The organism is Streptomyces yokosukanensis, from assembly GCF_001514035.1.
Taxonomy (GTDB): domain Bacteria; phylum Actinomycetota; class Actinomycetes; order Streptomycetales; family Streptomycetaceae; genus Streptomyces; species Streptomyces yokosukanensis.
Genome location: NZ_KQ948211.1, coordinates 148,572 through 204,239, shown reverse-complemented (window position 1 = coordinate 204,239; position 55,668 = coordinate 148,572). Strand labels below are relative to the sequence as shown.

At 71.8% G+C, this 55,668-nt stretch carries 54 protein-coding genes, 1 other RNA gene and 2 pseudogenes (1 of these 57 cut by a window edge); 28 read left to right on the top strand and 29 right to left on the bottom strand.

Annotated features, from left to right (window positions below):
* From AQI95_RS16450 to AQI95_RS16435, 4 genes and pseudogenes are all read right to left on the bottom strand, one after another.
* Nucleotides 1-724: the 5' portion of a hypothetical protein gene (locus AQI95_RS16450; protein WP_159056530.1), read on the bottom strand. Its footprint begins 1,262 nt before the window's first position; only the first 724 of its 1,986 coding nucleotides appear in the window; its start codon is at nt 722-724; its stop codon lies beyond the left edge, outside the window.
* A gap of 232 nt (nt 725-956) precedes the next feature.
* Nucleotides 957-1,984: pseudogene (locus AQI95_RS16445) on the bottom strand (hypothetical protein).
* A gap of 50 nt (nt 1,985-2,034) precedes the next feature.
* Nucleotides 2,035-2,682, bottom strand: coding sequence for a hypothetical protein (locus AQI95_RS16440; RefSeq protein WP_067123555.1), 648 nt, complete (start codon nt 2,680-2,682; stop codon nt 2,035-2,037).
* Nucleotides 2,683-2,904: 222 nt separating this feature from the next.
* Entirely contained in the window at nt 2,905-3,306 is a 402-nt protein-coding gene (locus AQI95_RS16435) for an ATP-binding protein (RefSeq protein WP_067124069.1), read from the bottom strand.
* Nucleotides 3,307-3,414: 108 nt separating this feature from the next.
* Between AQI95_RS16435 and AQI95_RS16430 the strand changes: the two genes are divergently transcribed.
* Nucleotides 3,415-4,242, top strand: coding sequence for a helix-turn-helix domain-containing protein (locus tag AQI95_RS16430; protein ID WP_067123553.1), 828 nt, complete (start codon nt 3,415-3,417; stop codon nt 4,240-4,242).
* Entirely contained in the window at nt 4,223-4,411 is a 189-nt protein-coding gene (locus tag AQI95_RS16425; protein WP_067123551.1) for a DUF397 domain-containing protein, read from the top strand. Before AQI95_RS16430 ends, AQI95_RS16425 begins: the two co-directional genes overlap by 20 nt.
* Here the strand turns inward: AQI95_RS16425 and AQI95_RS16420 are convergent.
* Nucleotides 4,395-5,564 carry a steroid 3-ketoacyl-CoA thiolase gene (locus AQI95_RS16420; RefSeq protein WP_067123549.1) on the bottom strand — a complete coding sequence of 390 codons (1,170 nt, stop codon included), beginning with the start codon at nt 5,562-5,564 and terminating at the stop codon, nt 4,395-4,397. The two genes, AQI95_RS16425 and AQI95_RS16420, sit on opposite strands and share 17 nt — an antisense overlap.
* Nucleotides 5,565-5,800: 236 nt before the next feature.
* Here AQI95_RS16420 and AQI95_RS16415 point away from each other — a divergent pair, with 236 nt between their 5' ends.
* Complete coding sequence (locus AQI95_RS16415) at nt 5,801-7,036, top strand: cytochrome P450 (RefSeq protein WP_067123546.1); 1,236 nt, start codon at nt 5,801-5,803, stop codon at nt 7,034-7,036.
* 102 nt (nt 7,037-7,138) lie between these two features.
* Here AQI95_RS16415 and AQI95_RS16410 read toward each other — a convergent pair whose 3' ends face one another.
* The 9 genes from AQI95_RS16410 to AQI95_RS16370 all read right to left on the bottom strand — a co-directional run bounded on the left by AQI95_RS16410 (nt 7,139) and on the right by AQI95_RS16370 (nt 16,166).
* Nucleotides 7,139-7,789 (bottom strand): YoaK family protein, encoded by a 651-nt coding sequence (locus tag AQI95_RS16410; RefSeq protein WP_067123544.1) that lies wholly within the window; start codon nt 7,787-7,789, stop codon nt 7,139-7,141.
* 142 nt (nt 7,790-7,931) lie between these two features.
* Nucleotides 7,932-8,345 (bottom strand): aggregation-promoting factor C-terminal-like domain-containing protein, encoded by a 414-nt coding sequence (locus AQI95_RS16405; RefSeq protein ID WP_067123542.1) that lies wholly within the window; start codon nt 8,343-8,345, stop codon nt 7,932-7,934.
* A 291-nt stretch (nt 8,346-8,636) separates the two neighbouring features.
* Entirely contained in the window at nt 8,637-9,527 is an 891-nt protein-coding gene (locus AQI95_RS16400) for an ECF transporter S component (RefSeq protein WP_067123540.1), read from the bottom strand.
* Nucleotides 9,524-11,260 carry an ABC transporter ATP-binding protein gene (locus AQI95_RS16395; RefSeq protein WP_067123538.1) on the bottom strand — a complete coding sequence of 579 codons (1,737 nt, stop codon included), beginning with the start codon at nt 11,258-11,260 and terminating at the stop codon, nt 9,524-9,526. Before AQI95_RS16395 ends, AQI95_RS16400 begins: the two co-directional genes overlap by 4 nt.
* A complete protein-coding gene (locus tag AQI95_RS16390) occupies nt 11,257-12,438 on the bottom strand; it encodes a CbiQ family ECF transporter T component (RefSeq protein WP_167361946.1) in 1,182 nt (393 codons plus the stop codon). The genes AQI95_RS16395 and AQI95_RS16390 overlap by 4 nt, the downstream gene beginning before the upstream one ends.
* Nucleotides 12,425-13,075 (bottom strand): SCO2322 family protein, encoded by a 651-nt coding sequence (locus AQI95_RS16385; protein WP_067123534.1) that lies wholly within the window; start codon nt 13,073-13,075, stop codon nt 12,425-12,427. The genes AQI95_RS16390 and AQI95_RS16385 overlap by 14 nt, the downstream gene beginning before the upstream one ends.
* Nucleotides 13,072-14,289, bottom strand: coding sequence for an SCO2321 family membrane protein (locus AQI95_RS16380; protein WP_067123532.1), 1,218 nt, complete (start codon nt 14,287-14,289; stop codon nt 13,072-13,074). The genes AQI95_RS16385 and AQI95_RS16380 overlap by 4 nt, the downstream gene beginning before the upstream one ends.
* Before the next feature lie 333 nt (nt 14,290-14,622).
* Complete coding sequence (locus AQI95_RS16375; protein WP_067123530.1) at nt 14,623-15,081, bottom strand: nuclear transport factor 2 family protein; 459 nt, start codon at nt 15,079-15,081, stop codon at nt 14,623-14,625.
* Between the two features lie 59 nt (nt 15,082-15,140).
* Complete coding sequence (locus AQI95_RS16370; protein ID WP_067123528.1) at nt 15,141-16,166, bottom strand: Strvi_7410 family MBL fold metallo-hydrolase; 1,026 nt, start codon at nt 16,164-16,166, stop codon at nt 15,141-15,143.
* Between the two features lie 130 nt (nt 16,167-16,296).
* Here AQI95_RS16370 and AQI95_RS16365 point away from each other — a divergent pair, with 130 nt between their 5' ends.
* Together AQI95_RS16365 and AQI95_RS16360 are read left to right on the top strand one after the other, a co-directional pair.
* Nucleotides 16,297-17,748 (top strand): aldehyde dehydrogenase, encoded by a 1,452-nt coding sequence (locus tag AQI95_RS16365; protein ID WP_067123526.1) that lies wholly within the window; start codon nt 16,297-16,299, stop codon nt 17,746-17,748.
* Nucleotides 17,749-17,751: 3 nt separating this feature from the next.
* Nucleotides 17,752-17,985 (top strand): ferredoxin, encoded by a 234-nt coding sequence (locus AQI95_RS16360; RefSeq protein WP_067123524.1) that lies wholly within the window; start codon nt 17,752-17,754, stop codon nt 17,983-17,985.
* A gap of 12 nt (nt 17,986-17,997) precedes the next feature.
* Here AQI95_RS16360 and AQI95_RS16355 read toward each other — a convergent pair whose 3' ends face one another.
* Nucleotides 17,998-18,630, bottom strand: coding sequence for a TetR family transcriptional regulator (locus AQI95_RS16355; RefSeq protein WP_067123522.1), 633 nt, complete (start codon nt 18,628-18,630; stop codon nt 17,998-18,000).
* Between the two features lie 220 nt (nt 18,631-18,850).
* Here AQI95_RS16355 and AQI95_RS16350 point away from each other — a divergent pair, with 220 nt between their 5' ends.
* The 4 genes from AQI95_RS16350 (at nt 18,851) to AQI95_RS16335 (ending at nt 22,785) form a co-directional block, all read left to right on the top strand.
* Nucleotides 18,851-20,278 carry a glycosyltransferase family 4 protein gene (locus AQI95_RS16350; RefSeq protein WP_067123520.1) on the top strand — a complete coding sequence of 476 codons (1,428 nt, stop codon included), beginning with the start codon at nt 18,851-18,853 and terminating at the stop codon, nt 20,276-20,278.
* A complete protein-coding gene (locus AQI95_RS16345; protein WP_067123518.1) occupies nt 20,272-21,018 on the top strand; it encodes a class I SAM-dependent methyltransferase in 747 nt (248 codons plus the stop codon). The genes AQI95_RS16350 and AQI95_RS16345 overlap by 7 nt, the downstream gene beginning before the upstream one ends.
* A complete protein-coding gene (locus AQI95_RS16340) occupies nt 21,015-22,085 on the top strand; it encodes a prenyltransferase/squalene oxidase repeat-containing protein (protein ID WP_067123516.1) in 1,071 nt (356 codons plus the stop codon). The genes AQI95_RS16345 and AQI95_RS16340 overlap by 4 nt, the downstream gene beginning before the upstream one ends.
* A 127-nt stretch (nt 22,086-22,212) precedes the next feature.
* Complete coding sequence (locus tag AQI95_RS16335) at nt 22,213-22,785, top strand: hypothetical protein (protein ID WP_067123514.1); 573 nt, start codon at nt 22,213-22,215, stop codon at nt 22,783-22,785.
* Here AQI95_RS16335 and AQI95_RS16330 read toward each other — a convergent pair.
* The 3 genes from AQI95_RS16330 to AQI95_RS16320 all read right to left on the bottom strand — a co-directional run bounded on the left by AQI95_RS16330 (nt 22,782) and on the right by AQI95_RS16320 (nt 25,700).
* A complete protein-coding gene (locus tag AQI95_RS16330) occupies nt 22,782-23,792 on the bottom strand; it encodes an LLM class F420-dependent oxidoreductase (RefSeq protein WP_067123512.1) in 1,011 nt (336 codons plus the stop codon). The genes AQI95_RS16335 and AQI95_RS16330 overlap by 4 nt on opposite strands.
* 103 nt (nt 23,793-23,895) lie before the next feature.
* Nucleotides 23,896-24,657, bottom strand: coding sequence for a hypothetical protein (locus tag AQI95_RS16325; protein ID WP_067123509.1), 762 nt, complete (start codon nt 24,655-24,657; stop codon nt 23,896-23,898).
* Nucleotides 24,658-24,773: 116 nt separating this feature from the next.
* A complete protein-coding gene (locus tag AQI95_RS16320) occupies nt 24,774-25,700 on the bottom strand; it encodes an N-acetylmuramoyl-L-alanine amidase (RefSeq protein WP_107121660.1) in 927 nt (308 codons plus the stop codon).
* Nucleotides 25,701-25,994: 294 nt separating this feature from the next.
* Here AQI95_RS16320 and AQI95_RS47345 point away from each other — a divergent pair, with 294 nt between their 5' ends.
* Entirely contained in the window at nt 25,995-26,381 is a 387-nt protein-coding gene (locus AQI95_RS47345; RefSeq protein ID WP_159056529.1) for a hypothetical protein, read from the top strand.
* 386 nt (nt 26,382-26,767) lie between these two features.
* Here the strand turns inward: AQI95_RS47345 and AQI95_RS16315 are convergent, their stop codons facing one another.
* Nucleotides 26,768-27,421: a class I SAM-dependent methyltransferase gene (locus AQI95_RS16315; protein ID WP_067123507.1), complete on the bottom strand. Its 654-nt coding sequence runs from the start codon at nt 27,419-27,421 to the stop codon at nt 26,768-26,770.
* Between the two features lie 153 nt (nt 27,422-27,574).
* Nucleotides 27,575-29,320 (bottom strand): MFS transporter, encoded by a 1,746-nt coding sequence (locus AQI95_RS16310; protein ID WP_067123505.1) that lies wholly within the window; start codon nt 29,318-29,320, stop codon nt 27,575-27,577.
* 163 nt (nt 29,321-29,483) lie between these two features.
* Here AQI95_RS16310 and AQI95_RS16305 point away from each other — a divergent pair, with 163 nt between their 5' ends.
* From AQI95_RS16305 to AQI95_RS16290, 4 genes are all read left to right on the top strand, one after another.
* A complete protein-coding gene (locus AQI95_RS16305; protein ID WP_067123503.1) occupies nt 29,484-30,671 on the top strand; it encodes a lipid-transfer protein in 1,188 nt (395 codons plus the stop codon).
* Between the two features lie 63 nt (nt 30,672-30,734).
* Complete coding sequence (locus AQI95_RS16300; RefSeq protein ID WP_067123501.1) at nt 30,735-32,177, top strand: MFS transporter; 1,443 nt, start codon at nt 30,735-30,737, stop codon at nt 32,175-32,177.
* A gap of 51 nt (nt 32,178-32,228) precedes the next feature.
* On the top strand, nt 32,229-32,768 hold the full coding sequence (locus AQI95_RS16295; RefSeq protein ID WP_067123499.1) for a SigE family RNA polymerase sigma factor: 540 nt from the start codon (nt 32,229-32,231) through the stop codon (nt 32,766-32,768).
* Between the two features lie 26 nt (nt 32,769-32,794).
* Nucleotides 32,795-33,544, top strand: coding sequence for a hypothetical protein (locus tag AQI95_RS16290; RefSeq protein WP_244188756.1), 750 nt, complete (start codon nt 32,795-32,797; stop codon nt 33,542-33,544).
* Between the two features lie 10 nt (nt 33,545-33,554).
* Here the strand turns inward: AQI95_RS16290 and AQI95_RS16285 are convergent, their stop codons facing one another.
* Entirely contained in the window at nt 33,555-34,196 is a 642-nt protein-coding gene (locus AQI95_RS16285) for a response regulator (RefSeq protein WP_482255585.1), read from the bottom strand.
* Nucleotides 34,197-34,501: 305 nt separating this feature from the next.
* Between AQI95_RS16285 and AQI95_RS16280 the strand changes: the two genes are divergently transcribed.
* The gene (locus AQI95_RS16280) at nt 34,502-36,064 is read left to right on the top strand and encodes an alpha-L-arabinofuranosidase B (protein ID WP_067123494.1); all 1,563 of its coding nucleotides are present in this window, start codon (nt 34,502-34,504) and stop codon (nt 36,062-36,064) included.
* Here the strand turns inward: AQI95_RS16280 and AQI95_RS16275 are convergent.
* Complete coding sequence (locus tag AQI95_RS16275; RefSeq protein WP_067123492.1) at nt 36,042-37,316, bottom strand: sensor histidine kinase; 1,275 nt, start codon at nt 37,314-37,316, stop codon at nt 36,042-36,044. The two genes, AQI95_RS16280 and AQI95_RS16275, sit on opposite strands and share 23 nt — an antisense overlap.
* A 325-nt stretch (nt 37,317-37,641) precedes the next feature.
* On the opposite strand from AQI95_RS16275, the gene AQI95_RS16270 reads away from it, so the two are divergent.
* The 3 genes from AQI95_RS16270 to AQI95_RS16260 are packed head-to-tail and all read left to right on the top strand — an operon-like array spanning nt 37,642 to nt 40,592.
* Nucleotides 37,642-38,517, top strand: coding sequence for a MaoC/PaaZ C-terminal domain-containing protein (locus AQI95_RS16270; RefSeq protein ID WP_067123491.1), 876 nt, complete (start codon nt 37,642-37,644; stop codon nt 38,515-38,517).
* 30 nt (nt 38,518-38,547) lie between these two features.
* A complete protein-coding gene (locus AQI95_RS16265) occupies nt 38,548-39,624 on the top strand; it encodes a Zn-dependent alcohol dehydrogenase (protein ID WP_067123488.1) in 1,077 nt (358 codons plus the stop codon).
* Between the two features lie 14 nt (nt 39,625-39,638).
* Nucleotides 39,639-40,592: a 3-oxoacyl-ACP reductase gene (locus AQI95_RS16260; RefSeq protein ID WP_067123486.1), complete on the top strand. Its 954-nt coding sequence runs from the start codon at nt 39,639-39,641 to the stop codon at nt 40,590-40,592.
* Nucleotides 40,593-40,686: 94 nt separating this feature from the next.
* Here AQI95_RS16260 and AQI95_RS47960 read toward each other — a convergent pair whose 3' ends face one another.
* Both AQI95_RS47960 and AQI95_RS16255 read right to left on the bottom strand, forming a co-directional pair.
* Entirely contained in the window at nt 40,687-40,845 is a 159-nt protein-coding gene (locus tag AQI95_RS47960; protein ID WP_167361945.1) for a hypothetical protein, read from the bottom strand.
* A 96-nt stretch (nt 40,846-40,941) separates the two neighbouring features.
* On the bottom strand, nt 40,942-42,213 hold the full coding sequence (locus tag AQI95_RS16255; protein ID WP_067123484.1) for a hypothetical protein: 1,272 nt from the start codon (nt 42,211-42,213) through the stop codon (nt 40,942-40,944).
* Nucleotides 42,214-42,401: 188 nt separating this feature from the next.
* On the opposite strand from AQI95_RS16255, the gene AQI95_RS16250 reads away from it, so the two are divergent.
* From AQI95_RS16250 to AQI95_RS16240, 3 genes are read left to right on the top strand one after another with little or no spacing between them, the layout of a single operon-like run.
* Complete coding sequence (locus AQI95_RS16250) at nt 42,402-43,241, top strand: Nif3-like dinuclear metal center hexameric protein (RefSeq protein WP_067123482.1); 840 nt, start codon at nt 42,402-42,404, stop codon at nt 43,239-43,241.
* A gap of 13 nt (nt 43,242-43,254) precedes the next feature.
* Entirely contained in the window at nt 43,255-43,998 is a 744-nt protein-coding gene (locus AQI95_RS16245; protein WP_079071307.1) for a zinc ribbon domain-containing protein, read from the top strand.
* A gap of 12 nt (nt 43,999-44,010) precedes the next feature.
* Nucleotides 44,011-45,168 carry a bifunctional RNase H/acid phosphatase gene (locus AQI95_RS16240; protein ID WP_067123478.1) on the top strand — a complete coding sequence of 386 codons (1,158 nt, stop codon included), beginning with the start codon at nt 44,011-44,013 and terminating at the stop codon, nt 45,166-45,168.
* Here AQI95_RS16240 and eda read toward each other — a convergent pair.
* Both eda and yaaA read right to left on the bottom strand, forming a co-directional pair.
* A complete protein-coding gene (gene eda, locus AQI95_RS16235; protein WP_067123476.1) occupies nt 45,140-45,832 on the bottom strand; it encodes a bifunctional 4-hydroxy-2-oxoglutarate aldolase/2-dehydro-3-deoxy-phosphogluconate aldolase in 693 nt (230 codons plus the stop codon). The genes AQI95_RS16240 and eda overlap by 29 nt on opposite strands.
* Nucleotides 45,833-45,895: 63 nt before the next feature.
* The gene (gene yaaA, locus AQI95_RS16230; protein ID WP_067123474.1) at nt 45,896-46,678 is read right to left on the bottom strand and encodes a peroxide stress protein YaaA; all 783 of its coding nucleotides are present in this window, start codon (nt 46,676-46,678) and stop codon (nt 45,896-45,898) included.
* Nucleotides 46,679-46,752: 74 nt separating this feature from the next.
* Here yaaA and AQI95_RS16225 point away from each other — a divergent pair, with 74 nt between their 5' ends.
* A complete protein-coding gene (locus AQI95_RS16225) occupies nt 46,753-48,222 on the top strand; it encodes an RNB domain-containing ribonuclease (protein ID WP_067123472.1) in 1,470 nt (489 codons plus the stop codon).
* A gap of 102 nt (nt 48,223-48,324) precedes the next feature.
* Here the strand turns inward: AQI95_RS16225 and AQI95_RS16220 are convergent, their stop codons facing one another.
* On the bottom strand, nt 48,325-49,884 hold the full coding sequence (locus AQI95_RS16220) for an FAD-dependent monooxygenase (RefSeq protein WP_067123470.1): 1,560 nt from the start codon (nt 49,882-49,884) through the stop codon (nt 48,325-48,327).
* Between the two features lie 47 nt (nt 49,885-49,931).
* On the opposite strand from AQI95_RS16220, the gene AQI95_RS16215 reads away from it, so the two are divergent.
* From AQI95_RS16215 to rnpB, 6 genes and pseudogenes are all read left to right on the top strand, one after another.
* A complete protein-coding gene (locus tag AQI95_RS16215) occupies nt 49,932-50,606 on the top strand; it encodes a TetR/AcrR family transcriptional regulator (protein ID WP_079071289.1) in 675 nt (224 codons plus the stop codon).
* Nucleotides 50,607-50,630: 24 nt separating this feature from the next.
* A complete protein-coding gene (locus tag AQI95_RS16210; protein WP_244188755.1) occupies nt 50,631-51,119 on the top strand; it encodes a DUF4260 family protein in 489 nt (162 codons plus the stop codon).
* The gene (locus AQI95_RS16205; protein ID WP_067123468.1) at nt 51,112-51,636 is read left to right on the top strand and encodes a TetR/AcrR family transcriptional regulator; all 525 of its coding nucleotides are present in this window, start codon (nt 51,112-51,114) and stop codon (nt 51,634-51,636) included. The genes AQI95_RS16210 and AQI95_RS16205 overlap by 8 nt, the downstream gene beginning before the upstream one ends.
* Before the next feature lie 29 nt (nt 51,637-51,665).
* Nucleotides 51,666-52,487: an AraC family transcriptional regulator gene (locus tag AQI95_RS16200; RefSeq protein WP_067123466.1), complete on the top strand. Its 822-nt coding sequence runs from the start codon at nt 51,666-51,668 to the stop codon at nt 52,485-52,487.
* Between the two features lie 22 nt (nt 52,488-52,509).
* Nucleotides 52,510-53,325: pseudogene (locus AQI95_RS50365) on the top strand (DMT family transporter); the annotation flags it as partial.
* A gap of 118 nt (nt 53,326-53,443) precedes the next feature.
* Nucleotides 53,444-53,848, top strand: an RNA gene (gene rnpB / locus AQI95_RS16190) — RNase P RNA component class A.
* 14 nt (nt 53,849-53,862) lie between these two features.
* On the opposite strand, the gene AQI95_RS16185 is transcribed toward rnpB, so the two are convergent.
* Nucleotides 53,863-54,828, bottom strand: coding sequence for a carbohydrate kinase family protein (locus AQI95_RS16185; RefSeq protein ID WP_067123462.1), 966 nt, complete (start codon nt 54,826-54,828; stop codon nt 53,863-53,865).
* 1 nt (nt 54,829) lies between these two features.
* A partial coding sequence (gene metK / locus AQI95_RS16180; RefSeq protein WP_067123460.1) for a methionine adenosyltransferase occupies nt 54,830-55,668 on the bottom strand: 839 nt, incomplete at its 5' end.

Genomic DNA, 55,668 nt, shown 5'->3' with positions numbered 1-55,668 from the left:
TGCGGGGCATGTAGTCGGGCCGCATTCCGTTCCGTCCCGACTGCTTTGCGCGCCAGTCCAGCATCGCCCCGCCGGCATCGGACAGCACCTTCGGGTTCCACTGATCGCCTCTCGGGCCGTACTTGAAGAGCACGCCGACGGACCACATGTCGCCGTTCGGCGGGTTGGTCAGTGCTGCGAGGTAGTTGGGCGCCGGGTGGGGGTAGTTGCCCTTGACCGCCAGGTCGCTCATGACCTGAGTGGCCTTGCCGTACTGGGCGAGGATCTTCTCGGACTGTGGGTTGAACACGGCCCCGTTGTGGGTGCCGTCCTGTTCGTGCAGGATGCTCGGCACCCTGGTGGCCTCAGTGATCCCACCGGCGATCATGAACGCTGTCATGTATGCGGGGTCGTCCTGATGGTCGGCAAGAGAGTGGGCGATCGTCTGGATGTCCTCACGGGAAGTCGCGGACTTCGGGTCGTCGAGTGCCTTCTTTAGGATCGCGGCCTCCTGCTGAGCCTCCTTGGCGCTCTGCGCGCTGAGGTCCTTCATGTCCCACGGGATGTTGATGATGTTCCCGTCCGGAGTGCACAGCCCGATCGAGTCGCCGGCCTCCTCCAGAGTGCGGGCCAGATCGGCGCGCTTGGACATGTCACGGAAGTCGTCGCCCACCGCCCGCGTCTGCTGGGCGATCAGGGACAGGTTGACGCTGCCGTCCCAGGCCTTGAAGTTCTTGCGGATCAAGGTCCCGTGCCTAGCCAGAGCCTGTTCCAGGTCTCCGAGTCTGTCCGCGAGCTTTCGCACCCGAGCAGGGTCGACGCCGACGTACTCCCCCATGAAGCAATGCTCCTTTGTGTGACCGTGACAGCTTGCAGTGATCGACCGCGGTCAGCGGCGACTGGTTCCTGGCTCGCGGCTAACCCGGGCCCTGACCGGCCGGGTGGCCGATGAGGCCGAACACCAGCAACTGCAGCCGTCAGCGGTTGACTGCCTGGATCTCCTGGACGTTCATGTCCTGGGTCGTGTCGAAGGTGCCGTTCGGAAGGCTACCGTTCGTGCCGCCTGAGCCCTCCCACGAGATCTGCCACGTGATCGATGCCTTCAACTGGTACGGCCGGCCGTTGGTGGCTCGCAAGTAGGTGATCCCGCACGGCGGGGTCTTGTTCGCGTCACCTGCGGTGTAGGGAGCGCCAATGGATCCGTCGGCGTTGATCGTGCAGTCGCCAGAGGCTGGGTACGTCTCGGCGTCGGACGTGCCCGGGTCCAGGTGCAGGGCGATGGGCTTCGCTGTCGTCTCCGCCCACACACCGACTTCCGGCAGCTCGGCGCGGACCTTGACCGGCTGAAACTTGGCCTTGTCCAACCACACCCAGGTCGGAAGATTCACCGTGGACTTGACGGTGGGCCTCACCTCGACCTCGGTCTTCGGGACATTGATCTTGTTGTAGGCGTAGGCGGCGAGGACATCGGGAGTGGGGGCGTGCTTGTCGTTCGGCAGGGTACGGGCGTTCTGCCAGAACAGGGTCTGCTCGCAGTCGGCCGAAGCGATGTCGTTCCGCCTGTTCGGGTTGATCACCCCGCGCCAGAACATGCCGTCCTTGCCGAGGTTGTAGTTCGTATAGCCCGCTCCGCTCCCGAACTCCGCTTTGTCCTTCTCGTAGTGGTCCACCATCAGCTGCTCGCCCCAGCTGAGAGACGGAGTGACGGGCACCAGGTCCCCGTTGGGGTTCCTCTTGAGGCGGCTGACCGCGTCCTTGAGCTGCTGGGGGTGGCCACGGGCTCGTACCAGCACGCTGGCGGCCGCCAATTGGGGTCCACTGGGGCCAGTGGCTTGGCGGAGCTGCCGGTACCGCCGCTGACCTGGGTGACCTTGATGCGGGTCGCGGTGGCTGCCGCGGTCAGCGTGCTGCCGGAGGCGTCACCGGAAGGCTGCTTCTGCGCAGGCGGGCTGGGAGACACGTCGCCGCCCCCGCCGTAGCCGTACGCCGCGGTGGCAGATGCCATCAGAGCGACGAATGTGGCAGACAACAAGCACAGGCCCTTGCGTGCGCCCCTCACTGCCCGCATGCTCCCCGCTCAGTCTGCACCGACCGCGTCTTCCAGACCCCTTGGGAGGTCTTCTCCAACGTGGTCCGGTACTGGAGGTACGGGCTGGTACCCGTCGGGGTGCCCGCGAGCTTGTTCGTCTTCCGGTTTTTGGTGTCCGCCTTCCCTTCATCCACACAGTAGAAGAGCACACCCAATCCCTGGCCGTTCACCTGAACTTGGGAATCGAAGACCCTGACCTTGCCAACCAGGCTGTCATCCGTCTTCGCGTAGCCCTTGACCCATGTGCGGACCGAGTCCAGAGCAGCGCCCTCGTTGTAGAAGGCCACCGGGCTTGTATTCGGGTCGGCCTCGATGATGGCTGCGTGGTCCGCTCGCAGAGCTTCCTTGCCGTCATCCATGATTGCCTGCAGCTTCGGGTTGCTGTTCGTCCAGCCCTCGAAGTTCATCGTGAAGGTCGATGGCAGCGTGACCTCCGGTCGCTTCACGTCGGACGCCCTGGAGGCCGAGGCCGACGGGCTACTGCTCGCCCCCGCGTCCACGCCCTTGATCTTGTCCGAGGATGCCCCGCTACCCCCTCCCGAGCTACAAGCGTTCAGCAGCAGCGCGGCAGATGCGGTGAGCGCGGCTGTAACGAGCCGGGCGGGGCGGTTCACTGTGGACTCCTGTGTAGGTGGGGGTGACTCAATCCAACTAACGCTACCCATGGGGTGCGCGATGCCACTAGTTGGGTTTGCGTCGAGATCGCGTAACCCGAGAGATGGCATCAGGGGAACTGGAGGCTCTTGCTCTGACCCGCATAGGAAGGGAACACGTCACCTGCGTAGCCGCCTGAGTGTCGACCCCGCCCAGGGGCCCGTTCCTTTCCGGCCCAACGGTCACGTCTCGGTCGGAGTCGGGAAAACACCCTCCGCCGCGCACTCGAACCACACCGTCTTGCCCCGGCCGCCTCCCGCGCTACCCGCCGACACCCCCCACTTGTCGACCACGGCGTCCAGCAGCGCGAGGCCGCGTCCGCTTTCCGGGTCGTGGTCCATGTCGGGCTTGGACAGGGGGAGTTGGGCGTAGCCGTCGGTCACCTCGGCCCGCACGCCCGCCGTCTGCCGTACGAGCAGTACGGTGCAGCGGCGATCGGGTACGTGTCGTACGACGTTCGTCACCAGCTCGCTCACGCCCAGTTCCACGGCGAACGTCAGCTCCGTCAGCTGCCATTCGTCGAGCAGCGAGCGGACGATGCGGCGGATGTGGCGTACCGAGTGCTCGCCGATGGTGAGGTTCATGCGGTACTGGGGAGTGTGGGGAATGTTGAGGTTCACAGGACGATGCTGACCTCGCGTCACTACGCTGGGCTACGGGATGAACACAACGGGTCCGAGAGGGGACTTGGCATGGTGAACATCAACGCCCTCGACCCGAGCGCCTCACCGCTCGACTACTACGGCTTCGAGTTGCGCCGCTGCCGAGAAGCGGCGGGACTCACACAGAAGCAGCTCGGGGACATCATCAACTTCACCGCGTCGCTGGTGGGGCAGATCGAGACGGCACGGAAGCTGCCGACGCTGGATTTCAGCGAACGGGTGGATGCGGCGCTGGGCACGGGTGGCTTACTGTCCCGGCTGCATCCGCTGGTGATGCGCAGTCAGCTCCCGGCGTGGTTCCAGCAGGTGGCGGAGCTGGAGGTGCGGGCGGCGGAGATCTGCTCCTTCCAGACGCACATGATCCTTGGCTTGCTCCAATCCCCGGCGTACGCCCGTGCGGTGCTCGGAGCGGTGGACCGAAGCGACCTCGACGATCGCACCGCCGTCCGACTGGCGCGCCAGAACATGTTCGAGAAGGAGGAACCGCCGGTCTTCTGGGCGATCCTCAGCGAGGCCGCACTGTATTCGGAGATCGGCGGCCGGGAGACCATGCGAGGTCAACTGGTTCATCTGTTGACCTTCGAAGACAACCCAAGGATCAACATTCAGATCTTGCCGTTCTCCGCAGGAGCGCACGCGGGCCTCACCGGCTCGTTCGACCTCTACCGGTTTGCCGACGACCCCACCATCCTCTATACCGAGAGCTTCCGCAGCGGGCACCCCACGGCGAACCCGGAGACGGTCAGGGAGTGCTCGCTCCGTTACGATCATCTGCAGGCCGCCGCACTCTCCCTCAAGGGCTCGGCGGAGTTGATTCGGCGCGTGATGGAGGACCGCTATGGAGAGCAAGTGGCGTAAGTCCAGCTACAGCAGCGACCAGGGCGGCCAGTGTGTCGAGGTCGCCGAACTGGCGGAAGCCACTGTCGCCATCCGCGACTCCAAGACCCCCGCGGGACCGATCCTCACGGTCGGCCCCGCCGTCTTCACCGACTTCGTCACCTGGGCGTCGGCTACAGCCGCTGGATGATCGTCCCCGTCGCCAGTCCACCGCCCGCGCACATCGTGATCAGCGCGAACTCCTTGTCCGCGCGCTCCAGTTCGTGCAGGGCGGTGGTGATCAGGCGGGCGCCCGTCGCGCCGACGGGGTGGCCCAGGGCGATCGCACCACCGTTCACGTTGACCTTCTCCAGGTCCTGCTCGAAGACCTGCGCCCAGCTCAACACCACGGAGGCGAAGGCCTCGTTGATCTCGACGAGGTCGATGTCCTTCAGGGACATGCCCGCCTTGCCCAGCACCGCGCGCGTCGCGTCGATCGGGCCGTCGAGGTGGAAGTGCGGGTCGGCGCCGACCAGCGCCTGGGCGACGATGCGCGCCCGGGGCTTCAGCTTCAGGGCGCGGGCCATCCGCTTGGACGCCCACATGATGGCCGCCGCTCCGTCCGAGATCTGCGACGAGTTGCCCGCCGTGTGGACGGCCGTCGGCATCACCGGCTTCAGGCGGGCCAGCGCCTCCGGCGACGTGTCCCGCAGGCCCTCGTCCTTGTCGACCAGGCGCCACATGCCCTGACCGGCGAACTGCTCCTCCTCGGTCGTCGGCACCTGCACGGCGAACGTCTCACGCTTGAAGCGTTCCTCCGCCCAGGCGTGGGCCGCTCGCTCCTGTGAGCGCAGGCCCAGCGCGTCGACGTCCTCCCGCGTCAACCCCCGGTGGCGGGCGATGCGTTCGGCCGCCTCGAACTGGTTGGGCAGGTCCACGTTCCACTCGTCCGGGAACGGCTTTCCGGGGCCGTGCTTCGAACCGGAACCCAGTGGGACGCGGGACATCGCCTCGACGCCGCAGCTGATGCCGACGTCGATCACGCCGCCCGCGACCATGTTGGCGACCATGTGCGAGGCCTGCTGGGAGGAGCCGCACTGGCAGTCGACGGTCGTGGCGGCCGTCTCGTAGGGGAGGCCCATGGTCAGCCAGGCCGTGCGCGCGGGGTTCATGGACTGTTCGCCGGCGTGGGTGACCGTGCCGCCGACGATCTGCTCGACCGCGTCGGCGGGGATGCCGGTGCGGCCGAGGAGTTCACGGTAGGTCTCGCCCAGGAGATAGGCGGGATGCAGATTGGCGAGCGCGCCGCCGCGCTTGCCGATCGGGGTGCGGACGGCTTCGACGATCACGGGTTCGGCGGCCATGGGTGCGGGTCCTCTCCGAGAGGGCTCTCCTCCAGAACTAGTACGCGTTCTAGTTCTGTTCAGCAGTCTGCTGACGTGATGTCCATCACCGCAAGGGTCTTGCAGGTGCCGAAGTTGCGATCTGCACGAATTCCGCACGGATTGGGGGTGCCATGCCTCTTGCTACTTGTAGAACTCGTTACTACCTTCACGGCACCCGCTGATGGGCCGTCAGAACTCAACGACGGGAGCCGCCGATGCACTGCCCCGCGCTGCCCGACGGGTTCGACCTCACCGATCCCGACCTGCTGCACCACCGTGTGCCCCTGCCCGAGTTCGCCGAGTTGCGCCGCACCGAACCGGTCCGCTGGATCGCGCAGCCGCACGGCGTCGCGGGCTTCGCCGACACCGGCTACTGGGCCGTGACCCGGCATACGGACGTCAAGTACGTCTCCACGCACCCGGAACTCTTCTCCTCCACCCTCAACACCGCGATCATCCGCTTCAACGAGCACATCCAGCGCGATGCGATCGACGCCCAGCGGCTGATCCTGCTCAACATGGATCCTCCGGAACATACGCGGGTGCGGCAGATCGTGCAGCGGGGCTTCACGCCACGTTCCATCCGCGCCCTGGAGGAACGGCTCAGGGCGCGCGCCGGGTCGATCGTCTCGGCCGCCCGTGACCGCTCCGGAGCCTTCGACTTCGTCACCGAGGTCGCCTGTGAACTGCCGCTCCAGGCCATCGCGGAGCTGATCGGCGTACCCCAGGAGGACCGGTCCAAGATCTTCGACTGGTCCAACAGGATGATCGCCTACGACGATCCCGAGTACGCCATCACCGAGGAGGTCGGCGCGGAGTCGGCCGCCGAGATCATCGCCTACGCGATGAACATGGCCGCCGAGCGGAAGCAGTGCCCGGCCCGCGACATCGTCACGACCCTCGTCGCGGCGGAGGACGAGGGCAACCTCAACTCCGACGAGTTCGGCTTCTTCGTGCTGATGCTGGCGGTCGCCGGGAACGAGACCACCCGCAACGCCATCACCCACGGGATGCACGCCTTCCTCACCCATCCCGAGCAGTGGGAGCTGTTCAAGCGGGAGCGGCCGGCCACCACGGCCGAGGAGATCGTGCGCTGGGCGACCCCGGTCAACGCCTTCCAGCGGACGGCCACCGAGGACACGGAGCTGGGCGGGGTCCGGATCAAGAAGGGCGACCGCGTGGGGCTGTTCTACGCCTCCGCCAACCACGACCCGGAGGTCTTCGCCGACCCCGACGGCTTCGACATCACCCGCGACCCCAACCCCCATCTGGGCTTCGGCGGCGGCGGTCCGCACTTCTGCCTCGGCAAGTCGCTGGCGATCCTGGAGATCGACCTGATCTTCGGCGCGATCGCCGACGCGATGCCCGGCCTGCGGCTGGCCGACGAGCCGCGCCGGTTGCGCTCGGCCTGGATCAACGGAGTCAAGGAACTCCAGGTCACCACCGGCTGACCCGCCCTGACCCGGCGGGTCGGCCCACCCCGAGGGAGGCAGGAGCACTCCTACCCCGACGCCCCGTTCCTGCCTCCCCCGAGGTCCGCATCACGCTCGCACTCATTCGCGGCCCGACGCCACCACCGCCAGCGCCCCGGAGGCGACGGCCGCGATCAGCAGCGGGATGCCGAGGCCGTGGTGGAGGACCAGCAGCGCGCCCAGGAGGGCGCCGACGAACATCGCGACCACCGAGGCCGTACGGCGCGGTGAGCGGTGGCCGGTGGCGTCGCCGAGGCGGGACTCGGAGGCCAGGCCGGTCAGGGTCATGGTCAGGACGGTCGTGGTCAGGTCCGGGATGCCGAGTTTGCGGACGGTCGCGTTGCGCAGGCCCATCGCGAAGGCGGTCAGGGCGATCAGCGCGTAGCGGGTGCCACTGGTGTCCGGCCAGGCGAAGGCCACCGCCGCCGAGGCGCCGACGAGGACGGCCTCGGCGGCCAGCGTCAGCCGGGTCCACCGGCGCCGGGTGCCCCCGCCGACCCGGGCCGCCAGCCGGCCGCCCGTCACCGCGCCGAGCAGGAAGCAGGCCAGTGAGGTGGCCGTGTGCGGGACGGAGAAGCCGGGCGCGCCGGCCGCCGCGAAGCCGAGGACGACCACGTTGCCGGTCATGTTGGCCGTGAAGACCCGGCCGAGGCCCAGATAGCTGACGGCGTCGATCAGCCCGCTCACCACGGTCAGGCTCAGCAGCACGGCCACCAGCCGCAGCCCGCGCATCTCGGGGTCGTACGCCTCTTGTGCCGATGCATTCTCCGCCGCGCTCACCGGTTCAGTGGACCACGCGCGGGCCGGGGAACGCCGAAGGCGGCGGCCCGGGGATCGGGGCCGCCGCCTTCAAGGCTTTGGTGGGGGGTGCGGCTCAGTACCAGCCGTTCGCCTGCCAGAAGCTCCAGGCCTTGACCGGGCTGCCGTAGCGGGAGTTCATGTAGTCCAGGCCCCACTTGATCTGGGTGGCCGGGTTGGTCTTCCAGTCGCCGCCGGCGGAGGCCATCTTCGAGCCCGGCAGGGCCTGGACCAGGCCGTAGGCACCGGAGGAGCTGTTGGTGGCGGACGGGTTCCAGCCACTCTCGTGCGAGACGATCTTGCTGAAGGCGTTGAACTGCGAGGCGTCCGGAATCATCTTCTTCGCGATCGCCTGAGCGGAGGAGGCCGAGGCCGGGGCGGCCTGAGCGGGCGCCGCGGAGAGCGCCATGCCGGCGGTGGCGGCGGCCACGGCGGCGACGGTGAGGGCCTTCTTCGGGGAAGCGATGCGGCGGATGACGGAAACGGACACGGAGCACCTCTTGCGTCGGGGACAGGGGGCTCGCCCGTATGGCGTGGCCATCGTTCGTGCGATGGCCGCATACGTCGGCGCCGCGGCCTGTGAGGGCTCGGGGCGCCTGGCGACGTCGTCCAGACAAGCAGGCTCGCAGTAGGTCCGCAATGACCCCTTTTACTAGTTGTGGCCGGATCGACGGGAAACATCGGTTCTGTGGCGTGGGTCTCAATGCGCAGGTCAGCGAGGGTGAGCTGCCGGGCATATCGGACATTCGTTACTACGAGCCGGAATCGTAGGTGATCCGCGTCATGTGGGGTGCTTCACCGCCTGCGTGCCGCTGGGTGAGCCGCCGTATCCGTCCGGTGAGCGCTCCTGGGGCTCGAATGTGACCGCGGTCTCGAACGCGGCCCGCCGTGTGGCCCGGCGCAGCGCGCGCAGCACCGCCGGGCCGAGGACGAGGGTCAGCACCACCGTGCAGACGGCCCGGCCCAGGTCCCAGCCGAGCGAGGTGGCCAGGCAGTACGCGACGAAACGGGCCAGGTTGGCGGGGACGGAGGCATGGGCGTCGAAGGAGATGTTCGAGGCGGTGGCCCCCATGAAGGGCCAGCCCGCCAGATTCATGACCGTGCCGTAGGCGAAGGCGGCGAGGAAGCCGTAGACGCCGAGAAGCAGCAGCTCTGCCCTTCCGCGCAGCCGGACGGCGCCCGGCAGCAGCCCGGCCCCCATCGTGAACCAGCCCATCGCCAGCATCTGGAACGGTAGCCACGGCCCGACCCCGCCCGTGAGCAGCGCGGACGCGAACATCGTCACCGAGCCCAGCGTGAAGCCGAAGCCGGGGCCCAGCACCCGCCCGCTCAGCACCATCAGGAAGAACATCGGCTCGATCCCGGCCGTCCCCGCGCCGATCGGCCGCAGCGCGGCCCCCGTCGCGGCCAGCACTCCGAGCATGGCCACGGCCTTCGGCCCGAGGTCCGACTCGGAGATCGTCGCCGCCACGACCGCGACCAGCAGCACCAGCAGCCCTGCGAAGAGCCAGGGCGCGTCCTGGGCGTGGGCGCTCAGCTGCGAGGTGGGCGGGGCGAGGAAGGGCCAGCCGAAGGCGGCCACACCGACCGCGCCGACCAGCACGAGTGCGATGAGCGAGCGGGGGCGCAGCCGGACGGCGTGCAGACGGGCCGAGCGGCGCGGGGCGCTCATGCCAGGGCCTCGCGCACCTCGGCCACGGTGAGCCACTGCTGCGGGGCGAGGATCTTCGTCACCTGCGGCGCGAAGGACGGCGAGGAGACGACGATCTGAGCCGTCGGTCCGTCGGCTATGACGTCCCCCTCGGCGAGCAGCACCACCCGGTGCGCGATCTCGGCCGCCAGCTCCACGTCGTGCGTGGCCAGCACGATCGCGTGCCCCTCGGCGGCGAGCCCGCGCAACACGGTCACCAGACGGGCCTTCGCCGCGTAGTCCAGGCCGCGCGTCGGCTCGTCGAGCAGGAGCAGGGGCGGCCGGGCGGTCAGTACGACGGCCAGGGCGAGCGCCAGGCACTGGCCCTCGGAGAGGTCGCGGGGGTGGGTGTCGTCCGTGATCCCGGGCAGCAGCCGCGACACCAGGGCCCGGCAGGTCCCCGGCTCGGCACCGGCGTCCCGGTCCGCCGCCGTGCACTCCTCGGCGACCGTGTCCGCGTACAGCAGATCACGGGGCTCCTGCGGGACGAGGCCGACGCGGCGGACGAGGTCGGCAGGAGCGGTGCGGTGGGGGGTGACCCCGCCGACGGTGACCGATCCGGTGCTGGGCGCGATGAGGCCGACGAGGCAGGACAGGAGGGTGGACTTGCCGGCGCCGTTGCGGCCCATGAGGGCGAGGGTCTCGCCGGGGGCGACGGTCAGGTCGATGCGGCGCAGGGCGTCGATACGGCCTCTGCGCACGGAGAGGGCGTGGACCTCGGCGCCGGGGGTCCGCGTGGTCTCGGGGGCGGGGGCGGGGCGGCGCCGGAAGAGGGAGCGCCGCGCTGTGCCGGTGCGACCGCCCGCGGCGGCGGGAGCGTCCTGAAGGGGGGCAGCGCACTGCGCGACCGGCCCCGGCGCACCCGCGGACGCGGTGGCGTGCGTGCCCGCGGCGGCGGACGCGGACAGCCGTTCGCGCAGCGGAGCGGCCCGGCGGCGGGCGTCGCGGACCGTCAGGGGGAGGGGGGACCAGTCGGCCAGGCGCCCCAGGGCCACCACCGGGGGGTGGACGGGGGACACGGCCATCACCTCGGCCGGGGTGCCGGTGACCGGGGGTTCGCCGGGAGCGGGGAGCAGGACGACGCGGTCGGCGTAGTGGATCACCCGCTCCAGACGGTGCTCGGCCAGCAGGACCGTCGTACCGACGTCGTGCACGAGGCGCTGGAGCACGGCGAGGACCTCCTCCGCCGCGGCCGGGTCCAGGGCCGAGGTCGGCTCGTCCAGGACCAGCACCCGGGGGTGCGGGGTGAGCACCGAACCGATCGCGACCCGCTGCCGCTGCCCGCCGGAGAGGGTGGCGATCGGGCGGTCCCGCAGCCCGGTGAGGCCCAGCAGATCAAGGGTCTCCTCCACCCGGCGCCGCATGACGTCCGGGGCGAGCCCCAACGACTCCATGCCGTAGGCGAGTTCGTCCTCGACGGTGTCGGTCACGAAGTGGGCGAGCGGATCCTGCCCCACCGTGCCGACCACGTCGGCGAGTTCGCGCGGCTTGTGGGTGCGGGTGTCCCGGCCGGCCACCGTGACGCGGCCGCGCAGGGTGCCGCCGGTGAAGTGCGGCACGAGTCCGCTCACCGCGCCGAGCACGGTCGATTTGCCGGCCCCGGACGGGCCGACGAGCAGCACCAGTTCCCCTTCCGGCACCTCGAAGTCGACGCCCCGGACCGTGGGTTCGGCCGCGCCGTCGTAGGTCACGCTGACATCCTCGAAGCGGATCACGACGGCTCCTTGGGGGCCTTGGGGGCCTTGGGGGCCTGGGGGACGGCGAAGGCGGGCAGCAGGGCGAGGAGGATCGCCGCGGCGGGCCACAGGGGGAGAGCGGGGGCGACGAGCGGGACCACGCCCGGGTGCAGGGCCTCCGGGTCGCGGGCGGAGGCCAGGCTGAGCAGCGCGGCCACGGCGACGCCGGAGCCGGTGACCAGCCAGGCCCGCGCGTTCCAGGGATCGGGACGGTACCGGGTGCGCAGCGAACGCCGGCCGCCGAGCCGGAGCCCGGCGAGCGCGGCGGCGACACCGGCGAGCAGAAGAGGGACGCCGTAGGTGCCGCCCTCGGCAGTGAGCAGCCCGTACGTTCCCGCGCACACGCCGAGCAGGCCGCCGAGGGTGAGCGCGGCCGTCGTACGGCGGACACGGGCGGGCACCTCGGCACTGCGGCCGTAACCCCGGGCCTCCATCGCGGCGGCGAGCGCGACCGAGCGCTCCAACGCGCCCTCCAGGACCGGCAGTCCGACCTGCAGCAGGCCGCGCACGCCCCGGTCGGGACGGCCGCGCAGCCGGCGGGCGGCGCGCAGCCGCTGGACGTCGGCGATGAGATGCGGCGCGAAGGTGAGCGCGACGACCACGGCGACACCGGTCTCGTACAGGGCGCCGGGCAGGGATTTCAGCAGCCGGGCGGGGCCGGCGAGCGCGTTCGCCGCGCCGACGCAGATCAGGAGGGTGGCGAGCCTCAGGCCGTCGTAGCCGGCGAAGACGAGGGCCTCGGCGGTCACCTTTCCGCCCAGCCGGATGCCCTGTGCCCAGTGGGGGAGCGGGACTTCGGGGAGGGTGAGCAGGATGTGGGTGCCGGGGACGGGGGAGCCGAGGGCGATCGCGAAGAACATCCGGACGAGCAGGACGGCGAACGCGAGCTTGGCGAAGGCGGCGTAGGCGCGGGCGGCGGGGGTGGGAGTGCGGTGCGTCGCCACGACGTAGGCGGAGGCGGCTATGAGAAGGGCGAGCAGGAGCGGATTGGTGGTGCGGGTGGCCGCCGTACCGAGACTCAACGCCCAGAGCCACCAGGCGCCGGGGTGGACGGAGGGACGGCTGGGGCACCTTGAGGGTTCGGGCGACCGCAACCCCCCAGGGGCGCGGGGAACTGCGCGACCAGCCCCCACCGGCCCGCAGTCAGACGGAGTCATCGCGTCGCCGTCGGTTCCGCCACACCGCCGCGCCTCCCAAAAGAGCTACGACACCCACGCCGATCGGCAGGCCCAGGGACGGCCCGTCGCCCGAACCGTCGCTCTTCTGCGGCGACTTCTTGTCCGAGGACGCCGAAACCTGCTCTCCGCACCCCTTCTTCGGGTACCCCGAGATCGCGCAGAGCAGCGCGTTGGTGTCGTACCGCAGCGGCCCCGCCACGGCGGCCAGCGCTTCCGCGGTCGTGCCGTCGGCGGACACCCGCGCGCAGGCCGTGCGGCCGCCCGGCGGCGTCTCGCCGGACGGCGCGTCCGCCGGGGTGCCGAAGTCGAGGACCAGGGCCACCCGCTTCATGCCGGACTTGGCCGGCGTGGCCGAACAGATCGCGCCGAAGTCCGCCGCGCCGCGAGGCCGGCTCGCGTCCGCCGAGTCCGCGCTCACCGCGAAGCGGAAGCCCTCCACGGCGCCGTCGTCGGGACGGGCGGTCGACGGGCCCTGCGTGGCATACGTCCACTGCCCGCCCGACCGCTCCCAGAAGGACCAGTAGCGGTAGCCCGTGGCGTGCGCCTGGGGCACCGCGGCGACCAGCGCGGCGAACGCGGCGAGCAGCAGGCCCGCGGTGCGGCGGACGGCGGTCACGGCCGGCGCTTCTTGCGGCCGCTGAACAGGAAGCCGATGCCGATGCCCGCGACGAGGCAGACGCCGACGAACCACCAGAGGCCGAACTTCGAGCCGCCGTCGGACTTCTCGGCCTTCCCGGTCTCGTGTCCGGCGGAGTCCATCCGCGGGGCGGGGCCCAGTTCGTTGAGGGACCGCACGAGGCTGGTGCCGCCGAAGTCACCCGGCTGCGCGCCGATCGCGTGGGCGGCGAGGATCAACTGGGCGTACGCCGCGGGGCCGCTCTGCTTCGCCCACGGGCCGGCGTTCTTCTCCAGCCAGTCGTACGCCTTCTTCGCCGGCTCGGTCCGGCCGTCCGCGGCGAGCGCGACGACGGTGTCCGCCGTGTTGCCGTAGTCCGGCTGGGGCTTGGCGCCGGCCAGCGTGGACTGGAGGTGCCCGGTCTTGCCGACGGCCGCCGCCAGATAGGCGCCGGCGTTGTCGGCGACCTGTGCCGCAGTGGGATGCGCGGCCTTCGCGCAGGCGGCGTCGGCGGGAGCCTTGCCGGCCCGGGCGACGAATCCCTTGCCGAGCGCGCCGAGGACACCGGCCGCCGTCGCGTCCGCGTTGGCGGCGGGCTTGCCCTTCTTGTCCGGCTGGTAGGCGAGGGCGCCGCCACCGTCCTGGTCGCAGGGCAGGGACATGGCGGCGAGGAGGTCGTAGGGGGACTTGCCCTCCTTGGTGACCTTCGCCGGGTCGGCGCCGGTCGCGGTCAGCGCGCCCACGACCACGGAAGTGGAGTTGGTGTCGCTGGCCTTGCCGGGGTAGTAGGCCCAGCCGCCGTCCTTGTTCTGCACGGACTTCAGCCAGGTCACCGCCTTGCCGACGGCGTCGTCGTGCCCGCCGGTGGCCTTGAGCGCCTGGACCGCGGCGGCGGTGCTGTTGGTGTCCACCATGACCTTGCTGTCGCAGGCCTTGGCGGGATCGGCGCGGAAGGCGGCGAAGGCGCCGTTCGTGCACTGCTGCCCGGCGAGCCAGTCCACGGCCTTCGCGGCCGGCTCGTAGCCGAGGGTCCGCTGGGCGATCAGCGTCAGCGACTGCCGCCACACACCGTCGTAGGTGGGGTCGGACGTGCCGTAGAGCCCGGACGGGATCGCGGCCTTCACAGAAGGCGACGGGCCGGCGGCCATGGCGGGTGCGGCGGCGGCCAGCACGCCTACGGCGGCGAGAACCGCGGCACTGCGGCGGACGTTCATGGTCGGCGACTGCCTCTCCTGCGGGGAACCGGCAGCGCACGGGAGACACCCCGGGCGGCTCGGCTCCGTAAACCTCGACGGTGCCGTGCGCGGCGGGCCGCCGACGCACGCGAGCCGGTCAACGTCCCGTCCGGGGCATTCCGGCTCACCGCCGGGAGGCGGCTGACGGATGGGGGTGCCCCCGGCTCGAGCGAAGCCGAGAGTCGGGGGAGGGTCGGCGCCGGAATTGCACCGGCTTCCCCCCGTACGGGTGTGATGACGACTCGGCCACTTTACCGGCACCCCCGAGCGCCCCGAGGAGTGGCCGTGCGCACAACACCACGGTGACCGGCGTCACGGCCTCGGCCGGACCTTCGGGGTGTCGCCGGCGAAGGGCAGGTGCAGGGTGCGGGAGGCGATCAGCCAGGTGCCGTCGATCCGGCGGAAGACGTCCTCGTAGTGGCCGACCTGGACGGGCGGCCCGGCCGGGACCATGTCGCCCCGGTGGCCGTCGATGCGGTACGTCGAGAAGTACGAGACGGCGCTTGCCGTGTCCGGACCGGTCACGGTGACCAGCACATTGGACATCAGCCGGCGGGAGAGCCGGTCGGCGGGGCGGGAGCCGAAGTACGCGCCCAGCGCCTCCCGGCCCTCGATCCGGCGCCCGTCCCCCGGCGGGGGCCACTCCCAGGCGCCGTCCTCGGCGAACAGTGCGGCCACGGTGGCCGGTTCACCGAGGTCGAGCCGGTGGACGAAGTCGACGACCAGGCGCTCGCAGGCGCGTTCGGCGAGCAGCCGCTCAAAGGGTTCCATGAGGCTGTGTAGCACGGAGCCTCTCGCTCACCCCACGCAACGTCCCCTCACCCACCCCCTCACACCGCCACGTACGTCACCGGCTCGCTGCCCGGCACCGGTTCCGCGCGGCCCTGTTTCACCAGGCGGCGCAGATGGGACTCGGCTTCCGAGACGGCGATGGTCCGGGAGCCGTAGGGGATCTCGGACCAGGGGCGGTTCCACTCCATGCGCTCGGCGAGCTGCCAGGGGGTGAGCGGCTCGGCGAGCAGGGCGAGCAGACCGGCCAGCCGTTCCTCGTGATGGGTGAGCAACTCCCGTACCCGTCCCGTCGCGTCGGTGAAGGTGTGCTGGTGGGCGGGGAGGACCTCGGCGGGGGCCAGGCGGCCGATCCGTTCCAGGGAGTCGAGGTAGTCGCCGAGGGGGTCGGTGACGGTCGCGTCGTCGGGGTCCTCGTACAGACCGATGTGCGGGGTGATCCGGGGCAGCAGGTGGTCCCCGCTGAACAGGCGGCCGCGGCCGACGAGTCGGGCGGGGTGCTCCTCCTCCAGGTGCAGGCAGACGTGGCCGGGGGTGTGGCCCGGGGTCCAGATCGCGCGCAGCCGGCGGCCGGGCAGGTCGAGGAGTTCACCGGGGACGATCTCCCGGTCGGGCAGGGCGGGGGAGAGGCCGGGCAGGCTCCGGCCCCGTGCGCCGCGCAGCGGGGCCACATGCTCCTCGGGCGCTCCGGCAGCCGTCAGCTTGGCCGCCATGTACGTGAACCACCGCTCGGGCCGTGTCCGGCGCGCCCTGCGCACGATCGCCGCATCGGCCTCGTGCATCGCCACCCAGGCGCCGCAGGCCTCGCGCACCTTGGCCGACAGGCCGTGGTGGTCGGGGTGGTGGTGGGTGATGACCACGCCGTACACCTGTGACACCGCCGTACCGCAGGCCGTCAGCCCCGCCACGAGCGTGTCCCAGGCGTCGGGGTCGTCCCACCCGGTGTCGATGAGCACCGGTCCGCGGTCGGTCTCCACGACGTACACCAGCGTGTGGCCGAGGGGATTGTCCGGTATGGGCACCGCCACGGACCGCACGCCCCCGCCGTGATCGAACGTCGTCACCATCAGGTCCTCCGCCCCTCCGCCCGGCGCCACCGCCGGGCCGTCCCACGGCCATTGCCCATGATAACTAGAACTGATATCAGTTCTGAAACAGCGTCAGAAACACTTGCGGTGCGGTGGGAGGCGGACGGCCATGACCGAGCGCGTGGAACACGGACAGCTGTTCATCGGCGGGGAGTTGACCGATCCCCTGGGCAAGGACGTCATCGAGGTGATCTCCCCGCACACGGAGGAGGTCATCGGCCGGGTGCCGCACGCCTGTCCGCAGGACGTGGACCGGGCCGTGGACGTGGCGCGCCGCGCCTTCGACGAGGGGCCGTGGCCGCGCGCCACGCCGCAGGAGCGGATCGAGGTCGTCACCCGGATCAAGGACGGCATCGCCGCGCGGCACGAGGAGATCGCGCGGGTCATCTCGTCGCAGAACGGCTCCCCGTACTCCTGGAGCGTCCTCGCCCAGGCGCTCGGCGCGATGATGGTGTGGGACGCGGCGATCAGGGTCGCGCGGGACTTCACCTACGAGGAGCGCCGCGACGGCGTCCTCGGCCCGATCCTCGTCCGGCGTGAGCCGGTCGGGGTGGTCGCGGCCGTGGTCCCCTGGAACGTCCCGCAGTTCGTCGCGGCCGCCAAGCTCGCGCCCGCGCTGCTGACCGGCTGCACGGTCGTGCTGAAGCCGTCCCCGGAGTCCCCGCTGGACGCGTATCTGCTGGCCGAGATCGCGCGGGAGGCCGGTCTCCCCGAGGGGGTCCTCTCCGTCCTCCCCGCCGACCGCGAGGTCAGCGAGTACCTGGTCGGCCACCCCGGCGTCGACAAGGTCTCCTTCACCGGCTCGGTCGCCGCCGGCAGGCGGGTGATGGAGGTCGCCGCCCGCAACCTCACCCGGGTCACCCTGGAACTGGGCGGAAAGTCGGCGGCGGTCGTCCTCCCGGACGCCGAAGTGCACACGGCGGTGGCCGGCATCGTCCCGGCCGCCTGGATGAACAACGGGCAGGCGTGTGTGGCCCAGACCCGCATCCTCGTCCCGCGCGCCCGCTACGACGAGTTCGCCGATGCCTTCGTCCAGGCCGCGAGCGCGCTGAAGGTCGGCGACCCGCTGGACCCGGCGACCCAGGTCGGCCCGCTGGTCGCCCGCCGCCAGCAGCAGCGCAATCTCGACTACATCCGGATCGGGCAGGAGGAGGGCGCCAAGGTACTCACCGGCGGCGGCCGTCCGGACGCTCAGGAGCGCGGCTGGTACGTCGAGCCGACCCTGTTCGGCGACGTCCACAACGCCATGCGCATCGCCCGCGAGGAGATCTTCGGCCCGGTGATCTGCCTGCTCCCCTACGGCGACGAGCAGGAGGCGGTGAAGATCGCCAACGACTCGGACTACGGCCTCTCGGGCAGCGTGTGGACGGCCGACGTGGAGCACGGCATCGACATCGCCCGCCAGGTCCGCACCGGCACCTACTCGGTCAACACCTTCAGCCTGGACATGCTCGGCCCGTTCGGCGGCTACAAGAACTCCGGCCTGGGGCGGGAGTTCGGCCCGGAGGGGTACGGCGAGTACCTGGAGCACAAGATGATCCACCTGCCGGCGGGGGCGTAGGCCATGGGCGACCGCTGGCACGTCGAGGTCGACCGGTCGGTGTGCATCGGCTCGGCGCAGTGCCTCCACCACGCCCCGGACCGCTTCCGCCTCGACTCCGCCCGCCAGTCCCACCCGGTGGCCCCGGACGCCGACGCCAGCGAACCGATCCTGCGGGCGGCCGAGAGCTGCCCCGTGGAGGCGATCCTGATCACCCTGCGGGAGAACGGGGAGGCGGTGTTCCCGCCGGAGGAGTAGGAGCCGGGACCCTCAGCGGGTGCCGCCTGGTTCCGTCAGGTCGATCAGGCGGCACACCGTCTCGATGTCGATCTTCACCTGGGCGATGGACGCGCGGCCCGAGAGCCAGGTGATCAGCGCGGAGTGCCAGGTGTGCTCGATGACGCGGACCGCCGAGAGCTGCTCGGGCGTGGGGTGCTCCAGGCCCACCGCGTCCAGGATGATCAGGGTCGTCTGGCGGGAGACCTGGTCGACCTCCGGCGAGACGCTGCGGTCGGCGAAGGTCAGCGCGCGCACCATCGCGTCGGCCAGGTGCGGCTCCCGCTGGAGGGCGCGGAAGGCCCGCATCAGGGTCTCCGATACCCGCTCGGCCGCCGTCTCGCCCGCCGGGGGCTTCTTGCGCAGGGTGCCGTGCATGTGCTCCAGCTGGTCCTGCATGGTCGCCACCAGCAGGTGGATCTTGGAGGGGAAGTAGCGGTACAGGGTGCCCAGGGCCACCTGGGAGGACTCCGCCACCTCACGCATCTGTACGGCGTCGAAACCGCCCCGGCTGGCCAGCTGTGCGCTCGCGTGCAGGATCCTGCGGCGGCGGGCCTCCTGGCGCTCGGTGAGCGGCGACGAGGAGGGCCGGGACGTAACTGTTTCCACCTTGGGTTCCGCAGGCATGGGTCCCGTTCCGTGACAGTCGGTGAAAGCGTCTGTGGGGCACGTGATCACACAGCATGGCAGGGCTGCGCGCCGTGGCGCGAATCACCTGATCCACTGCTCACAGCTCCCCTACCTGCCGGTAGATTCAAAGCCTCTTGAACGATCAAGTCTGAAACTTGTTCTAGATTACCGTCCCGTCGTAGTCTCGCGGGACAGCGCAGGCAGAAGGGGGCACGGAGTGACCGCTGAGGCCCAGGATGCGGGTGCCCAGGAGGCCCCCGCCGCCGACGGCGGGCGACCGCTCGACATCGCGCTCCTCACCTATAAAGGGAACCCGTTCTGTGGCGGCCAGGGCGTCTACGTCCGGCACCTGTCGCGCGAGCTGGCCCGGCTCGGGCACCGGGTCGAGGTGATCGGCTCACAGCCCTACCCCGTCCTCGACGAGGGGTACCCCGGAATCACCCTCACCGAGCTGCCCAGCCTCGACCTCTACCGCCAGCCCGACCCCTTCCGCACCCCGGGGCGGGGCGAGTACCGGGACTGGATCGACGCCCTGGAGGTCGCCACGATGTGGACCGGCGGCTTCCCCGAGCCGCTGACCTTCTCGCTGCGCGCCCGCCGCCATCTGCGCGCCCGCCGCGGCGAGTTCGACGTCGTCCACGACAACCAGACCCTGGGATACGGGCTGTTGGGGGACATCGGCGCGCCGCTGGTCACCACCGTCCACCACCCCATCACCGTCGACCGGCAGCTGGAGCTGGACGCGGCCGAGGGCTGGCAGCGCCGCTACTCGGTGCGCCGCTGGTACGCCTTCACCCGGATGCAGAAGCGCGTCTCGCGCCGGCTGCCCTCGATCCTCACCGTCTCCGGCACCTCCCGACAGGAGATCGCGGACCACCTCGGCGTCCGCGACGACCGCCTCCACGTGGTCCACATCGGCGCCGACACCGATCTGTTCGCGCCGAATCCGGCCGTGGCCGAGGTGCCGGGCCGGATCGTCACCACCTCCAGCGCCGATGTGCCGCTGAAGGGACTGGTGTTCCTCGTGGAGGCCCTGGCCAAGGTGCGCACCGAGCACCCGGCCGCCCATCTCGTCGTCGTCGGCAAGCGCCCCGAGGAGGGACCGGCCTGGGCGGCGATCGAGCGCTACGGCCTCCACGGCGCAGTCGAGTTCGTCAAGGGCATCTCCGACGCCGAACTGGTCGACCTGATCCGCTCGGCCGAGGTCGCCTGCGTGCCCTCGCTCTACGAGGGCTTCTCGCTGCCCGCCGCCGAGGCCATGGCCACCGGCACCCCGCTGATCGCCACGACCGGCGGAGCCATCCCCGAGGTCGCCGGCCGCGACGGCGAGACCTGCCTGGCCGTGACCCCGGGCGACGCGGACGCGCTCGCCGCCGGGCTCGTACGGCTCCTGGGCGACCGCGAGCTGCGCGGACGGCTCGGTGCGGCGGGCCGGGAGCGGGTGCTGCGGCACTTCACCTGGGCCCGCGCCGCGGAGGGCACCGTCGCCCACTACCGCGAGGCCATCGCCCTCTCCCACGCTCGAAAGGGCTCGCGCGGGGGGACCTTCGACGGCGGCCCGCGCCCCGGGCCGCACACCGAGCAGACCGAGGGCCGCCCCACGGCCGCAACAGGCGTCTACACCGAAAGCAGGGCCACGTGCTGACCGTCGACTTCTCCCGGTTCCCGCTCGCCCCGGGCGACCGGGTCCTGGACCTCGGCTGCGGGGCCGGCCGGCACGCCTTCGAGTGCTACCGGCGCGGCGCCCAGGTCGTGGCCCTGGACCAGAACGCCGAGGAGATCCGCGAGGTCGCCAAGTGGTTCGCGGCGATGAAGGAGGCCGGGGAGGCGCCGGCCGGCGCCACCGCCACCGCCATGGAGGGGGACGCCCTCGCGCTCCCCTTCCCCGACGAGTCCTTCGACGTCGTCGTCATCTCCGAGGTGATGGAGCACATCCCCGACGACAAGGGGGTGCTGGCGGAGATGGTGCGCGTCCTCAAGCCGGGCGGGCGGATCGCGATCACCGTGCCCCGCTACGGCCCCGAGAAGGTCTGCTGGACGCTGTCCGACGCCTACCACGAGGTCGAGGGCGGCCACATCCGCATCTACAAGGCCGACGAGCTGGTCGCCAAGGTCCGCGAGGCGGGCCTGAAGCCCTACGGCAGCCATCACGCGCATGCGCTGCACTCGCCGTACTGGTGGCTGAAGTGCGCGTTCGGCGTCGACAACGACAAGGCGCTGCCGGTACGGGCGTACCACAAGCTGCTGGTCTGGGACATCATGAAGAAGCCGCTCGCCACCCGGGTCGCCGAGCAGGCCCTCAACCCGCTGATCGGCAAGAGCTTCGTGGTCTACGCGACCAAGCCGCACCTCCCGCGCCTCGCCGAAGGGGCGGCCGCCAAGTGACCACCCCCCGGACAGAACACCTCGTCCTGCCCGGGGTCCTCACCGCCGGGCAGGCCGCCGCGACCGTCCGCGGCATCCTCGCCGTACAGCGGGAGGACGGCGCGATCCCGTGGTTCCGCGGCCACCACCTGGACCCCTGGGACCACACCGAGGCCGCGATGGCCCTGGACGCGGCCGGCGAGCACGAGGCCGCCGAGCGGGCGTACACCTGGCTGGCCCGGCACCAGAACGAGGACGGCTCCTGGTACGCCGCCTACGCCGACGGCGCCCACGACGACGTCACCGACCGCGCCCGCGAGTCCAACTTCGTCGCCTACATAGCCGTGGGCGTGTGGCACCACTACCTGTCCACCGGAGACGACACCTTCCTGGACCGCATGTGGCCGACCGTCTACGCGGCAGTGGAATGGGTGCTCGGGCTCCAGCAGCCCGGCGGCCAGATCGGCTGGCGCCGCGAGGACGACGGCACGCCCACCGCGGACGCCCTGCTCACCGGCAGCTCCTCGGTCCACCATGCGCTGCGCTGCGCGCTCGCCATCGCCGATCAGCGCGAAGAGCCCCAGCCGGACTGGGAGTTGGCGGCGGGGGCACTGCGCCACGCGATCCGCCGGCACCCGGAACGCTTCCTGGACAAGGACCGCTACTCGATGGACTGGTACTACCCGGTCCTCGGCGGCGCGCTCACCGGCGAGGAGGCCAGGGCTCGCATCGCCGGGTCCTGGGAGAGGTTCGTCGTACCCGGCGTCGGCGTGCGCTGCGTGGTCCCCAACCCCTGGGTGACCGGCGGCGAGTCCAGCGAACTCGCCCTCGCCCTGTGGGCGGTGGGCGAGTCCGACCGCGCCCTGGAGATCCTGCAGTCCATCCAGCACCTGCGCGACGCGCAGAGCGGCCTGTACTGGACGGGCTACGTCTTCGACGACGAGGCGATCTGGCCCCGCGAACTCACCACCTGGACGGCCGGCTCCCTCCTGCTCGCCGTCGCGGCCCTCGGCGGCCACGAGGCCACCTGCGCGGTCTTCGGCGGCGAGCATCTGCCGACGGGCCTGGACCCGGACTGCTGCGACTGAGAGCCGGTGGTGCGGCGCCCCGTAAGGGGCGCGGGTCTGCCGTGCCCCCCAAGTGGCGGATCCGACTCGACCGGGCGACCCTGCCAAAGGAAGCAAACCGCTCGGGGAGACACGTCCGGAGGACCCCGTGCCCGTACCGATACGGCGCCTCTGCGTGGCGCTCACGCTCTGTACCGCCCTGCTGGCCGGTTCCACCGCCTGCGGCAGCAGCGCGAACACCAGCACGAAGGACACCGCGGCGGTTCAGGCCGTCCCCGCCGCCGCCAAGCCCAGCCCGACCACATCCGCCGAACGCCAGAAGTTCGCCAAGACCCGGTTCGTCGCGAACGCGGGCCTCGCGGCCGGCGCGACCTACCAGTGGATCGTCAAGCCCCTGAAGGCCGGGAAGTTCAAGAAGGGCGCCAAGGGCCGCAGGTCGGCCCTGGTCAAGGCGGCTCTGGCCGGTGCGTTCACCTACAACCGCCTCAAGGCGGCCCAGCGGAACGCCCAGGGCGATCCGACGCTCTCCAAGGCGCTCGCACCGCTCAGCGCCGGCATCGACGCCCTGAAGGACCTGCCGTCCAAGCTCCGCAAGGGTGACGACGGCGCGGCCAATTCCTTCAACGACATCATCGGCAAGGTCAAGGACGCCGGCGCGAGTGCCGGTGCCCCGGTCAAGAACCAGGTGCCCTCCACGTCCCAACTCGCCAAGGGAAGCTAGGAGTTCAGCTCCGCCAGCACCCTGAGGCTGTGCGGGTCCGGAGACAGGGCCAGCAGGTCCGTCACCGGACCCGCACGCCACAACTGAAGCCGCTCTGCGATGCGTTCGCGCGGACCGACCAGTGAGATCTCGTCGGCGAAGGCGTCCGGCACGGCCAGCACGGCCTCCTCCCGCCGCCCCGCGAGGAACAGTTCCTGGATGCGCCGGGCCTCCTTCTCGTACCCCATGCGCGCCATGAGGTCGGCGTGGAAGTTCCGCGCCGCGTGGCCCATGCCGCCGATGTAGAAGCCGAGCATGGCCTTCACGGGCAGCAGCCCCTCGGCGACGTCGTCACACACCTTCACCCTCGCCATCGGCGCCACGAGAAACCCCTCGGGCAGCCGGCGCACCACGTCCCCGTACACCTCGGGCCGGCTCGGCGCCCAGTACAGCGGCAGCCAGCCGTCGGCGACGCGGGCCGTCTGCGCCACGTTCTTCGGCCCCTCGGCGCCCAGCAGGACGGGCAGGTCCGGGCGGAGCGGGTGCGTGATCGGCTTGAGCGGCCTGCCGAGCCCGGTGCCCTCCGGCCCCCGGTAGGGCAGCGGATGGAACCGCCCGTCCACCTCCACCGGCCCCTCGCGCCGCAGCACCTGCCGTACGACCTCCACGTACTCCCGGGTCGCGGTCAGCGGCGACTTCGGGAACGGACGGCCGTACCAGCCCTCCACCACCTGCGGCCCGGACAGGCCGAGCCCGAGCAGCATCCGGCCGCCGGACAGATGGTCCAGGGTGAGCGCGTGCATCGCGGTGGTGGTCGGCGAGCGGGCGGCCATCTGGGCAACGGCCGTCCCCAGCCTGATCGTCGACGTCCGCGCCGCGATCCAGGTCAGCGGGGTGAACGCGTCCGAGCCCCAGGACTCCGCGGTCCACACCGAGTGATAGCCGAGCCGCTCGGCCTCCTGGGCGAGCGGCACATGACCGGCCTCCGGACCGCGTCCCCAGTACCCGAGTGCCAGACCGAGCCGCATACGCCTGCCTCCTGACGGACCGTCAGTTCCCCAGCCGGGAGGCGACTGTACGGCAACGGCCCCCCGCCCGGAAGGGCGAGGGGCCGTGTGCGGCGCTGTGCGGTCAGCCGCGCTGGATACCGGAGGTGTCCTGGAGCACGCCCCGGCGGCCGTCCTGGGTCTGCGCGACCAGCTGGGCGCCGCGCTGTTCGACGGCCAGGTACCAGGTGCCCGGCGCCAGTTCGGCGATCGGGGTCGGCGAGCCGTCCTCGCCGAACAGCGGACGGGTCACCGGCACGGCGAACCAGAACGGCGAGAAGTCCGCGGCGGCCGGAGCCGGCTGCGCCGCCGGCGCCGGAGCGCCCGGCTGCTGCTGCCCGAACGGCTGGCCCGGCTGCGGCTGCGCACCGTACGGCTGCTGCGGCTGCGCACCCGGGTACCCGTAACCACCGGGCGGCTGCGCACCGTAGGGCTGCGGGGCGACCGGCTTGGGCGCCGGGAGCAGGGCGGCCTGGAGGGCGGGGACGAGGGGGGTGGCGATGGCGGCGCCCGCGAGTACCGCCGCGGCGATGAAACCGAGGATGAGGCCGGCGCCGGCGCTCACTCCGTCGGGGACGTCGATCAGCGACCACAGCAGCGACCAGGCTGCCAGGATCCCGAACCCGGTGCCGGCCTGACCCAGGTCGAGCCCCAGTACCTTGCGCGGTTGCGGCAGGCAGCGGTTGACGACGATGAGGGCACCACCGATGACCGCGCCCATGTAGATACCCAGGCCTTCACCCAGGTCGTCCCAGGAGTTCCGGCTGATGCTGGAGCCGTAGCCCGAGTAGCTTTGGAAGGTGAGGAGCGAAGCGATGAACAGCACCACCGCTGCTCCGATCACCACGCCGTCGCCTCTAGTGAGGGAGCGGATATTCACTTCAGGTCCTTCGTAAGTCGTCTCGTCGTCGGTAGACACTACCGTCCGCAAGATCCGGCTGTCCGCCTGGTTCCGCCCACCGGTCACGACCGACGCAGGAAACTCACGATTCCCTCAGAGATCCCTTGCGCGGCCTTCTGCCGCCAGGCGCCGCTGGTCAGCAGTGCCGCGTCCTTGCTATCGCGCATGTTGCCGCACTCGATGAACACCTTCGGAACCGTTGACAGATTGAGACCGCCGAGGTCGGTGCGTGTGACGAGACCGGTACCTCCGCCGAGGTAGTTGGACGGCGGCTCGCCGGTGTCGCGCAGGAAGGTGCCCGCGAGGCGTGTGCCGAGGTCATGGGAAGGGCCCACGATCTTGCGGGTGTCGGCGGCACCGGCGTGCACGGACCCGGGGAGGATGACGTGGAAGCCGCGGTTGCCGGCCGCGGAGCCGTCGGCGTGGATGGAGATCGCGGCGTCGGCGTGCGCCTCGTTGCCGATCCGGGCCCGCTGGTCCACGCACGGCCCCCAGGCCGGGTGGTCGCCGTCACGGGTCAGCTTCACCGTGGCGCCCTGCTTCTGCAGCAGCGTGCGCAGCCGGTGGGCGACGTCGAGGGTGAACCGGGCCTCGGTGTAACCGGCGTTCGTGGACGTCCCGGTGGTGTCGCACTCCTTCTTGTTCGTCCCGATGTCCACCTTGCGGTTGATCTCGGTCGTGTGCTGGAAGTTGTCCTGGTTGTGCCCGGGGTCGATGACGACGACCTTGCCCTTCAGGGAGGCGGACGCGGGCGCCGCCGAGGGCTGCTTGCCGTCGTCCCCGACGGACGCCGAGGGGGAGGCGGTGCCGGCGGGCGTGGCGACGGCGGCCGTGCGGTCCGAGCCGCCGCCGGCTCCGCCGCCCACCGCCTCGTACACCACCCAGCCGAGCAGCGCGCCCGGCACCAGCGCGGCGAGCGCCACGGTCAGCGGCCCGCGCCGGAACCGGCGGGGCTGCGAGGGTTCGAACTCCGGGCCTACGTACGACACGTCTGCCACCCTACGGCGTATTCGCTGCGTCTGTGCGTCTGACACCCTTCCATCGAACTGGAAGCTGCTGAAGCGGCGCGGTTGAGCGATGGCCGATTCGGCGAAAATATCGCTTTGTTGTGCAGTGGTTGCAAGGCTCTACTGTTGCCTCAGCTGGAGCTGAAGGCGGCCATGAGCGGGTGGCTCCTGTCCGGGAAGGGCGCGTCCAGTTTGGCGATTTCAGGGATTGCGACAGGATAGCAAGTGTATTATCGTGCACATGCCACTATTAATTCAATTCCGAGGGGGAGTTTCATGAGCATCAAGAAGAGGGCTCTGACGCTGATGGCGGTTGGTGCGCTGTTGGGTATACCTCTGATCGGTGTAAGTGCCGCCAACGCCAGCGCCGCCAATGTCGGCCCTCAAGGTCTTTGCTTCAGTACGGCAATACCTGCAGACACGTCCAGTGGGGTGTTCCGCCTCAAGAAGACTCTTCCGCTTAAGAAGGGGCCATACACTGGCTGTGCCGATGCCAAGTTTGCGCTTGAAGGGCGTAAGTTCTACGCGTGGTGCTATTACACCAACCTGCAAGGCAACTTGTGGTACTACGGGAGTGAAGCGATCGATGGTGACAAGGGGTGGGTGTATGTGGGCAACCTGACCTTCCTCTCTGGGACTCTGAAGCCCTGCCCACAAGCATAGGTATCTCGACATGACGCCAGTGGAGGCCCCAGAGGGTGATCGTTCGTGCGCCTGGGTGCCTCCACTGTGCTAAGTCTCCGTGTGGGAGATCCGGTTGCGCGTAAGGCGTTGGCTGGTCATGCTGCCGGACCTGTCAGTGGCGGAGTCGCCATCGAAGTCGGTGAGGATGATAAATCCTCCGTGTCCTAGCCAGGGGTTGCGATCCTGTGAAAGAGATATTAGTCGGGAGGCTAGTGCTGGCGTCAGTGAGAGTCAGAGCATCAAGACGGTGAGCGTGAGTGCTGCCGCTATTAGATGAGCGAATTGCTCTACCGTCTTGAGGTAGCAAATCGGGTCACGGGTGTTTGTAAAGCGGAGTTCGAGTGGTCCCCCATGTAACCGGGCCCTCAGATCCCCGCGCCCGTTCGCCGCAGGACACGCAGGGAGCCGGTCGCCGAGACCTCCGTGAACGCCCCGGACCCGAGGGCCCTCAGGTACACCCGGTACGGCGCCTGGCCGGTGAACTCGTCCTCGGGCTCCGGGAAGACGTCGTGGACGACCAGCAGCCCGCCTTCGGCCACATGGGGCGCCCAGCCCTCGTAGTCGGCGCCGGCGTGCTCGTCCGTATGGCCGCCGTCGACGAACACGAAGCCGAGCGGGGAGTTCCAGATCGCCGCGATCTGCGGGGAGCGGCCCACGAGGGCGACCACCTGCTCCTCCAGCCCCGCCCGGAACAGCGTGCGGCGGAAGGTGGGCAGGGTGTCCATCAGGCCGATCTCGGGGTCGACGGTCTCCGGGTCGTGGTACTCCCACCCGGGCTGCTGCTCCTCGCTGCCGCGGTGATGGTCGACGGTCAGTACGGTGACCCCCGCCGTACGGGCCGCGTCGGCGAGCAGCACCGTGGACCGCCCGCAGTACGTCCCGACCTCCAGCAACGGCAGTCCCAGCCGTCCCGCCTCCACTGCCGCCGCGTACAACGCCAGCCCCTCGTCCACGGGCATGAACCCCTTGGCCGCCTCGAACGCGGCCAGGATGTCGGGCTTGGGTGCGGGGACGGGCATGGGGCGCCTCTCTGTCGTACGTCGGTCCGACCGCCCATGCTGCCGCACCCCCGGCCACTGATGTGACAGGGGGTGCGTTGTGCAGGGGCGCGGGGAACTGCGCGACCAGCCACGACGGCGAGTCGGTCGCCGGACGGGCAGTACCCCCGAGTTCTAGGCGCTCACAGTCTCCCCGGGCAACGAAAGATCCAGAGCGACAGCCCGCTCCTCCCCGGAATGCGTGGCGGCAGAGGCGAGCGGCCCATGGCCGGAGGCCTTCGCGGCCAGCACGTACGCTCCCTGCGCCGGCACGGCCAGTGCGTACGTGCCGTCCTCGCCGGAGACCGTCGCCCCCGCCTGCCGCCCGCGCCGGTCGATCAGCGTGACCTTGGCACGGGCCACCGGAGTGCCGGAGGCGTCCAGAACCAGGCCGCGGAATCCGCGCAGCACCTCTTCCGCCCGCTCCAGCGCCGCGTCCTCCTCGCTGCTGGCCCGCAGCTGCGTGTGCTGCTGCACCGGGCGCCGGGCCTTCGGCAGGCACAGGGCCATCAGCAGGCCCACCGCGACGGCGGCCGTCGCGATCAGGAAGGACACGTGGAAGCCGTGCATGGTGGGGATCGCCATGCCGCCCACGTGGTTCGCCGTGTTGGCCAGCACCATGCCGATGACGGCGCTCGACACCGACGTGCCGATGGACCGCATCAGCGTGTTCAGGCCGTTGGCCGCGCCGGTCTCCGAGGCGGGGACCGCGCCGACGATCAGCGCGGGCAGCGAGGAGTAGGCGAGGCCGATGCCCGCGCCGAGGACGACGGACGTGACGACGGTCTGCCAGGCCGCGTCCATCAGGCCGAGGCCGCCGCCGTAGCCGAGCGCGATGATCAGCAGGCCGATGATGAGGGTGACCTTCGGGCCGTACTTGGCGGACAGCCGGGCGTACACCGGGGCCGTGAACATCATCGTCAGGCCCAGCGGGGCCACGCACAGGCCCGCGACGACCATGGACTGGCCGAGGCCGTAGCCGGTGGCCTTCGGCAGCTGGAGCAGCTGGGGCAGGACGAGCGAGACGACGTAGAACGCGACGCCGACCATGATCGACGCGAGGTTGGTGAAGAGGACGGCCGGGCGCGCGGTGGTGCGCAGGTCGACCAGGGGTGCCTCGACGCGCAGCTCGAACAGGCCCCACAGGACGAGGACGGCGACCGACCCGGCGAACAGGCCGAGCGTGGTGCCGGAGGACCAGCCCCAGTCGCTGCCCTTGGTGATGGGCAGCAGGAGCAGTACCAGGCCGGTGGACAGGCCGAGGGCGCCGACCACGTCGAAGGAGCCCTCGGCGCGCATCGGGGACTCGGGCACGACGAGGAGGGTGAGGACGATGGCGAGCACGCCGAGGCCGGCGGCGCCGTAGAAGAGGGCGTGCCAGTTCGTGTGCTGCGCGACCAGGGCGGCGGCGGGCAGCGCGAGGCCGCCGCCCACGCCTATGGAGGAGCTCATCAGGGCCATGGCCGAGCCGAGCTTCTCGCGCGGCAGCATGTCGCGCATCAGGCCGATGCCGAGCGGGATCGCGCCCATCGCGAAGCCCTGCAGCGTCCGGCCGACGATCATGGTGAGCAGCTGGCTGGTGAGCGCGCTGACCAGGGCGCCGACCACCATGACGGCGAGGCTGAGGATCAGCATCCGCCGCTTGCCGTACAGGTCGCCGAGCCGGCCCATGATCGGGGTGGCCACGGCGCCGGACAGCAGGGTCGAGGTGAGTACCCAGGTGGCGTTGCTGGGGGCGGTGCTCAGCAGCTGCGGCAGGTCCTTGATGACCGGCACGAGCAACGTCTGCATCACCGCGACGACGATGCCCGCGAAGGCGAGCACCGGGACAACGGCGCCGCTCGCCCTCCGGTCCGGCTGGTCGGTCGTCGTGTGGGTCATGGAGTCGAGGCCTCCCCGTAGTGATAAGTGCCGGGTAAACCTCGTATGCACAGGCAACTATTCCGTTGCTTCGGGCTTCTAATGGATCCTTGACCAGCTCATGGGGATCTGATCTGACGTCAGGGGATGGCGAGTTGGTGGAACACGTTCTAGTCTGCGCGCCATGAAGGCTTATGTAGCCGGGGTCGGGATGACGAGGTTCGAGAAGCCCGAGACCCGTTCATGGCAGTACTGGGACATGGCGAGGGAAGCGGGCGAGGCGGCCCTCGCGGACGCCGGAATCGACTACACGGACGTGCAACAGGTTCCCGTCGGCTACTGCTTCCAGCCCTCGACCGCCGGTCAGCGCGCCGCCTATGAACTCGGTCTCACCGGCGTCCCCGTCTACAACGTCAACAACAACTGCGCGACGGGCTCGACCGCGCTGATGCTCGCCCGGCAGCTCGTCGAGGGCGGCGCCGCCGACTGCGTACTGGCGCTGGGCTTCGAGAAGATGAAGAAGGGCGCGCTGGGCGGCGGAGCCGACGGGGGCGACTTCTCGACCTCGCCGGTCGCCCGGCACTACGGCGTCATGGCCGCCCGGCACGGCTTCGAGATGACCCCGCCCACCGCGCAGATCTTCGGCGACGCGGCCCGCGAGCACATGGAGAGGTACGGCACGACCGAGGCCCAGCTCGCCGCGGTCGCCGCCAAGAACCACCGGCACTCCGCGCACAACCCGCGCGCCCAGTTCCGCGACGTGTACGACGTCGCCGACATCCTCGCCTCCCGCACGGTCCACCGGCCGCTGACCAAGCTCCAGTGCTCGCCGACCTCGGACGGCGCGGCGGCGGCCGTGGTGGTGTCGCAGGGGTTCGCCGCGCGGCGCGGGCTCACCGGGCTCGTCGAGATCGCCGGGCAGGCCATGACCACGGACACCGAGGAGTCCTTCGCGTCCGGCTCCTGCATCGACGTCGTCGGGCAGCCCATGTCCCGTGCGGCGGCCCGGCAGGCCTACGAGCACGCCGGGCTCGGCATCGAGGACGTGGACGTGATCGAGCTGCACGACTGCTTCTCGGTCAACGAGCTGCTGACCTACGAGGCGCTCGGCATGTGCGCGGCCGGGGAGTCGGGGAAGCTGGTCGAGTCGGGCGCGACGACCTACGGCGGCCGGTGGGTGGTGAACCCGTCGGGCGGGCTGATCTCCAAGGGGCACCCGCTCGGCGCGACCGGGCTGGCCCAGACGGCCGAGCTGGTGTGGCAGCTGCGGGGAGCGGCGGGGGAGCGGCAGGTGCCCAGGGCGCGGGTGGGCCTCGCCCACAACATCGGGCTGGGCGGGGCGGCCGTCGTGACGGTGCTGCGCGCGGTGTAGGCCGTACGGCCTACTGCCGATGGTTCGAAATGCCGATGCAAGGACCGTAACCGGGTTGAGAGCATGACATCCATGCTCGAAGCCGCCGACACCACGCCTCTCATATCCCGTCTTCTGTCCCGCCGTACGACCGCGCCCACCTGGCTGGTCGTGGCGCTCGCCTGCGCCGGACAGTTCCTGGTCGTCCTCGATGTGTCGGTGGTCAACGTGGCCCTGCCGTCCATGCGGACCGGCCTCGGCCTGACCCCCTCCGGTCTGCAGTGGGTGGTGAACGCCTACGCCATCGCCTTCGCCGGGTTCATGCTGCTCGGCGGCCGGGCCGGCGATCTGTACGGGCGCAAGCGGATGTTCCTGGTCGGCCTCGGCCTGTTCACGCTGGCCTCGCTGGGCGGCGGCCTCGCCCAGGAGGGCTGGCAGCTGCTGCTGGCGCGGGCCGTGCAGGGGCTCGGCGCGGCGGTGCTGGCCCCCTCGACGCTGACCCTGCTGACGGCCGCGGTGCCGGAGGGGGCGGCGCGGGCGCGGGCGATAGCGACCTGGACCGCGGTCGGTGCCGGGGGCGGAGCCGCGGGCGGACTGGTCGGCGGAGTCCTCGTGGACGTGCTGGACTGGCGCTGGGTGCTGCTGATCAACGTGCCGGTGGGCGCCCTGGTGCTGGCCGGCTCGGTGATCTGGCTCAGCGAGAGCCGGGCCGGCGACGGGCGGCGCCTGGACCTGCCGGGCGCGCTGCTGGTGACGGCGGGCCTCGCGACCCTCGCGTACGGCATCTCACGGACGGAGGCGGCGGGCTGGACGGCTCCGGACACCCTGCTGCCGCTGCTCGGCGGGCTGCTGCTGATCGCACTGTTCCTGCTGGTCGAGGCGCGTACGGCGGCCCCGCTGATGCCGCTCGGCCTGCTCCGGCTGCGCTCGGTCGCGTCGGCGAACGCGGCGATGTTCCTCTCCGGCTCGGCCATGTTCTGCATGTGGTACTTCATGACGCTCTACGCCCAGAACGTCCTCGGCTACTCGCCGCTGGAGGCCGGTCTGGCCCTGGTGCCCAGCTCGCTGGCCGTGATCATCGGCTCCAAGCTGGCGCCCCGCCTGATGCGGGCGGCGGGCGCGCGGCCCGTGGCGACGCTGGGCACGCTGGTGGCGGCGGCCGGCTTCGGCTGGCAGTCGACGATGAGCGCGCACGGGGCGTACCTCACCGCGATCATGATCCCGGGGATCCTGATGATGCTCGGCGCGGGGCTGGCGGCGACCCCGCTCGCCTCCCTGGCCACGTCGGGGGCGGCGCCGGGCGAGGCCGGTGTGGTGTCGGGGCTGGTCAACACCTCGCGCACGATGGGCGGTTCGCTCGGGCTCGCCGTGCTGTCGACGGTCGCCGCGGCCGGGACGGGCAGCGGCCGCGGTCCCGAGGCGCTGACGGACGGCTACGCGCTGGCCTTCCGGGCCGGTACGGCGGTGCTGCTGGGCGGGGCGGTGCTCATGCTGGCGTGGCTGCCGCGGAAAATCTCCTCGACGTGAGGCAACGATCGGGGCCGTCCATGGACTCCTTTTGATGTCTAGGAGGTGCCCATGGGGGACAGGAAGCAGGGTGGGAACGAAGAGTTCCAGAGCTTCATGGTCGGCCGCTGGCCGCGGCTGATGCGTACGGCATTTCTCCTCACGGGGGAGCAGCACGCCGCCGAGGATCTGGTCCAGTCGACGCTGGAGCGGGTCTATGTGTCCTGGCGCAAGGTCGGCTCGGCCGACGATCCGGAGGCGTACGTCCGGCGCGTGATGATCAATCTGCATGCGCGCAAACACAGAAGAAGGCTCAAGGAGTTCCTCGCTCCGAAGGACGACTCGGGCCTGGCACACGAGGTGGCCGACACGGGGGACCGGATCGCGCAGGCCGACGACCGCAGCACCCTGCTCGGGGCGCTCGCCCAACTGCCCGTACGGCAGCGGGAGGCGGTGGTCCTGCGCTACTGGGAGGACCTCACGGAGACACAGACGGCGGAGGCGATGGGCTGCTCGGTCGGCACGGTGAAGAGCAACGCGGCCAAGGGGATCGCGAAACTGCGGGCCATACCGGGACTGGCCGAGACGGTGATGCACGGAGGACGGAAGTGATGGGCGCGGACCGGGAGAAGCACGACATGACGCACACGGACATCGCCTTCCTCCTCGCGGACGCCGCGGACGAGGTCGAGATCGGCATAGCCCCGGTCGAGGCGGTCGTCCGCGGCGGCCGCCGCCGCAGAGCCCGCCGCTGGGCGGTGGCCACGGCCACGGCCCTGGTGCTGGCGGGGTCGACGGGGGCCACGCTGGCGGTCACCGGACTGCCCGGCCACACCGACCGGAACGCGGTCGTGGTGGCAAAGCCGTCCACCCCCGAGGCCCGGCACGTGTATGCCCCGCAGATCACGGAGGTGGCGCACGGCACGGACCACGGCACGAGCTGGCGCGTGGTCGTGTCCGTGTGGGGAGCACCGCGTGACAAGGCGGAGGCGGCGGGGCAGCTGGCCGCGATGCGGAGGTACGGCCTGGAGCGGGCCGTGCTTCCCGACGGCCGGCACCTGGTCGGCATGACCTCGTACTACTCGGGCCTGTACTACGGCGACCACCCTTTGAGAACGGCCATGTTCAACAGGGTCGAGAAGTGGGAGCCCCTGTCCGGCACGGACCTGATGTCCGCGGCCCTCCCCCTGGGCGAGGCGGCCTCCGACGGCCCCGAGCGGCTCGTGGTGGGCACGGTCTCCACCACCGCCCGGCAGGTCAGATGCGGCTGGAAGAACGGCACCAGCACCATGGCCGAGCTGCGGGCGGTGGCCGGATCCCCGGTCACCTGGTTCGTGTGCACGGCCCCGGACCGGACGAGCTACGAGAACGCGGAGGTGGTCCGGTAGCGCCCACGACTCACAGCCAGCCCTGCTGCCGGGCCTCGCGCACCGCCTCCGCCCGGTTGCGGGTGCCGGTCTTGCCGATCGCCGAGGAGAGGTAGTTGCGGACGGTGGACTCGGACAGATGCAGGGCGCCTGCGATGTCGGCGACCGTCGCCCCGTCCACCGACGCCTTCAGCACATCGCACTCACGGGCCGTCAGCGGGCTCGGTCCGGCGCCGAGCGCGGCGGCGGCCAGCGCGGGATCGACGACGGTCTCCCCGGTGAGCACGCGCCGGATCGCCGCGGCGAGTTCCTCCACGGGCCCGTCCTTGACGAGGAACCCGGCCGCCCCGGCCTCCATGGCCCGCCGCAGATAGCCGGGTCGGCCGAAGGTGGTGAGGATCAGCACCCGGCAGTCGGGCGCCTGCTCCCGCAGCTGCGCCGCCGCGTCCAGCCCGCTGGCGCCCGGCAGTTCGATGTCCAGCAGGGCCACGTCCGGCCGGTGCAGCAGCGCCGCGTCGACGATCGCGTCACCGCGCGAGAGCTGGGCGACGACCTCGATGTCGTCCTCCATGCCGAGCAGCAGGGCGAGCGCACCACGCATCATGCCCTGGTCCTCGGCGAGCAGCACCCGGATGCACTTGGCGGGCCGATGGTCCCGGGGCATCTCGTCCATGCGCTCACCCTACGGCCACCGGGCCGATCGGCAGGGGCGCGGCGAGGGTTTCGCGGACGTCGTCCGGCAGATGCCTGAAGAGGCGGATTTCCTCCGGTGGCCGGTGCCGGTGTGCGAGGGGCGTCGGCAAAGAATCCGCTTGATTCGGTGCAGCGGGGGTTGACGGTCGCGGGCGGCCTGAAAACAATCGCCCCTGCATTTCCGGAATCCCACCGAAATTCGGCAGCGGAATAGGTTCGGTATTTCGATCGAACAGCATCCGAAATACCGAACATGCCCCTGCCCATGACGAACCGAGGTGCACCTTGCCCACCGGAACCCCCCGCCCCCGGCGCCTGAGAAGCGCCGCGCTCCGCGTCCTCGCCGTCTGCGCGACGCTCGCCGCGCTGCTGCTCGGCGCCGGTGCGCCGCAGGCCGCCGCCGCCAGTTCGCTGCCCTGCGACCTCTACGCCGCCGCGGGCACCCCGTGCGTCGCCGCGCACAGCCTGGTCCGGGCGCTGTACGCGTCGTACGACGGCCCGCTCTACCGGGTGCAGCGGGCCTCGGACGGCGCCACGAAGGACATCGGGCTGCTCGCCACCGGCGGTTACGCCGCCGCGGCCGCCCAGGACGCCTTCTGCTCCGGCACGACCTGCGTCATCACCGAGATCTACGACCAGTCCGCCCGCCACAACGACCTCACCGTCGAGGGCGCGGGCGGCGCCGGCGCGGCCGATGTCGGTGCCCCGGCCGACGCGCTCCCCGTGACCGCCGGCGGCCACCAGGTCTACGGCCTGGAGATCTCCGCCGGCATGGGCTACCGGGACGACTCCACCTCGGGCGTCGCCACGAACGGGGCCGCCGAGGGGATGTACATGGTGACGTCCGGCACCCATGTCAACGGCGCCTGCTGCTTCGACTACGGCAACGCCGAGACCAACAACAAGGACACCGGCAACGGGCACATGGACGCCATCAACTTCGCCACCGAGTGCTGGTTCTCCCCCTGCTACGGCCAGGGCCCCTGGGTGCAGGCCGACCTGGAGAACGGGCTGTTCCAGTCGGATGCCGGACACAGCAGGAACACCTCCGACACGGGCACCGGACCGCTGCCTTTCGTGACCGCACTACTCAAGAACAACGGCCAGGACCATTTCGCGCTGAAATACGGGAACGCGCAATCGGGTGGGCTCACGACCACCTATTCCGGAGGTGAGCCGACCGCCGGTGGATACTCGCCGATGCACCAGGAGGGCGCGATCGTCCTCGGCACCGGCGGCGACAACAGCAACGGCTCCATCGGCTCCTTCTACGAGGGCGTCATGACCGCGGGCATCCCGACCGACGCCGCCGACAACGCCGTCCAGGCCGATGTCGTCTCCGTCGGCTACGGCGCCGCGACCGGCAGTACCGGCACGCTGAACCCCGGCTCGGAGATCTCGCTGCGCGCCACCACGTCCTGCTGCACCGCCGACTACGTCCGCCACCAGAAGAACGCCGGCGTCCTCTCCTCCGTGACCTCCGCCGGCTCCGGCCTCAACAAGAACGACGCCACCTGGATCGTCCGCAGGGGACTCGCCGACAGCTCCTGCCTCTCCTTCGAGTCGCGCAACTACCCCGGTGACTTCCTGCGCCACTCCGACTTCAAGCTCTACCGGCAGCCCATGGACGGCACCGCTCTGTTCCGGGCCGACGCCACCTTCTGCCCGCAGACCGGCAGGAGCGGCACCGGCACCTCGTTCGCCTCGTACAACTACCCGGCCCGATATCTGCGCCACTACGACTACAACCTGTACATAGCGAGCGACGGCGGCTCCGAGGACTTCGACAGCACCACGTCCTGGACCGACGACGTCAGCTGGGCGGTCAGCCCGCCCTGGGCGCCGTAGCCACCGCCTGCGCGAACTGCGCCGACTGCACCGGGAGTTCGGCGGTCACCGTGAAACCGCCGCGTGGCGACGGGCCGGCCGTGAGTGAGCCGCCCGCCGCCGCGAGGCGCTCGGTCAGCCCCTTCAGGCCCGTGCCGCCGATGCCCGGCTGGGGCCGGCTCACGGGCGTGCCGCCGCCGTTGTCGGTGACGGTCAGCCGGACCTGCTCGGGACCGCTCTGCACGGTGATCTCGCAGCGGCCGGCGTCGCTGTGCCGGACCACATTGGTGACCGCCTCACGCACCACCCAGCCGAGCAGCGCCTCGGTCTGCGGTTCGAGCGGTGTACCGGACTGCCGTACCACCGGCTCCACGCTCGCCGCTGCCAGCGCCGAGCGGGCCCGGGCCAGCTCGGTGGCGAGGCTCCCCTCCCGGTAGCCGGTCACCGCCTCGCGGATCTCGGTGAGCGCCTGCCGGCCCACCGACTCGATGTCCGTGATCTGGCCCAGTGCCGCGTCCATGTCGCGCGCGGCCAGCCGCCGGGCCGCCTCCGACTTCACCACGATCACCGACAGCGTGTGCCCCAGCAGATCGTGCAGATCCCGCGAGAAGCGCAGCCGCTCCTTCTCGACCGCGCGCCGGGCCAGCTCCTCGCGGGCGGCGCGCAGCTCCCGTACCGCCTCGGACAGGCCGAGGATCGCGGCGGTCACCATGCTGGAGAGGAAAGTGGCGTAGCCGATGTTCGTCGCGTCGCCCCAGTTGTCGCGGATCCCGGAGACGGTCGCCGCGTAGATCGAGAGCAGCACGCCGGTGCGGCCCAGCCAGGGGCCGCGCAGGGTGGCGCCGGCCGCGAGGCCCAGCAGGGGGAAGAACATCAGCCAGTTGCCGCCGTACCCGACGGCCAGGGCCGTGGTCAGCAGGCCCATCAGCAGCAGCGCCACCCGGGTGGAGACGGCCTCGCGCCTGGCCCGCTCGAAGGACCGGAAGGTGACGTAGATGTAGAGGGAATTGAAGGCGAGCAGACCGATGCCGCCGATCCAGGGGTTCGGGGTCTTGCCCTGCAGGAGGTTGGAGAAGGAGCCCATCCCCATCAGCAGCCAGGGCAGCAGCGAGAAGCCGGTGGGCGGCGGTCCCGGATGGTCGACGTCCGGATTCCTGCCCCGCTTCGAGGCCGCCCGCTGCGCCGCCTTGAAGCGCTCGTGGTCCGCCTTCCACTCGATCCGCGCCGTGCGCCAGGCCCGCGCCTGGCGCCGCACTCCGCGCCACACCGTCATGTCCGTGCTCCCCCGATCAGCTGGTCCCCGCCGCACGGCGGTACGACAGCCCGGCGCGGGAACCGAACGGTTCCGGCCAAGCCGTCAGCACGATGATGGCACCCGCGACCAGGACGCGGCAGATGCGCATGTACGGACTCGGGCAGTACAAATGTCACCGGCCGCGAAACCTGACACCTCGTCAGGAGCCTTCACAACTGCGGAGTGCTCGGCTATACAGAGGGCGCTGGACTGGAACGCGTTCTAGATCCGCCCCAAGGACGACCTCGGTGCGGCCGACGGTGCGGACGACCGCGCCGAGGTCTTGAACCGCCACAGGAGCCCTATGCCCATCGACGCAGCCAAAGCCCTCGCGGCCGAGCCCCGTACCGGGGACATCTCCTGGACCACCAAGGATGTCCAGCTCTACCACCTCGGCATCGGCGCCGGCGCGAATCCCGACAGGCCCAGCCCCGCCACCGACCCCGGCGAACTGCGCTACACCCTGGAGTCCCGGCTGCACGTCCTGCCGAGCTTCGCCACCGTCGCGGGCTCCGGCGCGCCCGGTGTGATCAGCGGGCTGTCCATGCCCGGTGTGGAGGTCGAACTCGCCAAGGTCCTGCACGGCGGGCAGACGCTGGAGATCCACCGCCCCATCCCGGCCGAGGGCACGGCGAGGGCGACCAACCGGCTCGCCGCCGTCTACGACAAGGGCAAGGCCGCCATCCTGGTCCTGCGCACCGAGGTCGCCGACGCCGACGGCCCGCTGTGGACCAACGACGCCCAGATCTTCGTACGGGGCGAGGGCGGCTGGGGCGGCGACCGCGGCCCCTCCACCCGGCTCGACCCGCCCGTCGGCGAGCCCGACCTGAGCGTCGAGCGCCCGATCCGCGAGGACCAGGCCCTCCTCTACCGCCTCTGCGGCGACTGGAACCCGCTGCACGCCGACCCCGACTTCGCCCGGCACGCCGGTTTCGACAGGCCCATCCTGCACGGGCTGTGCACCTACGGCATCACGCTCAAGGCGGTCGTGGACACGCTGCTCGGCGGGGACGTGAGCCGGGTGCGGTCCTACACCACCCGCTTCGCCGGGGTCGTGTTCCCGGGCGAGACCCTCCGGATCCGCATGTGGCAGGGGAAGGGGAGCGTCCGGGTGGCCGTGAGCGCCGCGGAGCGGGGGGACGCTCCGGTCCTCGCCGACACCATCGTCCAATACTCCTGATCCAGACGGTAGTTGAGGGGAGCCGCAGCAATGCGCGCAGCCGTACTGCACGAGATCGGCCAGGAAAAGCTGGAGGTCCTCGACGACGTCGAGGCGGTGGGCTTCGGCCCCGGCAAGGTCAGGGTCCGGGTGCGGGCCACCGGGCTGTGCCACTCCGACCTGTCCGCGATGAGCGGCGTACTGCCGCAGCCCGCGCCGTTCGTGCCGGGCCACGAGGGCGCCGGCGAGATCCTCGAGGTCGGGGACGGGGTGCGGGGGCTGCGGCCCGGCGACCGGGTCGTCCTGTGCTGGCTGCCCGCCTGCGGCGCCTGCCCGGCCTGCAAGCGCGGCCAGACCCAGCTGTGCCTGGCCGGATTCATGAACGCGGGTACGCCGAACTTCAAGCGAGCCTCCGGCGATGTCTTCGGCTTCGCCGGTACGGGCACCTTCGCCGAGGAGGTCGTGGTCGACGCCGGCTGCGCCGTCCCCATCCCCGAGGACGTGCCCTTCGACATCGCCGCGCTGATCGGCTGCGGGGTGACGACGGGGCTCGGCGCCGCGCTCAACACCGCGGACGTGGAGGCCGGTTCGTCGGTCGCCGTCATCGGCTGCGGAGGTGTCGGCATCTCGGCGGTGCAGGGGGCGCGGCTCAAGGGCGCCGCCGAGATCGTCGCCGTGGACCCGGTCGCCTCCCGGCGCGAGTCCGCCCTGAAGTTCGGCGCCACGAAGGCCGTTTCGCCGGACGAGCTGGCCGAGGCCAAGCAGCAGGTCACCGGCGGCGAGGGCTTCGACTACGTCTTCGAGGTGGTCGGTCGGTCGGCCACCGCCCGCACCGCCTACGAGAACACCCGGCGCGGCGGCACCCTCGTCGTGGTCGGCGCCGGTGCCATGGACGACTTCCTGCAGCTCAACATGTTCGAGCTGTTCTTCGACGAGAAGCGCATCCTGCCGTCCATGTACGGCGGCGGCGACGTGCTGCGCTCCTACGAGCGCGCGATCGCCCTGTGGCAGGCCGGCCGTATCGACCTGGCGGGCCTGATCACCCACCGGGTGCGGCTCTCGGAGATCAACGAGGCACTGGACCAGATGCGTACCGGGACGGCCCTGCGTACGTGCATCGAGATCTGAGGACGGGGACCGGCATGGCACTGCCATCTGAGGGGCCGCTGAACGGGCTGTCCGCCGTCGTCACCGGCGCCGGACGCGGGCTCGGCCGGGCCGAGGCCCTGGAACTCGCCCGGCTCGGCGCGGCCGTCGTCGTCAACGACTTCGGGCAGTCCGGCAGGGACGGCTCGGGCGAGGCCTGCGCGGCGCCAGCTGAGGAGGTCGCCGCCGAGATACGCGCCCTCGGCGGCCGGGCCGTCGCCCACACCGGGGACGTCGCCGACTTCCGGCAGGCGAAGGAGCTGATCGCGGCGGCGATCGACGAGTTCGGCCGGCTGGACGTCCTCGTCAACAACGCGGGCATCCTGCGCGACCGCATGGTCTTCTCCATGACCGAGGACGAGTGGGACTCGGTGATCCGCGTCCACCTCAAGGGCCACTTCAACACCACCCACTTCGCCGCCGCGCACTGGCGGGAGCGGTCCAAGGCGGCCGGCGGGGAGCAGGTCTACGGGCGGATCGTGAACACCTCCTCGGAGGCGTTCCTGGCCGGTTCCGCGGGCCAGCCCAACTACGCGGCCGCGAAGGGCGGCATCGTCGGGCTGACCACCTCCACGGCCCTCGCCCTCGCCAAGTACGGCGTCACCGCCAACGCGATCTGCCCGCGCGCCCGGACGCGGATGACCGAGGACGTGTTCGCCGGCTTCCAGCTGCCCGACGAGGGCCTGGACCCGCTGGCACCCGAGCATGTCGCCCCGCTCGTCGGCTACCTCGCCGCACCGGCCGCCGCCGGGATCAACGGCCAGCTCCTCGTCGTGCACGGCGGCATGGTCGCGATCGTGGAACGGCCGCGGGTGCAGGCCAAGTTCGACAGCAAGCAGGAGACGTTCACGTACGACGAACTCGACGCCCTCCTCACCCCCCACTACGCGGACCGGCCGCCCGGGGAGACCTTCGCGGCGGCGGACGTGCTGGGGCTGAAACGCGGGTGACGGAACACGGTGACGGAACACGGGTGACGGAACGCGGGTGAGAGAAAAAGGAAGAGGGGGCGTCGGTCGGACGCCCCCTCCTCGACGACGACCGTCAGGCGGCCGCCTCTGCAATGCCCTCCGCCGGCTTGCGGTGCCGGCCGTGCGGATCCGTCTCGTTCTCCTGGGCCGCGATCGGGCCCCGGTGCCGGCCGTGACCGGCAGCCTCGGAAGAGTCGGCGGACAGCTGCTCGGTCGTGCTGGTCTCGCTCATCGGAAGTACCCACCCCGTCAACATCATCTTTCGTACAGCCGGGCGAGTGTAACCGGCACACCACGGGCCGAATCCAGGCGCACACGCCAACCGCCACTAGTTCGTTACAAGACGTGCCAGGGGTGCCTGCTGCAACGGCACAGGGCGCGCGACCGAGGGTTCCGGAATGTCTGGTTCCGTAGGTTCTGGAGGGCCCGGGAGGTCCGAAGGGCCCGGTTCCGCCGGCTGCCGTGACGCCTCGGGCGCCCCGGCGGCCGTGCCGTCCCGGACCGGACCCTGCGGACCCGCGCCCCCCGATCCCCCGGTTCCCCCCGGAGCCGCGGCGACCTCGGTCCCCGCGCCCCCCGTCTCCACCATCTCCGCCACGCCGCAGGCGGTCTCCTGCGTGGCGTACGGCAGCCGCAGCACCCCGTCCCGTGTCCACAGCCCGGCCCCGGTCAGCCACCCCTCGGGCGCCGGGAGATGGCTGATCTGCCGGCCCGCCGGCCGCCAGACGCCCACCCAGCTGTTGCCGTACGGCCCGTCGACGCGCAGCGCCACCGCGCAGTTCTCCGGCATCAGCACCTGCCCGGGCTGGATCGCGAACGGCGCCAGGGCGCAGTCCGGCACCCGCAGGCTCTCCGGGAAGCGCACCGGCAGGGTGCTGCCGAGCACGCCCCAGCCCAATCGCCGCCGTCCCGGCGAGGGCGCGTCGGAGGAGATGAGCAGCAGCCCGCTGTCGGGGTCGGCGAGCAGCAGCCGGTCCGCGCTCCCGGCCGCGATCTGCAGCAACGGCGAGACCTCCGCACGCTCCAGGTCCACCACGACCGTCTTGACCGGCCCGCCGGCCGGCTCCCGGTCCAGCGCCAGCAGCCGCCCGTCGCGATCCAGCCAGACCCCGCCCGCACAGCGCCCCGGCACCTCCACGAGCCGTTCCGGACCGAATGCCGAGCCCGCCACCAGCCAGACCGCACTCGATCCCGGCCCGACGGCGAGGGCGTACACCCGGCTGCCTCCCGGTGCGGGCGGCAGCAGCGTGAGCCGGGTGCCGGGCTCGGGGCACTCCACCGCGCCGAGCGGCAGTTCGCCGGTGCCGGGCCCGGTCGGGTACAGCAGTGAGAAGACGTGCCGGTGCTCGACCAGCCGGTGGATCAGCACCCGGCCGTCGGACAGGGGCTGCACCTCGGTGCCGGGCTCCTCGGGCTGGTTGCCGGGCAGCGGCACCGCGTACGGCTCCGGGCCGTCCAGCGTCCAGCGCTCCGGGAACCAGCAGTCACCGGCCGGCGCGAGCCGGGCGGCGTACGCCCCGTCCGCCGTGATGGCGCACCCCGTCTCCGGCTCACCGTCGTCCTCGCCGGTGGAGGGGGGTTCGATCGCACAGGCCGTCATCGTTCGGTCACCTCCGGCGACGAAGCTAGTTTTCGCACGCACAGACGTGGGACCGGCAGACTTCGGCTTCACACATACGTGTGTCGCAGAAGCGATTCGCCTGAGGAAACGGGGACCTTTGTGCTGAGCGGGGCCAGAGCACGCGCATGCGGTACGGCCGCCCAGACCAGCCAGGTAGCCTTTGCTTCGTGCCCCGTCTGTCTGAAGTCATCGCCGCGCTGGAGAGCCTGTGGCCCGCCGAGCGGGCCGAGTCCTGGGACGCGGTCGGCACGGTCGTGGGCGATCCCGACCAGGAGGTCACCCGGGTCCTGTTCGCCGTCGACCCGGTGCAGGACATCGTCGACGAGGCGGTGAAGCTCGGCGCCGACCTGCTGGTCACCCACCACCCGCTCTATCTGCGGGGCACGACCACGGTCGCGGCGACCCACTTCAAGGGCCGTGCCGTACACACACTGATCAAGAACGACATCGCCCTGCACGTCGCCCACACCAACGCCGACACCGCGGACCCGGGTGTCTCGGACGCCCTGGCGGGCGCGCTCGACCTCAGGGTCATGCGCCCCCTGGTGCCGGACCCGACCGATCCGGCGGGCCGCCGGGGCCTCGGCAGGGTCTGCGAGCTGGACCACCCGGTGACCGTCCGCGAGCTGGCCGAGCGCGCCGCCGAGCGGCTGCCCGCCACCGCGCAGGGCATCCGGGTGGCCGGCGACCCCGAGGCCGTCGTGCGCACCGTCGCGGTCAGCGGCGGCTCCGGCGACAGCCTCTTCGACCAGGTCCGCGCGGCCGGCGTCGACGCCTTCCTCACCGCCGACCTGCGTCACCACCCGGCGAGCGAGGCCGTCGCGCACGGCCCCCTCGCGCTGCTCGACGCGGCACACTGGGCCACCGAGTGGCCCTGGTGCGAGCTGGCCGCAGCCCAGCTCGACGAGATCTCCGACCGCCACGGCTGGGACCTTCGGGTCCATGTCTCCAAGACGGTCACCGACCCCTGGACCGCCCACGCGGCGTCCACCACCTCTAGTAGCTAACAGGAGCCCCCAACTGAACGCCGCGCCCGCCGACCAGATCCGACTCCTCGACGTCCAGGCCCTCGACGTCCGGCTGCAGCAGCTCGCGCACAGGCGCAAGTCGCTGCCCGAGCACGCCGAGATCGACTCGCTGAGCAAGGACCTCACGCAGCTGCGGGACCTGCTCGTGGCCGCGCAGACCGAGGAGAGCGACACCGCCCGCGAGCAGACCAAGGCCGAGCAGGACGTGGAGCAGGTGCGCCAGCGCGCCGTCCGCGACCAGCAGCGCCTGGACTCCGGCGCGGTCACCTCGCCCAAGGACCTGTCCAACCTCCAGCACGAGATCGTCTCCCTCGCCAAGCGCCAGGGCGACCTGGAGGACGTCGTCCTGGAGGTCATGGAGCGCCGCGAGGCCGCGCAGGAGCGGGTGACGGAGCTGACCGAGCGGGTCGCCTCCGTCCAGTCGAGGATCGACGACGCGAGCGGGCGCCGGGACGCGGCCTTCGAGGAGATCGACGGCGAGGCGGCGACCGTGACGAAGGAGCGCGAGGTGATCGCGGGCTCGGTCCCCGCCGACCTCCTCAAGCTCTACGACAAGCTGCGCCAGCAGCAGGGCGGCATCGGCGCGGCCAAGCTGTACGCCCGTACCTGCCAGGGCTGCCGCCAGGAGCTGGCGATCACCGAGCTGAGCGAGATCCGCGCGGCGGCGCCGGACACCGTGGTGCGCTGCGAGAACTGCCGCCGCATCCTGGTGCGCACGGCCGAGTCGGGCCTGTAAGGGGCGCAGCCGGTGAGGGAGTTCATCGTCGAGGCCGACGGCGGCTCGCGGGGCAACCCCGGGCCGGCCGGCTACGGCGCCGTGGTGAGCGACGCGGCGACGGGGGAGACGCTGGCCGAGCTGGCCGAGTACATCGGCGTCGCCACCAACAACGTCGCCGAGTACCGGGGCCTGCTGGCCGGCCTGCACGCCGCCCGCACCCTGGACCCGACGGCCGCGGTGCACGTCCGTATGGACTCCAAGCTCGTCGTCGAGCAGATGTCGGGCCGCTGGAAGATCAAACACCCCGACATGAAGCCCCTGGCGGCACAGTCGCGGTCGGTCTTCCCGCCCGACCGGGTCACCTACGAGTGGATCCCCCGCGACCAGAACAAACACGCCGACCGCCTGGCCAACGAGGCGATGGACGCCGGGGCGAAGGGCGAGCAGTGGTCGCCTTCCGACGAGGCAGGGGCGGGCGAGGCACGGGTGGTCGACGCGCAGAGCCCCACCCCCGACGCGCAGAGCCACTCGGCGCCGGGCTGGAGCGCCGCCCCCGACCTCGGCGCCCCCGCGACCTTCGTGCTGCTCCGGCACGGCGAGACCCCCCTCACCCCCCAGAAGCGGTTCTCCGGCAGCGGCGGCACCGACCCCGCCCTCTCCGTCGCCGGCCGCGAACAGGCCCACCGCGTGGCCGAGGCCCTGGCCCGGCGCGGCACCGTCCAGGCCGTCCTCGCCTCCCCCCTCGCCCGCACCCGTGAGACCGCCGCCGTCGTCGCCGCCCGCCTGGGCCTCGACGTGACGGTCGAAGACGGCCTGCGCGAGACGGACTTCGGCGCCTGGGAGGGCCTCACCTTCGGCGAGGTCCGCGACCGCCACCCCGACGATCTGAACGCCTGGCTCGCCGACCCAGAGGCCCACCCCACCGGCGGCGGCGAGAGCTTCGCCGAGACGGCCATCCGTATGGCCGCCACCCGCGACCGGCTGGTCGCCGCGCACGCGGGCCGTACGGTCCTGCTGGTCACACACGTGACCCCGATCAAGACCCTCGTCCGCCTCGCCCTCGGCGCCCCGCCCGAGTCCCTGTTCCGCATGGAACTCTCCGCGGCCTCCCTGTCGGCGGTGGCGTACTACGCGGACGGCAACGCGAGCGTACGGCTCTTCAACGACACGTCCCACCTGCGTCCTTGAGCCGGTCGGGCCCGCCGAGTCCGGCCGCGCCCCGCGCCAGCTCCTCGACCCGCGCCCAGTCCCCGGCGGCCACCGCGTCCGCCGGGACCATCCAACTGCCGCCCACGCAGCCGACGTTGGGCAGGGCCAGATACTCCGGCGCGGTCTGCGGCCCGATCCCGCCGGTCGGGCAGAACCGGGCCTGCGGCAACGGCCCGGACAGCGACTTCAGATAGGCCGTGCCGCCCGCCGCCTGCGCCGGGAAGAACTTCATCTCCCGCACCCCGCGCTCCAGCAGCGCCACCACCTCCGAGGTGGTCGACACCCCGGGCAGGAACGGCACCCCGGACCCGCGCATCGCCGCCAGCAGGGCGTCCGTCCACCCGGGGCTGACCAGGAACCGTGCCCCGGCCGCCACACACGCGCCGACCTGCTCCGCGGTGATCACCGTGCCCGCGCCGACCACGGCCCGCGGCACCTCGGCGGCGATCGCCCGGATCGCGTCCAGCGCCGCCGGCGTCCTCAGCGTCACCTCGATCGCCGGCAGCCCGCCCGCCACCAGCGCCCGGGCCAGCGGTACGGCATCGGCGGCGTCGGAGACGACCACCACGGGCACCACGGGGGCGAGATCCAGCACGGAGACGGCGCCGGAGGCAGGGGAGGAGGAGGGCAGGGGTGACGTCATGCCCTCATCGTGCCCAGCTGCTGCATCACGCGCAATGACCGTTGCGCATGCTGCAACAGCTCGTCAGTGGATCTCCTCCACCAGCACATCCAGCGACCACGCCTTGCCCGCCCGGCCCGGCGCCTCCGCCTCCACGACGTACCCCAGCTCCCGCAGCACCCCGATCAGCTCGGCGGGGTCCTTCGGCGCGGCACCGGCCGTGAGCAGGCTCCGTACGATCCGGCCCTTGGTCGCCTTGTTGAAGTGGCTGACCACCTTCCGCGTCGGCGCGTGCAGCACCCGCACCGTCGCCGTGCGCCCTGCGACCTCACCCTTCGGCCGCCAGGCCGCCGCGTACGCCGATGACCGCAGGTCCAGCACCAGCTGGTCCCCGGCCGTCTCGGGCAGCACCTCGGCCATCGACGCCCGCCAGTGCCCGGCCAGCGCGCCGAGCCCCGGCAGCTTCACGCCCATCGAGCAGCGGTAGGAGGGGATCCGGTCCGTCACGCGCACCGCGCCCCACAGCCCGGAGAACACCAGCAGCGAGGCCGCCGCGCGCTTCTTCGCCGCCGCGTCCAGGGTGGCCAGGCCGAGGGCGTCGTAGAGGACTCCGGTGTAGATCTCGCCGGCGGGGCGGGCGCCGGCCGTCGGCAGACCGGCGTTCTTCGCGACCTCGCCGGCGAGCCCCTCGCTCAGCCCGAGCACCTCGCGCGCCTTCTCCGCGTCCCCGGAGCACAGCTCGACCAGCTCGGTGAGGACGGCCTCCCGGGCGCCGGTGAGCCCCGGCGACGACAGCGACCGAAGGTTCAGCGGGGCGCCCCCGCCCGAGTTCGCCTTGCCTTCCGAGGGCGGCAGCAGGACCAGCAACACGTACTCCTCACGTAGACCTCCGCGCCAGACTACGGCGTGCCACCCGCACGGCCCCGACCTACTCTCGCTGTATGCCCCGCCGCAAGATCCGTGTGACCGGTGCCCCCGAGGCCCCCCTGCGGGCCGCGCTCGCCGCGCTCCGTGCCGAGCTGGGGGTCGCCGAGGACTTCCCGCCCGAGGTCCGGGCCGAGGCCGAGCGCACGGCGAAGACGCCCGCCCTGCCGTCGTACGACGTCACGGACCTCCCCTTCTTCACCCTCGATCCGCCCGCCTCCACCGACCTCGACCAGGCGACGCACCTGTCCCGGCAGGGCACCGGCTACCGGGTCCGGTACGCCATCGCCGACGTCGCCGCCTTCGTCGCACCCGGCCGAGCGCTGGACGCGGAGGCGCACCGCCGGGTGAACACCCTGTACTTCCCCGACGAGAAGATCCCGCTGCACCCCACCGTGCTCAGCGAGGGCGCGGCCAGCCTGCTGCCGGACCAGGTCCGCCCGTCCGTGCTGTGGACGATCGACCTGGACGCGGACGGCCGGACCGTCGCCGTCGACGTGCGCCGCGCCCTGGTGCGCAGCCGCGCCAAGCTCGACTACGCGAGCGTGCAGAAACAGATCGACACGGGGACCGCCGAGGAGCCGATCGCGCTGCTCAAGGAGATCGGCGAGGCCCGGGAGCGGCAGGAGGCCGAGCGCGGCGGCATCTCCCTGAACGTGCCCGAGCAGGAGATCACCGAGCAGGACCACACCTACGTCCTCGGCTACCGGACCCCGCTGCCCGCCGACGGTTGGAACGCCCAGCTGTCCCTACTCACCGGCATGGCCGCCGCCGATCTGATGCTCGCCCACGGCACCGGCGTCCTGCGCACGCTGCCGGCCGCCCCCGACGATGGGGGTGCCCCCGCTCGAGCGAATTCGAGGGTGGGGGAGGTGGCCCGGCTGCGCCGCACCGCGACCGCGCTGCGCATCGACTGGCCGCACCATGTGTCGTACGCGGCCCTGATCCGCTCCCTCGACCCGGGCGACCCGCGCCACGCGGCCTTCCTCCAGGAGTGCACCACCTTGCTGCGCGGCGCCGGCTACACCGTCTTCCGGGACGGCGTCCTGCCCGCGATCACCACCCACGCCGCCGTCGCCGCCCCCTACACCCACTGCACCGCCCCGCTGCGCCGCCTGGCCGACCGGTACGCCGCGGAGATCTGCCTCGCCGCCGTCGCCGGTCAGGCCCCGCCCGACTGGGTGCTCGCCGCGCTCGACGCGCTGCCCCGGCAGATGGCCGAGGGCTCCCGCATCGCCGGCACGGTCGAGCGCGAGTGCGTGGACATCGTGGAGGCGGCCCTGCTCAAGGACCGGATCGGGGACGTCTTCGACGGCTGCGTGGTCGCCGTCGACGAGCACCGGCCGACCGTCGGCACCGTGCAGTTGATCTCCCCGGCCGTCATCGGCCGTGTCGAGGGCGACCCCCTGCCGCTCGGCGAACGGCTTCGGGTGCGGCTCACCCGCGCCGATCCGGGGACATCGAAGATCCTCTTCACGGTCGCGTGAGGGCCTGGCTTCACGGCCGCGTGAGCGCCCGGACGAGCCCGCCGGGGCCGTCGGCGTGCAGCCGCGTACGGCGGGGGAGCTCGTCCGAGGCGGGTCGTCGGGTCACGCGTCGCCGGTGGTCGGCGTCCCGAGCCAGCGTTCCAGGGCTTCCGGGAGGCCCTTGGTGTCCGTGCCCTCCGTGTCGGCCGCCCAGGCCACGAAGCCGTCGGGGCGGACGAACAGTGCCCTGAGGTCCGGCCGGTCCGGGCAGGCGAGGGTGCGGATCTGCAGCCGGTCGCCGTATCCCTCGGCGCGGGCGCGCAGTTCGGGGTCGTCGGCGAGGTCGAGCAGCAGGGCGCGGCCGGAGCGCAGCTGGTCGCCGAGCCGGGATCCGTCGGCCAGCACCAGGTCGGGGGCGCTCGCGCCGGTCAGCGGGTGGTCGCCGGGCAGGTCGTAGCGCTGCCAGATGCCGGCGATCTTGGAGACCAGGTACGTCGTACCGGTGGTGGTCAGCGCCAGATCGGTCACCACCCGGCGCAGGGCGCGGGCGTGCCGGTCCGGGCGCATCACCGCGATCTGGGCCCGGGTCCAGTCGAGCACCCAGGCGCCGATCGGATGCCGCTCCGCGGTGTAGCTGTCGAGCAGGGACTCGGGTGCCGTGCCGCGTACGACGGCGGCCAGCTTCCACCCCAGGTTCATCGCGTCCCCGAGGCCGAGGTTGAGCCCCTGCCCGCCGAACGGCGAGTGCACATGCGCCGCGTCGCCCGCGATGAGCACCCGGCCCTTGCGGTACTCGGTGGCCTGGCGGGCGTTGTCGGTGAACCGGGTGGCGCTGTGCACCTCGGTGACGGCGACCTCGGGCACCTCCGTCACCCGGCGCAGACTGGCCTGCAGTTCCTGGGCGGTGATGGGGGCCGAGCGGTCCGCCGGGGGCCCGTCGAACTCCACGGTGAGAATCCGCCCGGGGAACGGCCCATGGACATAGGTCCCGGTGTCCGTGGTGTTCCAGCCCTGGCGCAGCCGCTCGGCGCCGGTCAGTTCCACGACCGCCTGATAGCCGGTGATCTCCGGGTCCGTGCCGGGGAAGTCGAACCCGGCGAGCTTGCGGACCGTGCTGCGCCCGCCGTCGCAGCCGACCAGCCAGCCGGCACGGATCGTTCCCTCGGCGGTGTGCACGGCGACCCCGTCCGCGTCCGCGTCGAACCCGGTCAGCTCCACGCCCCGGCGCACCTGGACGCCGAGCCCCTCGGCGTGCCGGGCCAGGATCCGCTCCAGCGCGGCCTGCGGCACACCGAGCCCGGTGTCGCCGGCGGGGCCGACCTCGGCCCAGGCGGGGTCGGAGCCGTCGAACAGATCGGGGTCCATCATGATCCCGGCGAAGTGCCCGGCGAACTTGGGCGGGAGCTTGGCCTCGGGCCCGCCGCGGTTCTCGCCGGCCTGCCTGAAGGCGAACACCCGCTGCCGCGCCGCCTCCCACACCGCCGCCAGCTCGGGCAGCAGCCCGCGCCGGTAGAGGGCGACCGCGCTCGGGATGTTGATCGCGCCCGCCTTGATCGTCTCGTCCACCTCGGTGAGCCGCTCGATGACCAGCACACTCGCCCCGCCGAGCGCCAGTTCGCAGCCGAGGAAGAGGCCCACGGGGCCGGCGCCGGCCACCACCACGTCGTAATCGATCGTCGTCATGGCTTCAACTGTAGTCACTAAAAGTTTTGAGTGGCTATAGTTTTACTATGAACGAGGAACTGCCGGACGAGGAGCGGCCGGACGAGGAACTGCCGCACGGGGAACCGCCGGATGCGGAACTCTCGCTGAGGGAGCGCAAGAAGCGAGCCACGCGGCAGCGGATCTCCGACATCGCGACGGGCCTGTTCACCGAGCGCGGCTTCGAGGCGGTGACCGTCGCCGAGGTCGCCCGGGAGGCGGGTGTCTCCACGATGACGGTCTTCAACTACTTCCCGCGCAAGGAGGATCTGTTCCTCGACCGCATCCCGCAGGCCGTCGCCCTCTTCGTCGGGGCGGTGCGCGACCGCGGCGCCGGTGAGGCGCCCCTCGCCGCCCTGCGCCGCCTCGCGCTCCGACTGCTCGACCGGCGGCACCCGTTGGGCGGTGTGGGGGAGACCTTCTCGACCTTCGGGCGGATCGTCGTCGACTCCCCGGCCCTGCGTGCCCGCGCCCGCGAGGGCGTGGAGGAGGTGGAGCGGGCGCTGGCCGCCGCCCTCGCCGAGGCGGGTGCGCCGGATCCGCGCCTGCTCGCGGCACTGGTCGTGGCGGCCTACCGGACGGTCTTCCTCGCCTCCGCGCGGCAGCTGCTGGCGGGCGAACCGGCGGACGAGGTGGCGCGGGAGCACCGGGCGCGCCTGGAATCCGCCTTCGCGGCCCTGGAGCGCGCGGACCTTGACGGCTAACGCCGTTAGCCGTACGGTCGAGGCATGGCTAACGACGTTAGCCATGTCTGGTCGGCCACCCGCCGAGACCGCCGTACGACACCGGAGGCAGCCATGGCCGCGACGGCCGGCACCACCCGCACGCCCAACGCCACCCGCACCGTCCTGCGCCGCGCCGCATGGCTGGCGCTCGCCCTGTTCTGGTCGGCCTTCGCCGTGCTGGAGGGCATCGGCCACGGCTGGCTCGCCGGCGCCGCAGCCCTGGCCTTCCTCGTCCTGCCCGACCTGACCTTCCTGGTCGCCCTGGACGACGCGCCCCGCATGGCCAAGGGGCAACTGCCGCCGCGCGCGGTGCCGTACTACAACGCGATGCACCGGGCCCTCGTCCCGCTCGCGCTCCTCGTCGCCTGCACGGTCCTGCCGGTCACCTGGCCGCCCGCCGTCGCCGCGCTGTGCGGCTGGCTCGCCCACATCTCGTACGATCGCGCCTTCGGCTACGGACTGCGCACGAAGGAGGGCTTCCAGCGTGACTGACGACCGCCTCACCCCCCGGGCGCGGGAGATCGCCGCCGTGGCCCGGGAACTCCTGGAGGAGTCCGGGCCCGCCGCCCTCACCATGCGCACCCTGGCCGACCGCCTCGGCATCAAGGCCCCGTCCCTCTACAAGCACTTCCCCGACAAGCAGGCCGTGGAGGTCGAACTGACCGCGCGGATGCTCGCCGAGTCGGCCGAGGCCCTGGAGGCAGCCGAGGCCCGCGCCCCCGGCTCCCTCGAAGCGGTCGCCGGGGCCTACCGCGCCTACGCCCTCGCCCATCCGCACCTGTACTGCCTGGCCACCGAACGCCCCCTGCCCCGCGCCCAGCTCCCCGCGGGCCTGGAGGACCGGGCCGCCCTGCCCCTGCTGCGCGCCTGCGCGGGCGACCTGGACCTGGCCCGCGCCGTCTGGGCCTTCGCCCACGGCATGGTGATCCTGGAGATCCACGGCCGCTTTCCCGGCGACGCCGACCTCGGCGCGGCATGGAAGCGTGGCCTGAAAGCGTTGCACCCCTGACGGTCTCGGTACGACAAGGGGGGTGCGCCATGGCGGAACAGGCGCTGTGGACGAGGGCCCGGCTGGGCCACGAAGGGCCGCCGCTCGACCTGCTGACGGCCGATTTCCGCCGGCACACCTACGCACCGCACGCCCACGACGAGTACACGATCGGCGTCTGCGTCGGCGGCAGCGAGGTCATCGACTACCGCGGCGGCCACATCCGCACCGGCCCCGGCACCATCGTCGTCCTCGACCCCGGCGAGATGCACACCGGCGGCCCCGGCAACCCCACCGACGGCTACGCCTACCGCGCCCTGTACGCCGACCCGTCCCTGCTGACCGACGGCGTCCTCGGCGGCCCGCCGTACTTCCGCGAACCCCTCCTCGACGACCCCGAGTTGGCCGCCGCCCTGCGGCTCACCCACACGGAACTCAGCGCCTGCCCCGACCCCCTCGAAGCCGAGTCCCGCTTCCCCTGGCTGCTGACGGCGCTGGCCCGCCGGCACTCCACGGCCCGGCCCGCCTGCGACGCGGTCCCCGGCGCGGGCGCGATCGCACGGACGGTCCGCGACCGCCTCGCCGACGAACTCGCGGCACCGCCGCCGCTCGCCGGTCTCGCCGCGGACCTGGGCCTGTCCCGCTACCAGCTCCTGCGGGCGTTCCGTACGGCCATGGGCATACCGCCGTACGCCTGGCTGGCCCAGTACCGGGTGAGCAAGGCGCGAGGGCTGCTGGAGGCCGGGCTGCGCCCGGCGGAGGTGGCGGGGCTGGTGGGCTTCGCCGACCAGGCGCATCTGACCCGCTGGTTCCGCCGGGTGCTGGGGGTGACGCCGGCGGCCTACCGCAACAGCGTTCAAGACTCCCCGTGAGGCCGTGGCCGAAACTCAGGGCATGACTGCACGCGGCTGGTTCCTGTTCTCCCTGATGGGAGTGGTCTGGGGCATCCCCTATCTGATGATCAAGGTGGCGGTGGAGGAGGTGTCCCCGCCCGTGGTCGTGTTCACGCGCTGTGCGCTCGGCGCGATCCTGCTGCTCCCGTTCGCCCTGCGCCAGGGCGGCCTGCCCGCGACCGTCCGCGCCCACTGGCGCCCCCTGCTGGCCTTCGCGTGCCTGGAGATCATCGTCCCCTGGTTCACCCTCACCGACGCCGAACGGCACCTGTCCAGCTCGACGGCCGGGCTGCTGATCGCGGGCGTGCCGATCGTGGGCGTGATCGCGGCCCGCCTCCACTCCCGGCTTCGCCCGAGCGCGGGGAGCGACGCCCTGGGTGACACGGACCACCTCGGGGCCCGTCGGTTCACGGGCCTCGCCCTCGGCCTCGGCGGTGTGACGGTCCTGACCCTCCCTCATCTGACCGGCGGCGACACCCGCTCGCTGGCCGAGGTCTTCATCACGGTGCTGGGCTACGCGACAGCACCGCTGATAGCCGCGCGCCGGTTGAAGGACGTCCCCTCCCTGCATCTGACGGCCGCCTGCCTGACCCTCGCGGCGGTGGTCTACGCCCCGGTCGCGGCCCTCGCCCGCCCGTCCGCTGTCCCCTCGTCCTCCGCCCTCGCGGCCCTGGCCGGCCTGGGCGTGCTCTGCACGGCGGTGGCCTTCGTGGCGTTCCTGGAGCTGATCAAGGAGGCGGGCCCGACGCGGGCGACGGTGATCACGTACGTCAATCCGGCGGTCGCGGTGGCGGCGGGCGCGCTCTTCCTGCACGAGCGGCTGACACCGACGGTCCTGGCGGCCTTCGCCCTGATCCTCGCGGGCTCGGTCCTGGCGACGGCCGCCGCCGGTCCGCGCCGCCCCCGGCGCCCGGTACCATGGTCGACACGGCAGACGAGCCGGGCGGACGGCCGCGTGGAGTCCCCCTAGGGGGCTTCCCGAGGAACGTCCGGGCTCCACAGGGCAGGGTGGTGGCTAACGGCCACCCGGGGTGACCCGCGGGACAGTGCCACAGAAAGCAGACCGCCCGGGGCTTCGGCCCCTGGTAAGGGTGAAACGGTGGTGTAAGAGACCACCAGTGCCCAGGGTGACCTGGGCAGCTAGGTAAACCCCACCCGGAGCAAGGTCAAGAGGAGCGCCGTAACACGCGCTCTGCGCGGACGTTCGAGGGCTGCCCGCCCGAGTCCGCGGGTAGACCGCACGAGGCCGGTGGCAACACCGGCCCTAGATGGATGGCCGTCGCCGAGGGGCCCGCGAGGACCCCTCGGAACAGAACCCGGCGTACAGCCCGACTCGTCTGTCGTACCGCCCCGCTCACGCCGGGGCCGGGCTGGTCTCCCGGACGGGGGGACCGTAGGCCGTGGTGAGCAGGGCCGGGAGAGCGGTGGCGTCGACCTCGTAGGTCTGGGTGCCCACGGCCGCCAGGGCGAGGGACGCCATCACGGAGCCCGTCCGCGCGCACCGCGCGACGTCCAGGCCCGCCGACAGCGCGGCCAGATAGCCCGCGCGGTACGCGTCGCCCACCCCGGTCGGGTCGGCGACCTCGGCGGCCGGGGCCGCCGCCACCTCCACGGGGTTCTTCCCGGCCCGCTCCACACGGCTGCCCCGCTCGCCGAGGGTGGTCACCCAGGTGCCCACCCGGTCCAGGACCTCGGCGTGCGACCAGCCGGTCTTGCGGAGCAGCAGCCCGTGCTCGTACTCGTTGGTGAACAAGTGGTCCGCGCCGTCGAGGAGTTCCCGGACGTCCGGGCCCTCCAGCCGGGCCAGCTGCTGGGAGGGGTCGGCCATGAACCGGATCCCCAGGGACCGGCAGGCGCGGGTGTGCCGGAGCATCGCCGCCGGGTCGTCGGCGCCGATCAGGACGACGTCCACGCCGTCCTCGGTGACGTCGGCGAGGTCGATCGCGGACGCCTGCGCCATCGCGCCGGGGTAGAAGGACGCGATCTGGTTGCCGTCCGGGTCCGTGGTGCACAGGAACCGGGCCGTGTGGCGGGTGGCGGAGACCAGGACGGCGCGGGTGTCCACGCCCAGGGCGGCCAGCCGGGCGCCGTAGCCCTCGAAGTCGGCGCCGACCGCCCCCACGAGCAGGGGGCGGTGCCCCAGCAGGGCCAGGCCGTAGGCGATGTTGGCGGCGACCCCGCCCTCCCGGATCTCCAGGGTGTCCACCAGGAACGACAGCGAGACCCGGTCCAGCCGGTCGGCCAGCAACTGGTCGGTGATGCGGGCCGGGAAGGTCATCAGATGGTCCGTGGCGATGGACCCGGTGACGGCGATCCGCATCTCACACCCCCGCCGCGGCCCGCAGCGCCGCAGCCCGGTCCGTGCGCTCCCAGGTGAAGTCGGGCAGTTCGCGGCCGAAGTGGCCGTAGGCGGCGGTCTGGGCGTAGATCGGGCGGAGCAGGTCGAGGTCGCGGACGATGGCCCTGGGCCGCAGGTCGAACACCTCGGTGACGGCCGACTGGATACGGTCCACGGGCACGGTCTCGGTGCCGAAGGTCTCGACGAAGAGACCGACGGGCTCGGCCTTGCCGATGGCGTAGGCGACCTGGACCTCGCACCGGGCGGCGAGCCCGGCCGCGACGGCGTTCTTGGCGACCCAGCGCATGGCGTAGGCGGCCGAGCGGTCCACCTTGGAGGGGTCCTTGCCGGAGAAGGCGCCGCCGCCGTGGCGGGCCATGCCGCCGTAGGTGTCGATGATGATCTTGCGGCCGGTCAGGCCGGCGTCACCCATCGGGCCGCCGACCTCGAAGCGGCCGGTGGGGTTCACCAGCAGCCGGTAGCCGTCGGTGTCGAGCTTGATGTCCCCCTCGCCGAGCGCCCTCAGCTCCGGCTCGACGACGAACTCGCGGATGTCGGGGTTGAGCAGCGTCGCCAGGTCGATGTCCGAGGCGTGCTGGGAGGACACGACCACGGTGTCCAGGCGTACGGCCTTGTCGCCGTCGTACTCGATGGTGACCTGGGTCTTGCCGTCCGGGCGCAGGTAGGGGATCGCGCCGCTCCTGCGGGCCGAGGTCAGGCGCTGCGACAGACGGTGGGCGAGGCGGATCGGCAGCGGCATCAGCTCGGGTGTCTCGTCGCTCGCGTACCCGAACATCAGACCCTGGTCGCCGGCCCCGCCGG

Excerpts from the sequence above, each read along its gene's own strand:
- AQI95_RS16435 (WP_067124069.1), bottom strand. The coding sequence starts at position 3,306 with ATGAACCTCACCATCGGCGAGCACTCGGTACGCCACATCCGCCGCATC.
- AQI95_RS16430 (WP_067123553.1), top strand. The coding sequence starts at position 3,415 with ATGGTGAACATCAACGCCCTCGACCCGAGCGCCTCACCGCTCGACTAC.
- AQI95_RS16425 (WP_067123551.1), top strand. The coding sequence starts at position 4,223 with ATGGAGAGCAAGTGGCGTAAGTCCAGCTACAGCAGCGACCAGGGCGGC.
- AQI95_RS16420 (WP_067123549.1), bottom strand. The coding sequence starts at position 5,564 with ATGGCCGCCGAACCCGTGATCGTCGAAGCCGTCCGCACCCCGATCGGC.
- AQI95_RS16415 (WP_067123546.1), top strand. The coding sequence starts at position 5,801 with ATGCACTGCCCCGCGCTGCCCGACGGGTTCGACCTCACCGATCCCGAC.
- AQI95_RS16410 (WP_067123544.1), bottom strand. The coding sequence starts at position 7,789 with ATGCGCGGGCTGCGGCTGGTGGCCGTGCTGCTGAGCCTGACCGTGGTG.
- AQI95_RS16400 (WP_067123540.1), bottom strand. The coding sequence starts at position 9,527 with ATGAGCGCCCCGCGCCGCTCGGCCCGTCTGCACGCCGTCCGGCTGCGC.
- AQI95_RS16390 (WP_167361946.1), bottom strand. The coding sequence starts at position 12,438 with ATGACTCCGTCTGACTGCGGGCCGGTGGGGGCTGGTCGCGCAGTTCCC.
- AQI95_RS16380 (WP_067123532.1), bottom strand. The coding sequence starts at position 14,289 with ATGAACGTCCGCCGCAGTGCCGCGGTTCTCGCCGCCGTAGGCGTGCTG.
- AQI95_RS16375 (WP_067123530.1), bottom strand. The coding sequence starts at position 15,081 with ATGGAACCCTTTGAGCGGCTGCTCGCCGAACGCGCCTGCGAGCGCCTG.
- AQI95_RS16370 (WP_067123528.1), bottom strand. The coding sequence starts at position 16,166 with ATGGTGACGACGTTCGATCACGGCGGGGGCGTGCGGTCCGTGGCGGTG.
- AQI95_RS16365 (WP_067123526.1), top strand. The coding sequence starts at position 16,297 with ATGACCGAGCGCGTGGAACACGGACAGCTGTTCATCGGCGGGGAGTTG.
- AQI95_RS16360 (WP_067123524.1), top strand. The coding sequence starts at position 17,752 with ATGGGCGACCGCTGGCACGTCGAGGTCGACCGGTCGGTGTGCATCGGC.
- AQI95_RS16355 (WP_067123522.1), bottom strand. The coding sequence starts at position 18,630 with ATGCCTGCGGAACCCAAGGTGGAAACAGTTACGTCCCGGCCCTCCTCG.
- AQI95_RS16330 (WP_067123512.1), bottom strand. The coding sequence starts at position 23,792 with ATGCGGCTCGGTCTGGCACTCGGGTACTGGGGACGCGGTCCGGAGGCC.
- AQI95_RS47345 (WP_159056529.1), top strand. The coding sequence starts at position 25,995 with ATGAGCATCAAGAAGAGGGCTCTGACGCTGATGGCGGTTGGTGCGCTG.
- AQI95_RS16315 (WP_067123507.1), bottom strand. The coding sequence starts at position 27,421 with ATGCCCGTCCCCGCACCCAAGCCCGACATCCTGGCCGCGTTCGAGGCG.
- AQI95_RS16310 (WP_067123505.1), bottom strand. The coding sequence starts at position 29,320 with ATGACCCACACGACGACCGACCAGCCGGACCGGAGGGCGAGCGGCGCC.
- AQI95_RS16305 (WP_067123503.1), top strand. The coding sequence starts at position 29,484 with ATGAAGGCTTATGTAGCCGGGGTCGGGATGACGAGGTTCGAGAAGCCC.
- AQI95_RS16300 (WP_067123501.1), top strand. The coding sequence starts at position 30,735 with ATGACATCCATGCTCGAAGCCGCCGACACCACGCCTCTCATATCCCGT.
- AQI95_RS16295 (WP_067123499.1), top strand. The coding sequence starts at position 32,229 with ATGGGGGACAGGAAGCAGGGTGGGAACGAAGAGTTCCAGAGCTTCATG.
- AQI95_RS16290 (WP_244188756.1), top strand. The coding sequence starts at position 32,795 with ATGACGCACACGGACATCGCCTTCCTCCTCGCGGACGCCGCGGACGAG.
- AQI95_RS16285 (WP_482255585.1), bottom strand. The coding sequence starts at position 34,196 with ATGGACGAGATGCCCCGGGACCATCGGCCCGCCAAGTGCATCCGGGTG.
- AQI95_RS16275 (WP_067123492.1), bottom strand. The coding sequence starts at position 37,316 with ATGACGGTGTGGCGCGGAGTGCGGCGCCAGGCGCGGGCCTGGCGCACG.
- AQI95_RS16270 (WP_067123491.1), top strand. The coding sequence starts at position 37,642 with ATGCCCATCGACGCAGCCAAAGCCCTCGCGGCCGAGCCCCGTACCGGG.
- AQI95_RS16265 (WP_067123488.1), top strand. The coding sequence starts at position 38,548 with ATGCGCGCAGCCGTACTGCACGAGATCGGCCAGGAAAAGCTGGAGGTC.
- AQI95_RS16260 (WP_067123486.1), top strand. The coding sequence starts at position 39,639 with ATGGCACTGCCATCTGAGGGGCCGCTGAACGGGCTGTCCGCCGTCGTC.
- AQI95_RS47960 (WP_167361945.1), bottom strand. The coding sequence starts at position 40,845 with ATGAGCGAGACCAGCACGACCGAGCAGCTGTCCGCCGACTCTTCCGAG.
- AQI95_RS16255 (WP_067123484.1), bottom strand. The coding sequence starts at position 42,213 with ATGACGGCCTGTGCGATCGAACCCCCCTCCACCGGCGAGGACGACGGT.
- eda (WP_067123476.1), bottom strand. The coding sequence starts at position 45,832 with ATGACGTCACCCCTGCCCTCCTCCTCCCCTGCCTCCGGCGCCGTCTCC.
- AQI95_RS16225 (WP_067123472.1), top strand. The coding sequence starts at position 46,753 with ATGCCCCGCCGCAAGATCCGTGTGACCGGTGCCCCCGAGGCCCCCCTG.
- AQI95_RS16220 (WP_067123470.1), bottom strand. The coding sequence starts at position 49,884 with ATGACGACGATCGATTACGACGTGGTGGTGGCCGGCGCCGGCCCCGTG.
- AQI95_RS16215 (WP_079071289.1), top strand. The coding sequence starts at position 49,932 with ATGAACGAGGAACTGCCGGACGAGGAGCGGCCGGACGAGGAACTGCCG.
- AQI95_RS16210 (WP_244188755.1), top strand. The coding sequence starts at position 50,631 with ATGGCTAACGACGTTAGCCATGTCTGGTCGGCCACCCGCCGAGACCGC.
- AQI95_RS16200 (WP_067123466.1), top strand. The coding sequence starts at position 51,666 with ATGGCGGAACAGGCGCTGTGGACGAGGGCCCGGCTGGGCCACGAAGGG.
- AQI95_RS16185 (WP_067123462.1), bottom strand. The coding sequence starts at position 54,828 with ATGCGGATCGCCGTCACCGGGTCCATCGCCACGGACCATCTGATGACC.